Below are 57,671 nucleotides of genomic sequence, written 5' to 3' on the forward strand. Positions count from 1 at the left end.
GCGACAACGATTGACGCCTGATATCCACGCCCTAGAAGGACGTGGTTTTACGGCGTTAGATGATAAAAGCCTCTGCATTTATAGATGCACAGTAAAGATAAGGAAAAACTATGGCAAAACTAGAATCTAACATTGAATTAGAAGCTGCGGCATTTCGCCGTTTACTTGCTCATCTAGACGAGCGTAAAGATGTACAAAATATCGAGCTGATGAACCTTGCTGACTTTTGTCGCAACTGCTTGTCCAAGTGGTATAAAGCGGCTGGAGAGGAGCGTGGTATCGACATCGACTATGAAGACGCTCGTGAGCTGATCTATGGTATGCCCTACTCTGAATGGAAGCAGAAGTATCAACAGCCAGCCACACCTGAGCAGTTAGCGCGCTTCAATGAGCTTGAAGCGGCTAAGAACAAAGCAGAATAAGATTACGAGATAAAGCTCAAAATTTAAAATAGACGAAGCCGCTAAATTAGCGGCTTTCTATGGATTTGAGTATACTACTAAATCCTACCGTACCTTGTTTTTGCATCTTGCGATCAAGCAAGCGGCCGATCAGGGGTAATGGTATCACTAATCGACCTTCAGATATCCATGTTACCTGCGTAGTACCATCGCCTAAATCTTTTAAATCTATGCTTCCTTTGCGGTGATCCACTTTAACAGGTCTGGCTTTTTCAATCTTGTACTGCATATGAGTCGGACGCTCAAACGCCGTAATTCGCTCCCAAAATTTGACTGGCCCCGTCTGAATGGTACGTAAAGCACCAACGCCGTTACGCTCGTCATCGCCTTTTGTTAGTAGCTTAGCCGTCCCTACCGCTTTGAATAATCCATAACTGGCATGATCGCTTATGGCTTCAAACACCTCATCAATCGGTTTATTTACGGTACGCTCTACTTTTATTTTAAACATCGGATTATCTCTTTTATGGGAAATGAGAAGCTATAGTCAGTTGAAAATAAAACTGTTATATAAATTTAAACGCGCTACTGGTATAAATTTTACTTGCGTGCTGCGTTCCCAGAGGCTGCGCAAAATTCATCCCAGTAGCGCTATGCGCTTTTTAGAGTGCATCGACTATATTTAGGCTAGTTATATATTGTTATAGCACAACTTTTACTACAAAGCAGTACGCTATTACATGATATCGCTGCTTATATGCATCCGAGCCAGATGTTTTATCGCTCCTGATGTTTAGCACGAATACTGAATTAAGATAACAAAGCCTTTAATTCAATTTTATTATTAATGATATCAGCTAAAGTATAGCCCTCTAAAACGCTAACAAAAGCAGTAAGGGCTTCAAAAAACACCCCCTTTAATCGGCATACAGGACTGATGACGCAGCCTTGCTTTGTCACTGATGAGGCCTTGTTAGCTGTCTCATCAGCCGTTTCATCAATCAAGGTTATCGGTAAGCCATGTTGCGTCGTGGCATCAGTCTTAGGTACAGTTGCCGCAAAGCACTCAACCAACGCAAAGTCCGGCTCTATCTGCTTAATGAGTATACCTAAATTGATATTTTCAGGCGCACGGGCAAGCCTGATACCGCCATTTTTACCGCGAATCGTCTCTATATAACCCAATTGACCTAATTGATGAATAATCTTTGTCAGATGACTTCTCGAGATATCATAGCTGTTAGCAATATCACTGATGTTCGCTAAAGCCTGCGGCTCAGGCTTTACGGCTAGATAGATTAAGGAGCGCAGCGCATAATCACTATAGTTCGTCAACTTCATGGGCAAATGCTCCTTAACAATTCAAATTTAACCAAACAAACCATCTGGTCTGGGCTTGGACAATATCGGTAAATAGCTGATGCAAAATAGTACAAAGCAGCTAATCCAAGCGCCTTGCGCAATCATCACCCATAATAAGTAATGTTCGACAGCGATAATGGGTAAAAATGCGCGGCTGACAAATACTAATACCATGAGCGCAAACATCACATTGACCATCTTTGGCGGCTGATGAATATTGCGCCCTGTATGCCCTAGTGATACTCGCGCCATCATCGCCAGTGTCATCATACCAACGCCAGCGATGGATAAAGCATGTACCGCCAGACTGTGACTAAAGCCAAGCCAAGGCTGCAAAGCGTATAAGACGAAGCTTAAACACATGCCAAAAAACGCTAAATACAAGGACCAAAGTAAAGGCTTTTGCCAAATCTTTGGGTGATACCAACCGGCTAAACGTATGAGATTGACTATAGCGACGCCAAGAGCAGTGATAGTGAGCAGATATTTATTAGGATAAAATAGATCAATGATAAAAAAAGTCAAGAAAAAAACCAGACTCAAGACATCTTGCCATTTGCTATTGCGCACTTTGACATCAATACCATCATGGGCCAATCCGCGCTCAATAAAAAACGGTACCACGCGCCGGCCAATCGTCAACACTAAGCCGATGATCAGATAAAACCCTAAATACACCCCTATCTTAGTGACAGTCATATCACTAGCAAAAACTCCCCAATAGCACAGTCCGTTGCCTAAGGTGAGTAGCGCAAGTTTGGCCAAAATCCCCATTTGCTTATATTGCTTAACTTGCAGTACTGCTCGAAACACTACCCACGCCATTGAGGCGACAAACAACATATCAAATATAGCCGCTAATAGTAGTAGCCCCGCACCAGTATCTAGACCTAAGCCAAAGCCCAGCCAGCTTAAGCGCGCAATTAACCAATAGCTAAAAATAGCTAGCAGCTTATAGCCGTAAGGCATCTTCACCCCAGTCCAAGTCTGCACAGCGGTCAATAAAAAACCTGCGACCACGGCTAAAGCATAACCATAAATCATCTCATGACCATGCCAATACAGCGGATTCAATGTCTGCGCGGCGATATCAGTATGACCGGTAAAAACGAACGCCCATAAAGTCATGATAAGTACTGCAAAGACTGCCGCCCCACTAAAGAAAACGCGAAAGCTCAAATTGAGTATGGGGTGCGGCGAGCTTGGTGGCTGCGTCGGTAATTTGATTGATTGCATAGCGTTCAGCTTATGATTAGTGATTCATTTAAATAACTGTTATTTAAGATTCATTTTAAATGAATGTTATAAGTTATTCAATGTCTGTCATTCTTTTAATATGTGAGAAGCTAGCTAGAATTTTTAAATCACAAAAAAAAGCCACCTAAATGGTAGCTCATATATAGCACTCAATGAAATATTCTTAATTATTTATATTTGTACTACAGAAATTATCAATGAGATAACAACAATCAAAGTCACATACTTTCTAACGCTAAAGTATTTAGTGGTGATGATACTCGCTTGATTAAGTCCATAATCAATGAGTAGTAAGCTGATAAACCCTATCACTAACAGCCAAATAAAAGCCGCTGTCGATAACAGTAAAAAGCCAAACCATAATACTAAAGTTATCAGGTTACTCAAGATAGGCAACCTTGCAGCCCAAGGGTTATCGTCCGCTAAAGCCAAATGATTACCCCACTGCGTCCCAGCCATAAAGGTGGCAATCACTAAGCCGTAAGTCGCTAGAATATTGCTAGTTTTTCCTAAAGCTAAAACACTATCGACTCCTACTATGAGTAAGATGGCGCAAGCGATAAAGGGAATGCTACCGGCAAAAGTTAGATAAGGACTGAGTTTTTTCATGATTGACAACTCACACTACATATTAGAATTCATTATGACAGCCATTTATCCATAAACTCGCCGTTAGGATCATGCTGCTGGGTTTGTTTTTTTAGATTGAACTGCCTAGAGCCGCGAGGATCCGCCCCTACTCCTGCTAAGTATTGCCAGTTGCCCCAATTGCTCCCAACATCATAATCGATCAGCTGCTGCTCAAAGTAGGCTGCGCCATAACGCCAATCAAGACCTAGCTCATGAATAAAACAGCTCGCCACCAGCTGCCGACCACGATTCGACATATAACCAGTATGATTGAGCTGGCACATACAAGCATTAATAATTGGATATTTAGTCTCACCATTTTGCCACTGCGCTAAACGCTGATCATCATGACGCGTCGAAGGTCTATAATCGCCAATACCTTTAAATAAAAATAAATCTTCTTGATGCTCTATGGCATACCAGTAAAAATACTCGCGCCACAATAGCTCAAACCAGATCCAATAAGTTGAGCCATTGGCCACGACTTCGCGCTCGTACTGACGCAGACGATTGAGCAATACCTTTACTGATAGTGTGCCATTAGCAAGCCAAGCTGAGAACTTCGTTGAATGCGTCCACTCATCCAAAGCGTTACGGGTGGTTTTATAGCTGCTTGGGGCGTTAGAAGCAAAATAGCTTTTTAGATGATTCAGCGCAGCACTTTCACCGCCTTGATATTTGGGTTGATCTTTTTCGTCATTAGGATTTGGTTTGTCAACTGAGGGTAATTGCAGAGCATACTTTGACTCATTAATCAGTGCTTTAGGCAATGGTGACAGCGATCTTGGGGTTTCAGTTATTACTAAATCTGTTTCAGCTTTGAGTAAATCTTGAGCATATTCGACTTTTTTACGAAACTGAGTAAAACTTTGCGGTAGCTCTTTGGTCGGCATTGTAGGATACAAGGTATTGATCGACTCACTATGCCAAGCAATATCAGGATACTTAGCGCGCAACAAATTATAAACGTTTAACTGCGCATAATCGGCACTATCACTGACAAAAATATCGCTCACTTGCTGCTGCTCTATGAGCTGGCATAACTGATTAAAAGTATTGGCGCTTGATTCTTTATCCACTTGGCGCAAGTACAGTAATTGACTCCCAAGACTCTGCAAAGACCTGTCTAAATCGATCAAGCTTTCATTGATAAACTGCTGGCGGGCATGCCCAAGCTTATCGAAATGATAAGCCTGACCCCAAGCCTCTTGATTGAGCGCCTCAGTCAAATCGACAGCATATACCGGCAGTAGATAACCTGACTTAAGGTTGCCTGATTTGGCCTGTTCAGCCGCTTTACTCAATGTCGCATTGTCATGAATACGCAAATCGTTGTGAAATAGCACCATTACTACGTTTTTATTTTGCTCATTAGTCATGTCTTATCTGCCATTTGTAATTGTGCTTAGCTATTACTAAACCTTAACTAATCATAGTTACTGTTGAGAGTAACTATAATGTGATAAAAAATAAGATACAGTATATGGCGTGTTAAAAGCGGGCTTAGTATTGACGAATAGTCTTAAATATAACGACTAGAATAAACATTGACTACAAACAAGCAGCCTGCTTAAATGGTCAATCATCAAACAGATCTTGATAACTATAATTAAAGGAGATAACTGTGAGTGAAGACAATGCTTCGGCAGAAAAACGTAAAATCATCAATAGGTTTTTGACTCAGCTCACCCGTGAAGAACCGCAAATGTACTATGCTTCTACTGCTGATATCTCCCGCAGTATCTATACTTTAATTAAAGAGCACAGCAACCGCTTAGATGTCGAAGAGCAAGCGTTAGTCAGAAATATGTCAGTCGAGGAGATCCAATCTATTTTGGGCTTTAATCTAAAATAGTAGACTCAATCCATTCGTTTATGAGTGAAATTAACCCTCCTAAGTACAAAAAAAGACTGCTACTAGAGCAGTCTTTTTACGAGTTAAAATATTTATGAGAATGCATTAGAAAGCATCAGAACGATCAGAACGAATAGTCACGCGGTTTGTGCTGATAAGACACCCAGTGCAGACGCGTCATCTCCTCTAGCACCCACTCGCCATTAAAGCGGCCAATACCTGAGTTTTTCTCACCACCGAATGGTGCTACGCTCTCGTCATTGACGGTAATGTCATTGACATGAGTCATCCCAGCTCTGATACCACGGGCAAAACGTAAGCCTTTCTCCATATCTGTCGTAAACACCGAACTTGATAATCCATACTCAGTATCATTGGCAAGCTTCAACGCCTCATCCTCATCTTGTGCGCGAATAATGCCAACTAAGGGCCCAAAGATCTCATTACGGAATAAGTCCATATCAGCAGTTACCTCAGTGAAGACATGAGGCGGCACAACTTGACCTTCAATCTCACCGCTGAGTAATGTCTTAGCGCCTTCCTCTTGAGCTTTAGCGATTTTATTTTTTAAAGAGTCGAGCTGATCTTGATTAATGATAGGACCAACAGCCGTATCTTTATCATTAGGATCACCGACTTTGATGGTTTTTACATGTTCAACGAAACGCTCAACGAATTCATCATAGATAGCATCTTCAACGATGATGCGGTTGATAGCAATACAGATTTGACCTTGATGCAAGAACTTACCGAAGACTGCCGCCTTTACCGCATTCTCTAGATCGGCGTCTGCTAACACCACAAACGGATTGTTACCGCCAAGCTCTAATGCGACAGCTTTGATAGTATCGCCGCCATTAGCAAGCTCGCCGATGTGTTTGCCAACTGCGGTGGAGCCAGTGAAGGAGACAAAGCTTGGAATGTCGTGCGTGACGATAGCATCGCCAATCTCGCTACCTGCGCCGACGACTACGTTGAGCAAGCCTTTTGGCAAGCCTGCCTCTTCAAAGATCTTGGCGAGTAGCAGACCGCCGGTGATAGGTGTATCGCTAGCAGGTTTTAGCACCACCGCATTACCCAAGGCTATTGCAGGGGCAATAGAGCGCTGGGTCAAGTGCAGTGGGAAATTCCAAGGACTAATCACCGCAATCACGCCAATAGGCTCGCGATAAGCGAAGTTTTCTTTACCTGGTATGTTAGACGGACGAATCTCACCATGCATACGATTAGGAAAAGTTGCTGCCTCTACCGTGATAGCGCGCGCACTACCAAACTCCACCATTGCCTTTATACGAGTACTGCCCGACTCTTTCACCAGCCAATCGACAATCTCCTCTTGGCGCTGATCTAAAATCTCAACTACCTTATATAGTAGGTCTGAGCGCTCAGCAGGCATCGTTTGTGCCCACTGTTGCTGCGCTTTTTGCGCCGCCTTAAAGGCTTCATCAAGCTGATCTTCTGTCGCTTGCTGAATATTAACTAAAGTCTCACCAGTAAAAGGGTTAGTATTCGTATTGACGCTATCATCCTGCCCTTGTTGCCACTCGCCTGCAATGTACTGCAAGTCAAAGTCACTATAAGCGCTTTTTTTATTTTCAGTATTATTTGACATAACTTTTCCTTTTTATTTATTAGGTTATGGCGTGTTGAACATTCAAGTGTGGCACTGGCGGGGCTCTTTTATTAACATTGTTAGTAGCTGTACTCGTAGTATTGTGACGAGTTTAAACTCACTTCTCTTAGCTCAATAACCACTTAACAACCACTTAATAACTACTCAACCATTAAAAGTCAGCTTGCTAGACGACTGGTCTAATGCTAACATAGCTACTCTAAAACTCAGACTATTTTGCATTAAAGTTTGTTGACTGAACGTAACTGACGCCTCTTTATTTTCTTTTTGCCTTCAGTGCTTTGAGTAACTAAGTTCAGGAAAATACAATGACTATAAATTAAAGATACAACGCTAATATAAGCAAAATTATAAAATTAGGAGAACATAACTTTTATGTCTACCGCTGCTACTTTTGACTCACTACCTTCTTTAGATAGTGGACACTCTGATACAACGTTATCTAACACTAAGACCCATCTGCTAGATACGGGTTATCAGCTTATTGTCTCTAAAGGCTTTACTGCCGTAGGTATCAAGCAAATACTAGACACAGCAGGGGTACCTAAAGGCTCTTTTTATCATTACTTTGCCTCGAAAGAAGCTTTTGGTGAAGAGATTATCATCCACTACTTTACTCGTTATAAAAGACGCTTAGAGCTTATTGCAGACAAAAACAGTAGCGCTCAGCAAAAGATCTATGACTATTTTCAGAACTGGTACGATACTCAGCAAAACGGCTGTGACCATGGGAAGTGTTTAGTCGTTAAACTCAGCGCTGAAGTTGCTGATATCTCGGAGCCGATGCGAGAAGCTCTGCATAATGGCTATCAACAAACGATCAACTGGTTAACTGAGCTTATCAAAGCAGGATGGAGCGATCAATCCATTCCGAAGCTTGATAATGTCTCCGCTGAAAGTATCGCTAAGCGTTGGTATTTTGCCTGGCTTGGCGCCAGTTTGATTGCCAAAATCAGTCAGTCCAACACTTCGTTAGCAGAGGTGTGGCAGATGACAACAATTCAATTAGGTCGTTAGTCATTAGTCGTTAACTATGGCGACTGGCATTCTCTAACTATCTCATAGGCCTCTCTTTCTTACGTTGTTTTGTAACTGAGACCTATTTTTTTATTTTACTTACTAGACGACTGGTCTAATTGATGTACAATGCTATTCATCAAAAGATAGTTAATGGCTACTTATCAAATAGCGGTTAGTCAAAGCTTTTAAGAAAGCACTGCTAATCACTACTCAGCTCACATTAAATCATCACGCTAATCATTTAGGATTTTTATGAATAACTTTCAATACTACAACCCTGTCCGTATCGTCTTTGGCGAAGGCCAAATCGAACAACTCTCAGATCTTGTGCCGACTGATGCTCGTGTCCTTATCACATATGGCGGCGGCTCAGCTGAGCGTACGGGTACTTTGGACGAGGTTAGAACTGCCTTATCAGCGAACGGTAATCGCGAGGTTTTTGAGTTTGGCGGTATAGAGCCCAATCCAGAATTTGTTACTTTGCTAAAAGCTGCGGATCAAGTGAATGAGCATAATATCGACTTTATCTTAGCGGTCGGCGGCGGTTCAGTCATCGACGGTAGTAAGTTTGTCGCCTTAGTATCTTCACTCAAAGAAGACGATGGTACAGTCTCACGTGAAAAAGCATGGGACGCCCTGATTGGTTATACCAAAAAACTAGATTCAGCGGTGGATCTTGGTGCGGTATTGACAATTCCAGCCACAGGCTCTGAGATGAATTCAGGCGGCGTAGTCAACTATAGCGAACGTCAAGCCAAACTGCCTTTTGGTAATCCGCTAGCTTTCCCTAAGTTCTCCATCTTAGACCCTGCCAAAACCCTTACCCTACCCGATAGCCAAGTCATGAATGGCGTTGCAGATGCGTTTGTACATGTGATGGAGCAGTACCTTACTTATCCAGTTAACGCCAAAGTACAAGACGCTTTTGCTGAGAGTCTGCTAAAAATACTTATCGAAGAAGGCCATGCGGTAAAAGCTGATCCTAACAATATGGAAACGCGTAAAAATATCATGTGGACGGCGACGATGGCGCTGAACGGCTTGATTGGTACGGGCGTGCCGCAAGATTGGACCACGCACATGATAGGTCATGAGCTGACCTCATTACACGCTATTGATCATGCCCGCACCTTGACGATTGTATTGCCGTCAGTCATGCGCGAGCTTAAAGACAGCAAAAAAGATAAGCTCCTACAGTACGCGCGTAATGTCTGGAATATTGAAGCGAATAATAACCAAAGCGATGATGAGGTTATAGAAGCTGCTATTGTGCGTACCGAAGATTTCTTCCGTGATTTAGGTCTCCCCGTAAGCCTAGCTGACGTCGATCTTGATGACTCTGCTATCGATCCTATCATTGAGCAGTTAGAGGCGCATAAGATGGTCAAATTAGGTGAGCATGATAAGAATGACTTAACAGTCTCACGCCGTATTCTAGAGCGGGCAACAACCAGTAAAGCTTCGTAACGCTTTACCCTCAATAGCCCATAGGAGTAATACGCTGTGAATTGCTAATATGGGTTATTGGGATCAATTTTTGCTACTTATTAAGCCGCGTATGTATAAGTTTTTGTCTACGACCATGAGTTTTAGTGTTGTAGATGTGCAGTTGATCAATAATAAATAGAATAGGAGATCATTCATGAGTTTTGACAAACAACAAAACAAACAACAGAACCGTCAAATTAAGTTAGCCAGTCGCCCTACGGGTGAGCCGAACGCCGATAACTTCGAGATGGCAACAAGTGAGATGCCAAAAGCAGATAGCAATGAGATGCTACTACGCACGGTCTATTTATCGCTTGACCCTTATATGCGCGGTCGTATGAGCGATGCAAAAAGCTATGCTGATCCGCTAGAAGTCGGTGATGTCATTATGGGTGCGACGGTGGCGCAAGTGGTCGAGTCCAATATCGATAAATTTAGCGAAGGCGATTTGGTAGTCGCCAACTCAGGGTGGCAAGATTATAGCGTCAGTGATGGCGAAGGCGTATTAAAACTTGATAAAGACATGGCCAATCCTTCTTATGGCTTAGGCGTTCTAGGTATGCCAGGTTTTACCGGTTATATGGGTTTGACTGACATCGGTAAACCGCAAAAAGGCGAGACTCTAGTCGTTGCTGCCGCTACAGGCCCAGTTGGCGCGACAGTCGGACAAGTTGGTAATACCTATGGCACACGCACTGTCGGTGTCGCAGGCGGTAAAGAGAAGTGTGAGTTTGCTGTCAATGAGCTTGGCTTTGATGTGTGTATCGACCACTATGCCGATGATTTCGCTGAGCAGCTAAAAGCCGCTTGCCCTAATGGTATCGATATCTATTATGAAAATGTCGGCGGTAAAGTCTTTGATGCGGTCATGCCTTTATTGAACGCCCATGCGCGTATTCCTGTTTGCGGCCTTGTCTCGCAATATAACGCGACTGAACTACCCGATGGTAAAGATCGTTTGAGTGTATTGATGGGTCTGATCTTAAGACAACGTATGACGGTCAAAGGTTTTATTATCTTTGAAGAGTACGGCGAGCACTTCCCTGAGTTTCTAAAAACCATGAGCGAAATGGTAGCCTCAGGCAAAGTCAAAACCAAAGAGTATATCGCTGATGGTTTAGATCAAGCGCCTGATGCTTTTGTCGGTATGCTCAATGGCGATAACTTCGGTAAAACCGTGGTCAAAGTCGCTGATGTTGCTTAGTCAATAGCTCAATTTATTAAATAACTCAACTTGTTAAACCACTTAGTTTACAAATAATATGGCGCTGTTTCTCGGTACGGCTTAATTTTTAGGATGTGCCGAGTGGCAGGTCATTAACTCTAAAGCTATTAGCAAAATAACAAACTATAAGGATAACTATGAAGATTTTAATGGTACTAACTTCACATGACGAATTAGGCGATACCGGTAAAAAGACTGGCTTTTGGCTAGAAGAGTTTGCTGCGCCTTATTACGCTTTTATTGACGCTGGCGTTGAAGTCACACTCGCCTCGCCTGCTGGTGGTCAGCCGCCGCTTGATCCTAGTAGCGATACCGAAGACGCTCAAACCAAAGATACTAAGCGCTTCAAAGAAGATAGCGAGGCGCAAAAGCACCTTGCCAATACCAAAAAACTTGCGGATATGAAAGCTGAAGATTTCGACAGCGTATTCTATCCAGGTGGTCATGGTCCATTGTGGGATTTAGCAGTCGATAAAGACTCGATTAATTTGATTGAGACTTTTGTACAGCAAGACAAACCGGTTGCCTTTGTTTGTCACTCTCCTGCAGCGCTCAAGAACGTCAAAGTCAATGGTGAGTACTTAGTCAAAGGTAAAACTGTCACCGGATTTACCAATTCAGAAGAAGACGCTGTCGGCCTTACCGATGTCGTACCTTTCTTAGTAGAAGATGCGCTCAAAGCCAACGGTGGCGACTATCAAAAAGCAAACGACTGGGAGTCTTATGTCGTTGAAGATGGTTTATTGATTACGGGTCAAAACCCAGCATCATCAGAAGAAACAGCAAAACGCTTAATGACGAAACTGAACGGTTAAGCATTTGGTGATTTATATTTCGGTGTTTTATATAATGGAAATGAACTCTCTAAGAAGGCTGGCATCATGATTCGCTTACATCATCTCAATCAATCACGCTCATTACGTACGTTATGGCTATTAGAAGAGCTGGGCGTCGCTTACGAAATCGTCAGCCATCAGCGTAATACGACAACGCATCTGGCCCCAGACAGCCTAAAAGCAGTCCATCCACTGGGCAAGTCTCCGGTTATCGAGATGGATGGTCAGTTATATGCAGAGTCAGGCGCTATCACTGAGCTGCTGATTGAGCGTTTTGCGCCCAAGCGCCTGCGCCCTGCGACTGACAGTAGCGATTATGGTTCTTATCTGCAGTGGATTCATTTTGCCGAAAGCTCTTTGATGCTACCGCTGCTGCTCGAGCTTTTTACCAAAAAAGCAGGCGTGGAAGACAATGCGTTTTTAGATGGCTATATCAGTACCGAAAAGCATCGATTGCTCAGCTACCTAAACGATGAGGTGAAAGATAAATCCTTTATCGTTGGCAATAAGCTAAGCGGTGCTGATTTCATGCTATCGTTTGACTTGATTATGCTGGCCAAACGTCATGCTCTGGCAGACTATCCGCATATCGAGCAATATGCGTTGCAGCTGTCTAGCCTCGATAGCTATCAGCGTAGCATGCGCTTAGAGGTCAATTACGATCAGTCTGTTTAGCATTGCATCATAATTGACAGACCAATTTTCCGATACACACAAACAGCTCTGTATAGAGCTGTTTTTTATGCGTGCTTTATTTTATGATTGCATGAATAACCATCGAATTATAGTTATCAATGTCATATGAGAGCATTAAGCTGTAGAGCAACCAAACAAATTGCTCAGCACCATCCATGAATTACGTGTCGATGACAAAAGCACGATAAAAGTTATGATAAAATCCTTTCTGAATTTTTTGGGTTATCTTTCAGATACCATCAGTGAGTTGACTGGCTTTTCACGCTATAAATACCAATTACACTGACCTGACTCCCCGTCTGGCATCTGTCCTATATCACTCTATTTCCTTATACAGATTGTGGTACGCCCATGAGTAACGAATACCAGTTTAAGCCCCACGAACAGCCAATAATGGTGGGCTCTCCAGCCAATCCTGACCATCCTGCACGCCGTAAAATATTTTATTTGTTTATTGGGATTTTTGTGGGTCTCACAGCCAGCTTCCAAAATGGTCTACTTGTCGCCAACCTGACACAAATTCAGGGTCAGCTAGGCTTAACGCCAGCTGAAGGTGGTTGGATATCGGTCAGTTATAATATGACTAATGCCTGTATCACCGTTCTGCTGTACAAAATTCGTCAGCAATTTGGCATGTCGCTTTTTAGCAAAATCACCCTGTCATTTTTGTTAGCCGCCACCAGTCTACAGTGGCTGATCAGCAGTCACTTGTTAGACACACCTAATATTAGCATTGAGCCCTATTATTTAGAAATTGTCGCTAGGGGACTTAGTGGTATGGTGGCAAGTGGTATGACCGTATTGGGCTTGTTTTATTGTCTTCAGGGTATGCCACCCGTCAAACGTACTAGTGGTCTCATATTGGGTTTTGGTCTGGTACAGTTTGGTATTCCATTATCACGTGTCATCTCGCCCTACCTCGCCATCGACGGTCAGCTTGAAAACTTATTTTTATTTCAATTTGGTCTGGCGCTGATTTGTTTTGGGCTGATTAATATATTAGAGCTACCACCAGGGAATACAGAAAAAGTATTTGAGAAATTGGATTTTGTAAGCTTTGGTTTTTTCGCTAGTGGTCTGGCTGCATTGGCTGTCGTTTTGGTACAGGGTCGAATTTTATGGTGGACGACACCTTGGCTCGTCTATCCACTGATGATTGCTATCGTCGGGATTAGCATCGCGTTATGGATTGAGACGCATCGCAAAAATCCGATGCTACAAGTGCGCTGGATGCGTAGCCGCAATATTATTGCCTTTATGGTGACGGGCGCTGTCATGCGGATTTTGCTATCTGAGCAAAATGTCGGAGCGGCAGGATTGCTCGCTAACCTCGGCTACGGTAACGATCAGCTGGTTACTTTTTATGCTGTTATTATAGCCGCCAGTGCACTGGCTTTGATTATTAGTATTTTTAGTACCAATGCGATGGATTTGCGCCGACCTGTTATTTTTGCAGTGGCATTGATTGCCTTAGGGTCTTGGATGGATGTTGGTGTGTCTATTAATTCAGCACCCTATAGGTTTTATCTCAGCCAGTTTTTGATTGCCTTTGCCGCGGTGTATTTCATGGGGCCTTTGGTTTTTGAAGGGTTTTTGCGGGCTATTGGCAGTGGCCCTGCGTATATTATTAGTTTTTCAGTGATTTTTGGCATCTCCCAAACAGTTGGCGGACTGGCAGGTGCGGCAGCCATTCAGGCATTTACGACCATTCGTACACAAATGCATTATGCAGATATGGTCAGCTCATTGAATTTGGGCGATCCTGCATTTAGCGCCCAGGTGGCAGGCACTCGTAACATGCTGTCGAATCAGACCACTGACGCGGCCCAAGCAAATATCGGTGCAGTTAGCCAGGTACTGCAAGGCATTCAGCGCCAAGCAACGGTCGCAGCATACAGCGACCTGTTTTTTCTGATGGCCTGTCTTGCTACTGCCGTTACGATTATTTTGCTGCTCAATTATCTTTATAACCGCTACCACAAGCGCAATCCACTGGCCAAAGAGCTCGCCGTCATCGCCAAGATGCGCGAAACAAAATAATTCAACTTATTATCTTAGTGATTTTTTATCATATTTATTTATAGTCAGACCAATCAGATATCTGCTTATTAACATTTAGGAGCATGTCATGAGCCAAGAAAAACCAAATGAGCTTAATAAAATACCTCAGACGTCAACTGATGCTCCAGCAACAGACACACGTACAGAGTCTGCTACGGCTCCAGTAGAGACCGCTACAAGCGCTACGCAAAAGAAAACGGATACATCCGAGATACAAGCAGCTACTGATACGCCTGATAGCGTGCGTGAGGATAACTCTGTAGAAGGCTCTATAGAAAATCAAGACGATGATAATGAAACGCCTATGCCGCCAAAAGAGCCGATATCAAATACGGCTGGCTGGTCTCCCAAGAAAAAATCCTATCTAAATTTGGGATTATTGATTGCGCTGATTGTCATTGGTGTGGCCTTGATTTTATATGCTTGGAAGCTGCCACCATTTACGCCTACGGTGCAACAAACCAATAACGCCTTTGTCAAAGGTCAAACCACTATTATTAGTCCGCAAGTTTCCGGCTATGTCACCGAAGTGGCGGTGCAGGATTTTGCTGATGTAAAAGCGGGCGATCTACTGATAAAAATAGATGATCGAACGTTTCAGCAGCAACTTGAACAAGCCGAGGCCAATACTGAAGTGGCGATCACCAGCCGCTCTACCAATGACCAAGACACGCAATCTAGCCAAGCACAAATCGAAGCACGCAAAGCAGACTTATATAGTGCCAAAATCAATGTCGAGAGCGCTCGTGAAGACGTCAATCGCTATCAGGGCTTAGATGCTATCGGTGCGGTATCAAAAGCAGAAGTGGCTCATATCAAAGCAAAGCTGGCTCAAGCACAGGCAAGTGTGCAACAGGCTGAAGCCAATTTACAAGCCGCTCAACAAAACCGCGCCAAAACCAGTGGCACCCAACCCTCGCTGGACGCAAATATCAAAAGTGCTGAGGCAGGTGTGAAGCAAGCACAAATTAATCTCGATAATACGATCATCACAGCACCTGAGTCCGGTCAGCTGAGCCAAGTCAGTGTCAAAGAAGGCCAGTACGTTAGCGCGGGCACCCAGCTCATGTATATCGTGCCAAAAGGCATTTGGATTATCGCAAACTTTAAGGAAACCCAAATAGCTAGTATGGCAATCGGCGAACCAGCTACTATTCATGTGGATGCGCTTGGCGGTGCCAAATTTACGGGTCATGTGAGCAACATCTCACCAGCCACTGGCAGTGAGTTTAGTGCAGGTGCCGCCAATCCTGCGACAGGTAACTATATAAAAATTGCGCAGCGCATCCCAGTACGTATCGACTTGGATCCGAACCAACCTGAGCTTGCACGCTTGCGTCCTGGTATGTCCGTTTCTGTGGATGTCGATACCAATGCCAAATAAAGCCAAATAAAGCCAAATAAAGCAAATAACTGATATAAAAAATCCACTCTAAATACCCGAGAAACTGGATATAGAATGGATTTTTTATATTTTTAAATGATCTAGGATTTCAAAATCAGCCAAACACTATGGTAGTAGACGCTTGGTCGTCCAGCTTTCAGCGCTTTGGCTATCATCATCTTGCGTATATACGATGCGGTCATGCATACGGTTGGCGCGACCTTGCCAGAACTCGATTTTTTCAACCGTAATCTCATACCCACCCCAAAACGCTGGTGTTGGTACGCTAATACCATCTGCATATTCTGCTTGCAGTTGCTCGAACGTTTGCTCCATCACTTCTCGATTGGCCACTTCACCACTTTGCGGTTGACTCACCCAAGCACCAACTTGACTATCGTGCGGGCGCTTCTGAAAATACTCAGCCGACTTATCAGCAGCTATTTTGGCAATAGAGCCACTAATACGCACTTGACGCTCAAGCTCGTGCCAAAAAAATAGCACCTCAGCATTCGGGTTTTGGGCAATGTCTTGACCTTTTGCGCTCTCATAATTGGTATAAAAGACGATACCGGTATCCGTCACTTCCCGCAATAAGACGATACGCACGCTAGGCTTGTTATCTGCGCCGCATGTCGCAAGACTCATCGCATAAGGCTCTTGTACTTTTTGCTCTAGCGCTTCATTCATCCAAGCTTTAAATAGCGTAAATGGCGACTCTGGTACCAAAGACTGATCCAACTCACCTTTTTCGTAAGACAAACGCTGATCGGTAAAATCCATACTCATAAAGACTCCTTTTGTGACTGTTAAACGCGCCTAGCCCAAGTGAGTTTTGATTTGATCGGCGAGCTCGTTCGCCATCACATCACATTCTATCTCATCATCGGACTCGACCATTACCCGAATCATCGGCTCAGTGCCTGACTGACGAATAAGCAGGCGACCACGGCCCTCAAGCTTGGTACGGGCTTTATCAAAAGCTGCGACCAGCTCTGGATTGGCAAACGGATCTTGCATCTTCGCCAGACGCACGTTCACTAGCTTTTGCGGTAAGACTGTGAAATCCTCTATTAAAGCGCTCAAGGCTCTATCTTGTTCTTGCATCACTGCGAGTACTTGTAGCCCTGCTATAATCGCGTCGCCGGTGCGGCTCTTATCCAAACACAAAATATGACCGGAGGGCTCGCCGCCCAATATCCAGCCTTTTGCTTCCAGTTCATGCATCACGTAACGATCGCCAACTTTAGCTCGCGCAAACTCAATACCTTTCGCTTGCAGCGCCAGCTCTAGACCCATGTTACTCATCAAGGTACCGGCAACCCCTTTCGCCAGCTGCTTGCCTTGCGTTGCGAGCACATAGAGAATACCATCACCGTCGACTAGATGACCTAAGTCATCCACCATCACAATACGGTCGCCATCACCATCAAGCGCGATACCGACATCTGCATTGTGCGCTAATACCGCTTTTTGTAGTCCTTCAGGATGTGTGGAGCCGCAGTCAGAGTTGATGTTGATACCGTCGGGAGTATTATTAATCGCTATAACCGTAGCGCCAAGCTCGCGTAACACTCTTGGCGCTACGCTATAACCAGCTCCATTGGCGCAGTCCACGACGATTTTGAGATGGTTGAGGTCATACTGGTATGGGAAACTTCCTTTACAAAACTCGATATAGCGGCCCTTGGCATCATCGATTCGGTGGTTTTTGCCGAGTTTGGCAGGATCGTCAATGGGCATCATCGGCGTCGCCGCATCTGCTGGATCTGCACTCATAATAGCATCTAACTTTTCATTGATTGCGTTTTGCATCTCATCGGTGAGTTTTTTACCGTCACCTGAGAATAGCTTGATACCATTATCGTAGTATGGATTGTGGGAGGCCGAAATCACTACCCCCGCATCAGCATTAAAACTGCGAGTCAGGTGCGCAATTGCAGGCGTAGGTAGCGGCCCTAGCATGTGGACATCAACGCCTGCAGCATTGAAGCCTGCTTGCAGTGCGCCTTCGATGACATAGCCCGACAGCCGCGTATCTTTACCAATGACGACACTTGGCTTACGCGTAGCATTGCTTCGATTTTCTATCAGTACTTGTCCGGTCACATAACCTAATTTCAAAATAAAATCAGGAGTGATTGGTAACTCTCCAAATTTCCCACGTATACCGTCTGTACCGAAATAGCTCATTATTATTACATCCTTACACTTATTTAAAAACACTTATTTAAAGTATAACCATCCCTTGATAAGGGGCTTTACTACTCCGCTATTTTACGAAAAAAAACAGTCAGCAATGACAGAGCATTGTTGACTGTTTGTATCTAGTATCTAGCGATTATTAAGTCTTTATACAGCGTTTATGCGCTAAAATTATCTAATCAAGCGTATGCTTGTCAGCTTATACACGATAGTTAGGCGCTTCTTTAGTGATTTGCACATCATGGACGTGCGACTCTTTCATACCTGCTGAGGTGACTTTTATGAATTGCGGATTGCTACGCATCTCCTCAATCGTCGCACTACCTGTATAACCCATCGATGAGCGCAGACCGCCGACCAATTGATTAACGATACCGGCGACTGGACCTTTATAAGGTACACGGCCTTCGATGCCTTCTGGGACTAGTTTTTCTACGCCATCTTTGGCATCTTGGAAGTAACGATCCGACGAGCCGTTTGATCCTGACATCGCGCCTAAGCTACCCATACCGCGGTAAGCTTTGTAATAACGGCCCTGAAATAGCTCAACTTCACCAGGAGCTTCTTCGGTGCCAGCCATTAAGGAGCCGACCATAATACAAGAAGCGCCAGCGGCAATGGCTTTTGCCATATCGCCTGAGTAGCGAATACCGCCATCAGCGATTAGCGGAATGCTGTCTTTTAGGGCACTGGCCACATTATCAATCGCCGAGATTTGCGGTACACCGATACCGGCAATGATACGAGTGGTACAGATAGAGCCTGGGCCAATACCGACTTTTACCGCATCGGCGCCAGCATCACGTAGTGCGAGTGCTGCGTCGCCTGTGGCAATATTCCCACCGATGACCTGAATATGCGGAAAGTTCTTTTTGATCCAAGATACCTTTTCGATGACACCTTTAGAGTGGCCATGAGCAGTATCAACGACTAGCACATCGACGTCAGCGGCAATCAAAGCTTCGACGCGGGTCTCAGTATCCGCGCCAGTACCGACAGCAGCACCAACGCGCAGACGACCCTTGTCATCTTTACAAGCATTAGGGTTATTTTCAGCCTTTGCAAAGTCATTGACCGTAATCAAACCACGCAGACGAAAATCATCATCAATAACGATAACTTTTTCGATGCGATGCTCATGCAGCAATTTTTTGATGTTCTCATTGCTCTCACCTTCATGAACGGTCACTAATTGCTCTTTTGGCGTCATGATCTCACTGACAGGCTGTTTTAGATTGGTCTCAAAACGCCAGTCACGGTGAGTGACGATACCGACCACTTTATCGGTGCCTTTTTCTACGACCGGTACGCCTGAGATGTTATTGTCCTCAGTCAGTCTTAGTAGATCGCCGATAGTCATCTCAGGATGCACAGTAATAGGATCGACGACCGTACCGGCTTCAAACTTTTTGACGCGGCGTACTTGCGTGGCCTGCTTGTCGATATCCATGCTTTTATGCAAAATACCAATACCGCCTAATTGCGCCATAGTGATGGCCATCTCAGACTCAGTCACCGTATCCATAGCAGCCGAAACTAAGGGTAGATTCAAAGTAATATTTTTGGTCAAGCGCGTAGTGAGGTCGGCAGATTTTGGCAGGACTTCAGAATAGGCTGGTAACAATAACACGTCATCAAAAGTTAAGGCTTCATCGACAATACGTAACATACATACCCCTAATAGTGGCTATTTTGATGGGTGGGAGCTAATTGCAAGACGATAGAGGCGTAAATATAACGCAGCAGCTATTTTGATATCATCTTGATATCTTAGTTATCCCTTTAAAATAACGCCATATTATAGCAAATATAACACCCTCTCACAGGTTATTTTTAGCGCTGATTTGCAGGCGCTCTTACACTTTTGGTCTATTTTTACTAGCGATGATATGAGTTTAACTGTCTTTAAAGGTTATCCGCTCCGCTGGCAGGTATGGCTTTTGTTCTGCGTGGAGATACGCTAGCATGACCTCACGAACTTCACATTCAAGCGTCCAAGCATTTAGCGGGCTATCAGAAGCTAGCGCGCCGCGTAGCGTAATCGTATCTTCGTTGACCGCGGTGGCGATGAGCTCAGGCTCAGTCTCGCCATCCCAAAGCTTATTGTCTTTGACCACCTCAATGAATTTTTGTCTAATCACCTCAATATCGACGCCATAATCTACATAGAGATAGACTGGTCTTGTTTGATGAGACTCCGTATGCGACCAGTTCTCGACAATCTCAGTGACAAAGTGGCGCATCGGGATGATTAACCGCCGCTCATCCCAAGTTTTGAGTACCGCATAGGTATATCGCAGATCCTCAATAGTCGTCCAATCGCCTTCCATCATCACCGTATCAGCAATGCGTACAGGCTGGGTAATAGCCACTTGCATGCCAGCGATAATATTGCCCAAAGTAGGCTGCGCCGCCACCCCAATTACTACCCCAGCAATACCCGCTGACGTTAATAAAGTCTTTCCTAAGCCCTCGACATTGGTAAACTCACTAATACCAATCCAAATACTGCCCAAGATCATGACAAAAATAAAGACTCGTCTAAATATCGAGACATAAGTGAGACGGATACGGTATTTATCGAACTGCTCTTCGCCCAAACTATCGATTTGTAAGTCTTGATAGCGATTGGCAAAAAAATGAATAATCCGAATACCTAGCCATACCGTACTGATGACTAAAAACACCCAAATGATCGGCCGCGTCGCGGTCGCTATTGCATCAAGATAAGGAAAGCCGCCAGAAGCCAAGGTATACACTAGAGAGAAGCTAATGGTCAAGGTCAAAGGTACCGTCAGTTTACTGGCCAAATCTCTAACACTGCGGCGCCCTACGCTCTCACTTTTTTGCTCATCGTTTTTACTTACTCCCATATTGATAAGCTTGCCAACGCCTGTACTTAGCAGCCATCCTAGACCCATCGTCGTTAAGAAAAACAACAGCAAAGCACAGTATTCCCATATCGCAATACCGAAGAGACGCGCGGTCAGTATTACGGGGAGATAACGCTCAAACTTAGCGGGCTGATACTGCTCATATAGATTGTCTATATTGCCAACCGTGTGAGCCGAGAACACCCAAACCGGCTGCTGGTCACCGACGCGGACACGCTCTATAGAAATAGGTACTCGGCGCTCACGATAATCCATATAGCCCAAGCGTATCGAGCGACGTGGGATGCCGCGCACGCTACTAGTCGTACCTATCGTCGGCTCAATCAAACCATCGGGGCGATCGGGCATATCATTGAAGACATACAGCTCGTTTTTACGCAACAAATAGTCTAGACGTTTTGCTAACTCAACGCTGCGGTTTGGCTGGCGCTCACTATCAATCAGGTTCATATTCAGCGCATAAGCGGCCAACCCGAATTGCTGCTTCATAATAGCGGATTGAAAAAACTCCATCGTCGCTAGTGGACTTGATAAATGCGGCGGCTCAGATAAAGGCGGCAAACCTGCGTTAAGATTGTTTAGAGGGTAATAGTTGGGGTTATAATCTCCTGCAATCTCAGTATCGCCTTGTAAATACCCAGCTTGCGGCACTGCTATCTTTTCTGAGGGATCAATAACCTTGTTAATCATTTTGCTAGGGTTGATATCCTCCAGCTCGATACTGCTAATCTTATCTTCAGCATAATCAACGATATTATCAGCCTGAGTGGTGATTGATATCGGCGAGCTATCGGCCGTATTAGCTTGGCTATCTTGGCTATTTTCTGCAGCATATACAGGTAGGCTAATAAGCGATAGCACTAACCAGGCCATCAATGCATGGACTAGCATCATGCTGCTTGAGCGCACTGAGCGTAATGAGAACACTGAGCACATAGCCACTTCGGCATTAGCGGTGCTATCGAAGCAAGAATTGTTAAGCATAAACGCATCTCGCTTAGTAGCGTAAGGCATCAGCTTGCGCCGCTCAGCACTACGGAGTCTACCAGCACTACAAGGTATAAAGGTATGAAACTTAGTCATATTTATAATTTTCTAGCAAAAGTATGTTGATAAGTTAAAGCAGTCCTTAACATAAAGCCAGTATAGAACTGACTTTATTTGTTAGTCTACGTATATTACCTGCCTTACTTATATAGCCTGCTCTCTACAAAAAACAGGGTTTGAGTATCTTTCTTCATGTCTCTTTTTTACTTTTTACTCTTTATTCTTTAAGCATCTTTGAAGGTAATGCGCTCATCAGGCAGATAAAGTTTTTGTTTATTGTAAAGATAATTTAGCATCTGCTCTCGTATCTCACACTAAAGGTATTGGCATTGAGGGCTATCGCTTATCAAACTACTTTAAATATAAGCTAATTGAGTCCATCAAAAAAAGCCAGCATTAAGCTGGCTTTCTCTATGCGTATTTGTAGTTATCTTGGTAATTTTGTCCGTTTATGGCAGCAGCGGTGTTAAGCGCGGCGCCAAGTCGTGCCAGCGCTACTATCTTCAAGCTCAATGCCCGCCTCTTTTAGCTGCATTCGTATCTCATCAGCCCGAGCGTAGTCTTTGTTGGCTTTGGCAGCGCCGCGCTCAGCAATCAGCGCATCGATAGCGTCATCACTAAGACCATTCTCTGACTTTTCGCCGATAACGGCTTGCAAAAACTGTTTTGGCGGCTGCTGTAGGATATTTAATGATTTGGCAAGCGCGCGCAGCTGCTGCGCTAACTGCCAAGCCTTGTCCGTATCTTGCGCTTTAGCTGCTTTATTGACTTCACTGGCTAAGCTAAACAACACGCTAATAGCCGCTGAACTATTAAAATCATCATTCATAGCCGCGATAAAGTCTTGACCTGCCGCGCTTTGATACGCTTGATTAATAAGCTCTTGGTCAGCCTCAAGCGCTTGACTTTGATGTTGTTGAGCGATTTTTAGTGCATTATATAATCTGCTTAGGCTATTATGCGCTTCATCCAAAGCGCTATCTGAGAAGTTGACTTGGCTGCGGTAGTGACTCGACAATAAGAAGAACCGCACGGTCTCAGGATGATATTTGTTCGTGACTTCGCGTATAGTAAAAAAGTTGCCCAAAGACTTAGACATCTTTTCACCATCGACATTGATAAAGCCAACGTGCATCCAGTTATTAGCGTACTCGCAGCCCGTTGCCGCCTCAGATTGGGCAATCTCATTTTCATGATGCGGAAACTGCAGGTCATGACCACCGCCATGGATATCAAAGGTATTGCCCAAGCATTTCGTCGACATCGCAGAGCACTCAATATGCCAGCCCGGACGCCCTTGCCCCCAAGGAGAAGTCCACTGCGGCTCGCCCGCTTTTGCAGCTTTCCATAAGACAAAATCAAAAGGATTACGCTTGATATTTTCAACCTCAACGCGAGAGCCTGCTTGCATCTCATTCAGCTTGCGCTTAGAGAGTTTGCCATAGTCGGCGAAGCTATCGACAGCGTAATAGACATCGCCATTATCAGCAGCATAAGCATAATCACCTTCGATTAAAGTGGCGATCATTTGCTGCATCTCATCGATGTGATCGGTAGCTCTCGGCTCTGCATCCGGACTCAAGCAGCCAAGCGTGGCAGCATCGTCATGCATCGCTTTTGTGAAGCGCTGTGTCAAAGTGCCGATATCTTCATTATTTTCGATAGCGCGCGCGATAATTTTGTCATCGATATCCGTTATGTTGCGTACATAGTTGACGTCATATCCTAACTGACTAAGCCAGCGCACTACCATATCAAAAGCCACCATCACTCGCGCGTGACCGATATGACAGTAATCATAAACCGTCATGCCGCAGACATACATGCCTAACTTGCCAGCGACTAAGGGCTGCAAGGGCTGTTTGCGAGCTGTCAATGAGTCGTATACAACCAGCCGGGACTGCGCATCGGTAACTGAGGTAGTCATAACAAATTAGCCTTTTGATAAAATGAAGTGATATAAATTTTAACGCATTATCTTAGCGAAAATGGACATAAAATACTACAATGAGCGTAGGACGCTATTAAATAAAACCGTTAATTAACCGCCCTCGCAGCGCGTTATGCAGCTAAGATACAATAAACTGGAATACAAAAATCTAGATACAAAAGCTAAGGAGCTCTAAATGGGCAATCGTTTAAGTAAGATATACACCCGCACTGGTGATGATGGCACCACAGGTATGGCAGATGGTAGCCGCGTCAGCAAAGCCGATATACTCTTTATAGTGATGGGTGATATCGACGAGCTCAACTCGCATGTTGGCTTAGTACGTGCCCAATTAACGCAAATGAACACGGCGGCTACTCAAGAGACAGCTCAGCATTTATCCCTCATCAAAGAGTCAGATTTTGCGCACGCTTTAGTAATTATTCAGCATTTACTATTTAACATTGGCGGTGAGCTGGCGATGCCAGAGTATGAAGGCGTAAACGAGACTCATATAGACTGGTTAGAGCAGCAGATAGATACCATGAATACTCGCTTGCCGCCGCTCAAAGACTTTATTTTGCCTACAGGGACGGTATTGGTCAGTCAATTGCACATAGCGCGCACTGTATGCCGCCGCGCTGAGCGTCAAGCGGTGTTGTTACAGCAGCAGCGCCCGCAAGCTATTCGTAGTACCGCTGTCAGCTTGATTAATCGGCTATCTGATTGGTTATTTGTCGCGGCGCGTTTTTGTACTGATCCTGCTCAAGTCTCGGAAGTCTTATGGGATAGTCAAGTTTTACAAAAGCTTAATAACGATAAATAATGTTCTGTTATCTGTCGCTTATAATTAATGACTCTTTTTATTAAATTAGTTTATTAATACTAGCCTTAAACGAAATTCTAAAACCCGCTTTGAAAATAACAAACAATCAAAAAGCGTCTATAACTTCAAGCTATAGACGCTTTTTTTAACCACTGATGCTTAAGACATGATTTTTAAGACAATCATAACCCTTAGTAAGTGGCACTATCGTCTTCGATGATGATCATATCGATGCTCTCATCTTCAGGCACGGCTTTTGGAAGTGCAGACTCTACTGGGTTATCATCATTTGTGATAGCCGCTGCCGTACTCTCTTCATTCGCACTGCCGCTTTGATTGATTGATGGCGGCGCTGGTGGTGTTGGCGGCTCGGCTCGACGAATAGGCTCAACTGGCGTCACCGTTCTAGGCTGACGGATGGTCTGATTCTCTTGTCTGTCTGACACAGCAGCTCTACGCTCAGCTGCCGCCTCTGCACGTTGATTCGCTGCTTGTTCATCTAGCACGGTTTTGAGTGATGAGCCTGCCATAACATCAGCGACTATGCCGATTAAAGCCGGTTGTCCTGCGATACGCGCTTGCACTAGGCCGTTTTGAGCACCAATGACATAGCTAAAAGCATCGTCTACTAACATGTTATTATTGATACGGATATTTTCTTTAGCCAATCGTGATTGCAAGCTTGGCTTGTTATTAGATGAATCTATGAGGCTGGCTTGGTATAAGTCTTCGCTAGGCAAAGTCATGCTGACGCTCGCCTGACAAGTGGTCATGCCATTGGTATTGGCTTGTTGTAAAACCGCTGCGTTTTGCACATCAATCTTGATATTACCCACTTTAGTATCGAGCATACTATTACTAATAGCCACGTCTGCGTTGTTGGCATAGTTAGTTGCAAGCGTTTGCGCTTGTTGATCTAACGTGTTCTTTAGTGCGGTTCTGAGACGGTCTTGAACCATAGGGTCATCACACTTCATTACGGGTGCAACATCAGCATCATCGGCGGCTTGCTGCTCAGCAGTAGTATCGGCGCTGTCTTCATCGTCTGGGCGACTACAGCCTGCAACGGCTAAACCACATACTAAACCAATACCAGCAACCTGCTGCCATTTCATCCACTTATTTTTGACTACGCTCATACTCATTTAGCTCCTGAGATACTGACCTTTTTATAACTGCCTTTAAGCTCTTTATCGTTACTTACGCTTTATAAATCATCACCATTTTACAGATAGTCTTTTACCCAATCTAAGGATAAGCTCTATCTGTTATCTACAGTCTTGTAACATAGATAATTTTAAAATGGCAACTTTAAAGAATAGCGACTTTAAAGAATGGCACTTCATTGAAAATGAAATCATTATACGGGGTTTGGCTAAAATGTTCAGCATGACGATTTCCAGATATACAAATAAAAGCCCTCAATCGATATAAAACTAGCGTTAGTTGCAAAAACACAACACAGAACGCTAAAAGGCACTGTGATTATTTATTGACTGTCAAAGCAAGCGGTCTATCATAAAAGGCAGCTCAGATAGGTATAATAACCTGCTTTGATCATGCAAAAGACTCTTACCTTATTATGATAAATTTTAAAAAAACGCAGCTCCTTGGGCATCGCGGTGCCCGCGTGGAAGCCCTAGAGAACACTTTATTCGGTTTTCAACACGCTAAGCGCTTGCAAGCAAGGGGCTTAGCAGGTGTTGAGCTCGATGTGCAGCTCACCGCTGATGGTCATTTAATTGTTTTTCATGATGACACCTTACAGCGTCTATGCGGCCTGCAAGCAAGAATTGACCAATTAAGCCTGCGCGAGATTCAACGTCACACCCAATCGGGCCATCATATCATTACGCTCGATATGCTAGCGCAGTCTCTACCGCTCTCAATGTCTGCCCCTGCATTTAAACCTCAACGTCAAGCGCTCAATAGTCTGTTAGGTGTTAATACCATCAGCAGTGATAAGGCTTATGAGATCACAGAATTAAGCAGTCAGGCTCATACTTTGAGTCAGTTTACTCATATCGAGCTTGAGATTAAGACTCACAATCGCACTGATCATACCAAGCTTGTGCAAGCGTTACTGCGCTACTTAGTCAATAGCCCGTTATCAAGCCTGCCGTTGGTATTAACGAGCTTTGATAAAACCCTACTCGCCCAATTGCAGCAGCATCCGCAGCTCTCATCGATATCTCGCGGCCTATTAGTGCTTGAGCCGAGTCTTATCTCATCAGCGCCCAATACCGCGCTGCGATTAGGCTGTACTCAACTGGGTATTCATTATCCGTTGCTAAACGAGCAAATCATCGCTAATTGTCATCGTTATCAGTTGCCAGTGAGCGCTTGGACGGTCAATGACATCAGTGCGATAAAACAGCTGATAGAATGGCAAGTCGATGTCATTATCACCGATATTCCTTCGCAATTATTATGACCCTAGCGTTGAGAGTTCCTAATTGATATTTTGTTATAAGTTATAGCGTTTGCCTAAATAACAGCATGCGATATCTGCTCTCTAAGCGCGATACCTTGTGTAACATATCTCCGCACAGTTTTACACTTTCGCTGAACACCTGATAGCTAACGTGGTTTTCTCTATAGATATACCATAACTCATACAAGTTATTGTTATTTAGCAATATTTTTCTAGTGCATATCTGTTCACTTTACTGTGTTTTTAGGGTAATATGGACGCTGAAATTAATACCGTTAGGGATATTACATGATTGCTAAAAAAGTAATAGGTTTACCACTTAAAGGCTTACGTCTCGCTATGAAGTCTGGTGATACGCTTATACAAAACGCTGGCACTCAAGCGCTACGTGTTAAGACATGGTTTGACAATAACAAGAGCAACACCAATACAGCAGCAGAAACTCAATTTGCGGCTACAAGCGGCTACAAGAATGCAAACTCTGTAGCCAACTATGAAGGTGTTGACCCTCTTGAGCTTGAATTCCAAAAGTCGCCCATTAATTTAGTACCTGCTATCTTTTTGATAGCAACGCCTATTGCAGCGGCAGTTATTACCCCTTGGTATTTATTGACTCATGAAGTCAGTGCGCCAGTCTGGGGTGTGTTTGGCGCCTTTATGGTCTGGACTGGCCTTAGTATTACCGCAGGCTATCACCGTCTGCTGTCGCACCGTGCGTATAAAGCCCATCCTATTGTCAAAAACTTTTTATTGCTTGGCTCAACCCTAGCGGTACAAGGTTCAGCCTTTGATTGGGTGTCAGGTCACCGCACCCATCATCGTCACGTCGATGATCGTATGGAAGACCCGTATTCAGCGCAGCGTGGGTTTTTCTTTAGTCACATTGGTTGGATGCTACGTAACTACCCTAGCGGCCGTTTTGATTACAAAAACATCCCTGATTTGACTAAAGATAAAGTGCTACAAATTCAGCATAAATACTATGGTCTTTGGGTTTTAGCAACTAACGTAGCTATGGTCGCAGCCGTAGGTTGGTTGATCGGTGATGTTTGGGGTACGCTGGTGTTAGCAGGCCTGCTACGTCTAGTGCTGACACATCATTTTACTTTCTTTATCAACTCTTTATGTCATATGTTTGGGACGCGTCCTTATACCGATACCAACAGTGCCCGTGACAACTTCTTTTTGGCGATATTTACATGGGGTGAAGGCTATCATAACTACCATCACTTCTTCCAATACGACTATCGTAATGGCGTTAAATGGTGGCAGTACGATCCAACGAAGTGGCTGATTGCCGGTTTATCTAAGCTTGGTTTAACCTCAGATCTGCGCACCGTTGATGATACGACGATTAAGCATGCTGAAGTACAAATGCAGTTTAAGCGTGCGCAGCAACAAATCGACAAAGCAACTTCTGAAGGTCTTGATATTCCGCAAGCAATGCAAAATTTCCAAGACCGTATTAAGCTTGAATACGATGCGTTTAAGCAAACCGTTGAAGAGTGGAAAGCGCTAAAAGCCAAAGCGGTTGAGATGAAAAAGACAGACTTTGCCGATCGCTTACACGAAGTGGATGATAAGCTTAAGCACGAATATATTAAAGTTGAGCAAAAAATCTTTGAGCATAATAATAATCTCAAAACCGCATTTCGCTCCATTGGCTTTAACAATAAAGCCGCTTAGTTTGTACTAAGTTAGTGTTAAAGCTAATATTTAAAAATTGCTACTTTTCTCCTACCCTCTAACTGTTATAGTTAGGGGGATTTTTTTGCTCAATTTATCGATAAAAAATAGGAAGCCGTTATGCGCTACCAAAATAGCTATGCCCAATTAGATCCGCGTCTATATCATAAGCAGCCGCCAAGCGCTCTTAACAACCCGCGTGCCGGCCACTTCAACTCACAAGTCGCTGAGCAATTAGGCTGGTCAACTGATCAAGAGTTAATGGAGCGCTGGGTCGAAATCGTCGGCGGAGAGTATGTGCCTGAGGGTTTTGAGCCGCTGGCGATGGCTTATGCCGGTCATCAGTTTGGGCAATGGGCGGGACAACTGGGCGATGGGCGCGGGTTGCTTATGGCACAGGTGCTAGATAATAATGACACCCTCCAAGACTTGCACCTCAAAGGAATCGGTCTCACGCCTTATTCACGAATGGGAGATGGCCGGGCGGTGCTGCGTAGTACTATCCGTGAGTACTTATGTGGTCATGCTTTTGCGCAATTGGGTATCCCTGCCTCCAATGCGTTAGGGTTTGTGGTCTCAGATACGCCTGTGCGCCGCGAAACCATGGAAGCCGGCGCCGCTTTAATGCGAGTAGCAGATAGTCATGTACGCCTTGGCCATGTCGAATGGATAGCGAGCTTTGCACCGGACTTGCTCGGTGAGTTTACTGATTATATGATCGATACTTACTATCCGGAGTGCCGCGATGCTGAGCAGCCGGTACTGGCATTTTTAAGTACTGTTGTCGAGCGTACCGCGCGTATGATTGCCGATTGGCAGCTGATTGGCTTTGCTCATGGGGTAATGAATACTGACAATCTATCGATTACCGGCAGCACCTTAGACTTTGGGCCTTTTGGCTTTATGGAGCGCTTTAATCCGGCTTGGATTAATAACCACTCTGATCATACAGGACGTTACGCTTATCAGAACCAGCCCGCTATTGGATATTGGAACCTTAACGTTTGGCTACCGCATTTTATGCGTCTTGAGGGCGTGACTCGTGAGACTCTAGCAGACTGCTTAGCACCTTATGAGACAACCTTTATGCAGCATTACCAACAAGGTCTGTGCCGCAAGCTCGGACTGCCGCACGAGCAAGACAGTTTAGTGCTAGCGTTTGAGTGGTTAAGCTTATTAGAGGATAACCTGCTCGATTATACCAATAGCTTTCGCGCTTTATTAGGCTTGGTTGCTCCTGATACACACCCTCATGAGAAGCAACTATTAGCGACTATAAGCCATGAACTACCGCCAGAGGCGCTAGCAGTTTGGCAAGACTGGCGGCAGCGCTATCTAAACCGACTTGCTACCTTAGCGACCGATGAGGTAATCGAGAGTTTGAAAAACAACAATCCAGTCTACGTGCTGCGTAACGAGATGGCACAGCGCGCTATTACGGCAGCCCAGCAAGGTCAATTCGATGAAGTGGCTAGAGTTTATGACTTGTTAAGCCGGCCTTATGAAGTACAAGATATCGCCACTGATCTTGATACCACTCCTCCTGCTCCTGACGCGCCGCAATTGCCGATTAGCTGCTCTTCATAGATGACTTGTCATGTTATTTTAATTTGTACATTTAGCGCCGGTTGACTAGGCAGTGAATTGACATTGATGCTAGAATAGTTATTTTTTTAGCGCAAGGTGTTTATCTGCCTAGCTAACCCCTGTGTGCTTTTAAAAATTTGGCTTTATCCTAGCCATTATTTTATGGATAACGGCCTATCACAGTCTTAAGGCGCTGATATTAGCCTTTTTTATGAGTCAGCTCGAAGTACCCTTTTTTATGACCCCTCTGGATCTCCTATAACCATTTTATCCTAACTATGGCCATTATTATGAATGACGATACCTCCTTGAATACGGACAGCCCAGCTTCAGAAATCGAACAGTTTGAACAAGCGGCTCTTCATTACCACTCGCATCCTCGTCCAGGTAAAATCTCAGTCACTCCTATCAAGCAGCTCGCCAACCAACGCGACTTAGCGCTTGCTTATTCACCAGGGGTTGCCGTACCTTGTCTTGAGATCGAAAAAGATCCAAAACTGGCAGCTAAATATACGGCTCGTAACAATCTAGTGGGTGTCATCACTAACGGTACCGCAGTACTTGGCTTAGGCGATATCGGTCCTCTAGCTTCAAAGCCTGTGATGGAAGGTAAAGGCGTCCTATTCAAAAAATTCGCCGGTATCGATGTTTTTGATATCGAAATCGCGCAAAACGATCCTGACAAGTTCATCGAAGCAGTAGCGTCTCTTGAGCCGACTTTTGGTGGTATCAATCTTGAAGATATCAAAGCACCAGAGTGCTTCAAAATCGAGCGTGAACTGCGCGAGCGTATGAACATTCCCGTCTTTCATGATGATCAGCATGGTACTTCTATTATCGTGGCCGCCGCTTTACTCAACGCTCTAATATTGATCGATAAAAAAATCGAAGAGATTAAGATTGTCTGTTCAGGAGCGGGTGCTGCCGCTATCTCTTGCCTAGATATTATCTGTGCCCTAGGCGTTAACAAAGACAATATTTTTGTCTCTGATTCACGCGGTATTATATCTACTAGCCGTGATAATCTTGATGAGTCCAAGCAGCGCTATGCCCGCGATACAGATGCGACGACTATCGAAGAGGTTATGGATGATGCCGATATGTTCTTAGGCTTATCGATGCCTGGCATTTTGACTCCTGATATGGTCAAACGTATGGCAAAAGACCCTATCGTCTTTGCACTTGCTAACCCAACGCCTGAGATTATGCCAGAGCTTGCGCACTCCGTACGTCCAGACGTGATTATGGCAACCGGTCGTTCAGACTACCCTAACCAAGTCAATAATGCCCTGTGCTTCCCTTATATCTTCCGCGGCGCCTTAGATGTTGGCGCGACCGCCGTTAACGAAGAGATGAAGGTCGCTTGTGTTCGGGCTATTGCAGCTATGGCTCACGTTGAGGCTACCCCTGTCGGTAATGTCAAAAACACGGATAAGATGCGCCGTTTTGGCCGCGATTACTTGATCCCAGGACCACTCGAGCCAAACTTAATCATTGAGATTGCTTCTGCTGTGGCGCAAGCGGCAATGGACTCAGGCGTCGCTAGCCTGCCTATTTTAGATATGAAAGCCTATCGCCAACGCTTGTCTGAGTTTGTCTATAACTCAGCGTTTGTGATGAAGCCTATCTTTGCGCGCGCCAAATCTGATCCTAAGCGTATCGTTTACTGTGAAGGCGAAGATAATAACGTGTTATTAGCTGTACAAGTTGTGGTCGATGAGCAATTGGCTCAGCCTATTCTTGTTGGTCGTCCAGCTGTGATCGAAGCCAATATTGAAAAGCTTGGCCTGCGTCTACAAGACGGCGTCAACATAACTATCGTCAATCAAGATGATGATCCACGCTATAAAGACTACTGGCAAGGCTACTACGAAAAGAACAAACGTAAAGGTGTCAGTATAGAGCTGGCTCGCCGTGATGTTCGCCGTAAGACCTCGCTTATCGGCTCTTTATTGGTCGAAAATGGCGATGCCGAAGGCATGATCTGCGGTACGTTTAGCCATTATCATCTGCATTTAGAATATGTACAAAACGTCATCGGTAAAAAACAAGGCGTTAGTGATTTTTATGCGATGAACGCGGTACTCATGCAAGATCGTAATATTTTTATTGCCGATACTTATATCCATGAAGACCCGACTGCTGAACAATTGGCCGAGATGACGGTACTGGCCGCAGAACAGCTTGAGCGCTTTGGTATCACCCCAAGAGTCGCTTTGGTATCGCACTCAAACTTTGGCACCTCAAACCGCGAAAGCGCGGTAAAAATGCGCAAAGTCTATCAGTTATTGACCGAAATGAATGTCAACTTTGACTTCGATGGTGAGATGCAAGGGGATGCTGCGCTTGATGAGCATATTCGTATAGAAGACTTCCCTTCTACCGAATTTAGAGGCGCGGCCAATCTGCTCATCTTACCAACACTTGATGCAGCAAATATCGCCTTTAACTTGCTAAAAACAGCAACCAATAGCGCTTCCATCGGTCCTATCTTATTGGGTGCTAGTAAGCCTGTGCATATCCTAACGCCATCAGCGACTGCTCGCCGTATTGTCAATATGACTGCACTTGCCGTCACCGAAGCGCTGGACTTAGAAGAAGAGCAGAAGTAATCTAATCGTTTTGATAACTAGCCGTTTTGATAACTAGGAGCACTTATCATTTAGTAATAAGTGCTATGCTATAATAAAACCAGCTAACGTCGCGCGTTGGCTGGTTTTTTTTGGTTAAAATTTAGGTTTTAGAGGTGAGCATGCAAGTGTACTTGGTAGGCGGTGCGGTTCGCGATGGGCTGCTTGGTCGCCCTGTGACTGACAAAGACTTTGTAGTGGTAGGCAGTAGCGTCGAGCAGATGCTAGCTGCAGGGTTTCAGCAAGTAGGCGCAGACTTCCCAGTATTTTTGCACCCAACCTCGCACGAAGAGTATGCGCTTGCCCGCACTGAGCGCAAGCAAGGACACGGCTATCAAGGATTTAGTGTCCATGCCAGCCCTGACGTGACGCTACAACAAGACTTGCAGCGCCGCGATTTGACCATCAATGCGATGGCAATCGAGGTGACCAGCTTAACCGATGACACCCCTATCACAGGCGAAGTTATCGATTATTATGGCGGCCTATATGACATTGAACAAAAAACCTTGCGCCATGTCTCAGACGCTTTTGGTGAAGACCCGCTACGAGTGCTGCGAGTGGCGCGTTTTTATGGTCGTTATCATGCCTTAGGGTTTAGTATCAGTGGTGACACTTTGCAATTGATGCGCAAGTTGGCTACTTCTGGTGAGCTTGCGCATTTGAGTTGTGAGCGCGTTTGGCAAGAGTCTAGCCGCGCTACTATGCAGGTCTCTCCTCATATTTACTGGCAGACGCTATTTGACATTGGTGCGCTTAATGACTATTTTGCACCGCTGGGCCAAGCATGGCAAAACACCACTGTTAAAGAAACCGTACAAACCGCTTTGTATTTCGCCGGTCAAATGCAGTTGAACCTCTCACAGCGTTGGGCCCTGCTTATGGCGAGTCTCGGTGACGCTTTATTTCATTTAAAAAACGATGCAACCACAGCTTCTAAGAGCATCTCTAGCCTAGGTCAAAGCGCCAAAGTACCCAAAGCGCATACTCAATTTGCTAGTCTTTTTGTCGAGCAGGCGCAGCAGCTAAATAACATAGATGAGCTGAACGCCGCACAAAAGATTGATCTTATTCAAGCTTGTAGCGCGCACAAAGCCCCTGAGAAGATCTCGCAATTATTAGCCACCAGTCAGGTGCTACAATTGGCCATTCATCACCGTCAAATGATGCTAGCGCTGAGTAGTTATCATGCTATTGGTATGCCTGATATTGCAGGCGACCTAAAAGGGCCAGCTATTGGGGCGGCTCTGCGCGGCGCTCGTATCCAGCACCTGCAAGCTCAAGATGAGCAAACCTAGCTTATGACAGATCTTGACACTGCCCCCGTTATACTCGTCACTGGCAGCGCTAAGCGTATTGGTGCAGCTATTGTTAAAGCTGCCCATCGTCAGGACTACCGCGTTATTATCCATTGCCATAATAGCCAGTCTGAGGCACAACAACTCAGCGACGAGCTCAATCAGATACGCCCGCATAGCGCCAAAGTATTAATCGCAGACTTATCCGTGATTAATGCTAAAGACCGCTTAGACACTTTTGTCAAAGCTAGCATCGGCGCGTTTGGTCAGCTTGATGTACTCGTGCACAACGCCTCTCGCTTTTACCCAACTCCTATAACCTCTATAACTAGTATCGATAATGAGCAATGGGATGAGCTGTTTTTAACTAATGCTAAAGCGCCTTTGATACTCAGCCAAGCGCTACTACCCTACTTGCAGGCTCAGCAAGGCTGTATCATTAGCCTGCTCGATATTCATGCGCACAACAAGCCCTTTAAAGATTACACTGTGTATAATATGGCAAAGGCCGCCCAGCGGATGATGGTACAGTCGCTAGCGCTTGATCTAGCACCAAGCGTACGTGTCAACGGTGTAGCACCTGGGGTTAATGTCTTACCTGAGACTGATAGCGATCAAGCGCTTGAGCCTACGCTGCAGCATAGTATCGTTGACTCCATACCTCTACAGCGAATCGGTAAACCTGAAGACATTGCTCACAGCGTACTATATTTAATACAAGCCAGCTATGTCACCGGACAGATTATCGACGTTGATGGTGGACGCGGTCTCACCCTAGCAGGTGGTAAGTATTAAAATTTAGTAAATAGTTATAATTGTGCTTATCTTTTACTTGAAAAATTAGAGAAATCAGGTATCATTGTGCGTCTAACGTTAGGGCCCATAGCTCAGTTGGTTAGAGCAGAGGACTCATAATCCTTTGGTCGTAGGTTCAAGTCCTACTGGGCCCACCAAATTCAAACCCTTACAGTCATTGACTTGTAAGGGTTTTTGTTGTTTAAAAAGCTCAAGTTATTATCATCCAAGCTAATAATATATAAGTAATTATCATTAATGAGCTGACTACTATTTTTGATAATAATCAGCTTATCTCTTTATATTTTATAGCCCTAAAAAGAAGTACGGCGATAATTACGATACTCAGGTAACCAAAAATTCGCTTCTAATCGACGTTGTAGGTTTTCTGCCGTGACTGGCAGGGCAAGCTTATCTTCAATAGCTTGCATTGCCACAGCATGAGCTATTTTTTCACTAATCTCTTTAATGACTTTGATGGGCGGTAATATAGCACCGGGTGCTTTTTTGTATTCCATAGATATATCTGCTAGGGCCTGGCTTGCGGCCATGAGCATATTATCGCTGATCCCTGTTGCCCGTGCTACCAAGACCCCCAAGCCTATACCTGGGAATATATAGCTATTATTACACTGTGACACCTCAAAAGACTGACCATTATAAGTGGTATTGGCAAAAGGACTACCCGTAGCAATGATTGCGCGTCCGTCGCTCCAGTTTGTCACTTCTTGCGGTGTGGCTTCAACGCGAGACGTTGGGTTTGACAGCGGTAGCACAATAGGATGTTCTGTGTTGGCACGTAAAGACTCAATAATCTCTTGGGTAAATAGACCTTTTTGCCCGCTAACCCCAAACAATACCGTTATCTTTGCTTGTTTAACCACTTGTAAAAGCCCAAGTTTCTGACTCTTGTCCCAGTGCTGCATATCTGCTTCTTTTTGTACCAGTGGTACTTGGAATGCTTGTAGCTCTGTCATGTTATCGGTGAGTAGGCCATAACGATCCACCATAAATACCTGTCTGCGTGCCTGCGCCTCACTTAAGCCTTCACGCTGCATTTGGCGAATGATATGCTCGGCGATACCGCAGCCTGCCGATCCTGCACCCAAAAACGCTATGTTCTGCTCACTGAGTTTTTGGCCTTTGTTTAAGCATGCTGCGATCAATGCACCGACTGAAACCGCAGCCGTACCCTGAATATCATCATTAAAGCAGCATAATTGATCGCGATATTTATTTAATAGTGGCGTGGCGTTTTCTTGTGCAAAATCTTCAAATTGTAAGAGCACCTCTGGCCAGCGCCGCTTAACGGCTTGAATAAATAAATCGACAAATTCATTGTATTCCTCACCAGAGATGCGCGGATTTCTCCAGCCCATGTACATAGGGTCATCAAGCAGCTGCTGATTATTGGTACCGACATCTAATAAGACTGGTAAACAGTAAGCAGGGCTGATACCGCCGCACGCAGTGTATAAAGATAGTTTACCAATGGGAATGCCCATACCGCCAATGCCTTGATCGCCTAAGCCCAATATACGCTCACCATCAGTGACTACGATGACCTTTACCTTTTGTTTAGTGGCGTTTTGTAGCATATCATCGATTTTATGACGCTCGGGATAAGAGATAAATATACCGCGCTTTCGGCGATAAATTTGCGAAAACTTCTCGCAAGCTTGCCCAACCGTTGGGGTATAGATGAGCGGCATGACCTCTTCAATATGTTGGTCAATCAAATGATGAAATAAGGTCTCATTGGTATCTTGAATGTTGCGTAAGTAAATATGCTTATCCATGTCGTCAGTGAATGAGCGAAGTTGATGATAAGCGCGCAAAGATTGCTCTTCAATCGTCTCGATGGTATGAGGCAATAATCCGGTTAAATTAAAGCTATCACGTTCTTCTGGTGAAAAGGCGCTACCCTTATTTAGTAGAGGGGTTTCTAATAGCGCAGGACCTGCAAAGGGAATATATAACGGACGTTGGTTTGGCATAATAAATTCTTTTAGTTAAGAGCCTATGGCTAAAGAGTATTCTATTGTCTCATTATACAGAGCATTGGCTTGTACTTGGCAATAGACGACAAATTCATTTTTGATAATATGATTTTAAACTGGCTGAATGATATATCTATTTTAATTAGGGAATATGATTACCTCGTCGCCTTCTTGCCAAGGATCAAACTTAGTCATAGCTTGCTTAAATAGCGGATGTTCTAGCCAGTCCTGTAACCAACTTTGCAGCTTTGGGTAAGGCAAGCCATAAAAAACGTCGCGGTCTACGTGAGCGAACTGGCGTACAAAAGGCATAATGCCAATATCAGCAATACTGATGCTATCACCTAGCAAATAAGCATTTTTATTTAGCAAAGTCTCTAAACTCTGTAAGAATACCTCGCCTCGCTCTTGATACTCAGCCTGACTCATCTCAGGATAACGGTCTGCATATTTGTAGTGATCAAGCCAGTGTTTAAACTCATGATCATTTTTGTCCAGTAAGTCATTCGCCTGCTTAATAAGCTTAGCATCGAGCAGTCCTTGTTTGTCATTGTGTTCAAGCGCCCATACCATAATGTCTCGGCTTTCTTCAATTACCCTGCCCTCAGGCAGCTGCAAGACGGGTACTGTGCCTTTCGGACTAATCGCTAACATTTGGCTTGGTTTGTTTTTTAGCACGATCTCTCGTAGCTCAACTGGTAATTCAGCAAATAATAAAGCAAGGCGCGCCCGCATCGCATAAGGACAGCGACGAAACGAATATAAACGCGGAAGTAATGAGGTCATAGAAGGGTCTCACAATATAATTAAAATTTTATAATTAAAGTTTATGGATGCGACAGCAGTGGTGAGTAAAATTAAAGCCTTAGCTAGTAATCAACCTTACCCCTTAACGCTTTGACTTTACCTCGCTGAGTCTTATTATCTACTCGCTTACGTTTGGCATTACGGCTTGGTTTCGTTGCTTTTCGAGTTTTATTTACATAAGTGGCTTGCTTGATAAAGGCCTGTAGACGCTCGATGGCGTCTATTTTATTACGCTCTTGGGTTCGATATTGCTGGGCTTTGAGCACAAATATGCCGTCTTTATTAATGCGACCATCTTTACTGGTTAACAGGCGTGTTTTGTGTAGATCGCTCAGGCTTGAGGCTCTGATATCGAAGCGCAGATGAATAGCAGAGGCGACTTTATTGACGTTTTGACCCCCTGCACCTTGAGCGCGTATAGCATTAATCTCTACTTCATTGTCGTTCAAAGTGATATTATTGGTAATAAAAATCATAATATTCAGTCATAGTTCTCATTGCAGTTTTTAGATTGGCTCTCTTGGCTAAGAAGGTTTATTATCCATGATAGCCTTAGCAATAATAAATTCAATAGACGATGTGGCTAGTTTTGTTTTAATGCTGTTCTTACAGAGATCACTTAACGCATAAACCGCAAAAAGCCGACATTGAGTCGGCTTTATTGTCATTGGACTTCAGCGGTAGCTTTTATGCCTCTTTACGAGGCAAGTTTTCGGGAAGATAGCAGCGCAGATAAGCAATTGACGCCGTTCCCGCTTCTTGCACATAATGCTCAGTGATACTGGCATGACGGCGATAAGATAAGGTAAATATCGCATTGATAATGCCATAAGTCACTAATAAGATCTCTTTTATGTTGTCAAAATCAGGCATCTCATAACGCTCAGATAAGCGCTTGTGAACCAGTTCGATGACCTGATGATCCATATCCTCACCAAAACTATCCCCCTCAAAATCAGGAGTGTTGGTGTCATATATCAGCTTCGCTTTAGTCTCGTCATCATGAAAAATCTCAACACAGCGCTTGACAAGTGCAATCAGGTAGCCCTGCCATCTATCATAATCTTCGGTCTCAACGGTCGCTAATATCTCTAAGATATCAATCGCATTCAAGAACCTTAAGGCCAAAAATATCGCTTCAATATTAGGAAAGAAGTGATATGCAGAAGCGCGCGGGATGCCTGCTTCTTCGCATACCGCAGCTAAGGTGATATCATTGATAGGCATGGTTTCGCTAAGCTTTTTAGCACCCATCAGTAACTTTTGACGGCGAGCACGGCCTTGCTGACTGGTAAACTTAAATTTATTCGGTACCAGTTTTTTGGCCAGCTCTGAGTCTACTAACACATCTTCGATTTTGTCGTCTTTTTGTCCACTCATTATAAACCTCTTAATGTTAGCCTTATTGCCATAACTTGTTTTCATCAAATTATCAGCCCTAAATCAAGTACTGATATGGTCTTTAATAATAGACAATATGATAGCTATTATTATCGTTAGCAAATAATGTATTGCATCACAACCATTTAACTTTTAGTCGGCAAAATCAGGCGTTGTCTTAAACCACAATATAATAGCTAATGAGATATAGCATCAGCCATGAATGTTTATTTTCGCTCGTATAATACCATGATCAGTGACTCTATCAGCATAATCCCATTTTAAGTGATCGTTGAAATAATCTACTCGCTCGACGTGACCGAGAGCGAATTTACTCTCGGGCAAAAACTCTTCTGAGACAAATAATTGATCGATAACCTCTGGCATACCCTGATAGATATGAGTATATGCCACATCCTTCATCCAACCATAGCGTGCTTGCACGCGAGCTGCATCGAATAATGATACATCGCGCATACTTTTATCATAATTTACCTCCCCTGTCTCTGTCATCAACTGGGTAGTCACGCTGCCAGTGACATCATTCATGTCGCCAAGCAGTATCAAAGGCTCTCGCGTATGCTTTAAGCGCTCTATAATCGTCATTCTTATAGATGCTGCTTCCGCCGCGCGCATACACAGACTACGCAGTTTGGCGCGAACCCGAATGTTAGGGTCATCCATATCCTCTAACAAATTGCCATCATCATCACGTAAGAAAAAAGCACGTTTACTTTTTAGATGAGCGGTGATAATCGTAATAGGCTGACCATAAGCCTCGACTCTAACCAACAATGGCGGACGTTTAAACTGACGATAAGGGCCAATGTCTGGAATATCAATTGTCGCTTCATCGACAACGGTTTCTAGCAAGCTTGTCTCTATCGCCTCAAAGCGGCTAATAATACCTACCGCTGGCGTCCCTGTGGCTCCTTGGCCTTGCGTATAGGGGTTTGATTGCTCATTACTGGCTAAAGGAATAATGACATCCTTAGCCTCAAACCCTAATGACACTGCCAACGACTCAACTGCCCTGCTGTCCCAAGCTTCTTGCACAGCGATGATATCAGCATGAGCGTTGGATAGTAGGCTACTTAGTCCGTTCAATTTATGCTCGTAAGCCTTATTGGTATAAGCTGGTGCGTTTTCATAAAAGATACGACTGGGATTGGCAAAATTAAGTAAATTAGCAGTGGCAATATAAAAACTATTATTACCGGCGGTATCTTGACTCATAAACAACCTATTATTTTTATTATGTATAAAAAAGAGTATAAACAGTGAAGATGTGAGCAGCCTAATAGATGAATGTATGATAAAACGTATCAGCTATGCCACTTGTCTAGGCGCTGTAGTTTTCACAAGGTAAACTAAACTTGACCGTTAAACTGTCTTAACATAGCATAAGTCGCTCACCTTAGTGTTGAACACGTGTTCAAAAAGTATGTTTGCTTTATTACTAAACGATATTACAATACTTTTAAGGACCGTCTTTGCAACTCTCATTCGCAAATATAGCTCAGGCATGTTGTATGATTATTTACGGTTTTGATGCATCCTTTTTACGAGCAACTATAAAAGCCAAGCAACCAATTAATGACGATCCAACGCAAATTATTAAGAGCTTAACGTATGTATGCTCTATGCCAAAAATAGGGGCATGTATGCACAAAAAAAGCTTCTAGAATGTCTCTAGAAGCTTTTATCTTGGTCTGTCTAGTAAGCTAATTAGGTACAAGTACCTTTACTAAACTATTTACTTACACGGTTCCAAGCATCACGTGAGGCTAGACGCGCTTCTTCCCACTGCATACGCGACTCACCTTTGACCTCTTCCCAAGAGCGCTTTAGGTCACTTTCGTGATCTTCGAAACGAGCATCAGCGGGATACTTAGCGCGATTAGCATAACCGACTGCATAAGCAGGATGTAGATCACGGTCAAAGTCATGACCCTCTTTATAATAGCTTGCATTCACATGCTCAGCACGCCAGTAAGCTTCTTCATGAGTCGGGTTAATCGCTTCAGCTGAAGCATGACCTGCACCGCCACCTACGACTGCACCGATAGCGCCGCCGATTAGGGTGCCTAGTGGACCTGCCATCGAACCGATAGCCGCACCAGCTGCTGCGCCGCCGACGCCGCCAACACCAGTACCTACTGGATGCGAGCCTGGCTCACCAGTGATCATGTCAGCGTTTAGGTCGTCTTTTGTCTCTTTTGACATGTGTTTGACTTCACTACGATCAATATTATCAGGATCGTTAGTGACCACTTTTCTATCGACCACTTCTTGGTCTGCCATACGGCGAGCATTGTCATCTATGATACGCTGCTTATCGCCGCCAACCATGTTGTCATCAGTGATAATGCGGTCATTAGCATCAATGACATTACCTTGAGCGTCTACTCTTGGCTCATTATTAATTATATTATCAGTCTTATTGTTATTCATCGTTTAATCCTTTAATTAATTGTTATAAATTTAGAGTTCTCAAATGAGGGTTGAATAAGAGCTTAACTTCTTCAGTTTCGGCACTGATTCAACACTAATGTAGCGCTGAACAAGCTAAATCAAAGAAAACTGAAGTGGCTAAGTCCACTTCATGTCCTCTTTAGTAAACAACCTCATTACTATTTAAGTATAAAATCATCTGCGTGGTAGGAGCTACACCGGATATGTAAGCTATGTCAACGCCAATATTAGCTTACGTTACAGCATGTATCCTGCCAGCAGGTTTGCACCGTTTAATAGCCTTTTGAGTATCTATCAATAAAACCTTTATAAAACTGTCATCAAAAAATCAAAGTTGAGTCAACGCGCGCGTCATGGCATCCTGCCATTTACCTAGATGCGTTTGACGATTTGTTTCTGACATCGTTGGCTCAAAACTACGCTCCACTTTCCAAGACTCTATCATCGTATTATCATCATATAGTCCAGATTTTAGTCCCGCTAGTAGCGCCGCACCTTTAGCGGTAATCTCCGTATCCATGGGACGTAGTACCGGTACACCAAGCAAGTCAGCTTGAAACTGCATTAACAAATCATTATTAGCGGCGCCGCCATCAACCCGCAATTCAGTCAAAGGATGAGGGCTGTCTTTTTGCATAGCAATCAATACATCATAAGTCTGATAAGCGATAGCTTCTAATGCTGCGCGGGCGATATGGGCCTTAGTAGTGCCGCGACTCATACCAGTGATGCTAGCACTGACATCTGAGCGCCAATACGGTGCACCAAGACCGGTGAATGCTGGCAATAGTACCACCTCTTCGCTGCTATCGACTTGCTGAGCCAAGCGCTCGACCTCACCACTTTCACTAATCATGCCAAGATTATCTCGTAGCCACTGCACGATAGCGCCTGCCATAAAGACACTACCCTCTAACGCGTAAGTGGTTTGTTTTTTTGGAATTTGTAATAGCCGCCGACCCGACTCTACCATTTGACCAAAGGTGAGTTGCTCAGCGCGGCTTTGCACAGCGGTCTTTTGCCAAGCAATGGTGGTGAGCAGTTGCTGCTCGCTGAGCTTAGGGGTCTCGCCTATATTCATCAGCATAAAACAGCCGGTACCATAAGTGTTTTTTGCCATGCCAGGCTCAAGGCAGCCTTGACCAAATAAAGCCGCTTGCTGATCGCCTAATACCGCCTGAATAGCGATCTGTTTGGCAAATAAGCCTTTTTTGGTCTTGCCAAAGTCGCCATCAGAAGGTAGGACTTTTGGCAGTATCGACATAGGTATATCAAAGCGCGTGCACAGCTCACTCGACCATGCCAGTTTATTAATATCGTATAGTAAGGTGCGAGATGCATTGGTCACATCGATGACGTGCTCACCACCGGTCAACTGATAGATAAGCCAGCTGTCAATAGTACCAATCGCCAGCTCTTCGGTTTTGTTGGCATCGATGCGCGCCTTAATATCTGGGTTGTTTTCTAATAACCAAGCGATTTTACTGGCACTAAAGTAAGGGTCTAAGCGTAAGCCTGTGACGCTACGTATCTCTTGGGCGACGCTGCGCTGATGCGAGACGGTTTTTTTGGCTAGCGTCTCACAGTAGCTAGCGGTACGCCTATCTTGCCAAATGATCGCTGGGGCAAGCGGCTTGCCTGTGGTTTTATCCCAAATCACAATGGACTCGCGCTGATTGGTAATGGCGATACTGGTGATATCTGTCGCTAATAACCCCGCTTGGTTAATAGCATCATGAGCACAGCTGATTTGTGTCTGCCATATCTGCTGAGCATCCTGCTCGACAAAACCGGCTTTCGGGGTGATAAGCTGAGTCGGCTTCTGCACTATTTTGACAGTATTGGCTTGGTCATCGTATATAATGGCGCGGCTAGAAGTCGTGCCTTGATCCAAAGCTAAAATATACCCTGCCATTCCCTACTCCTTAAAGTTATCATTATTTTCTATACTATCGACTATAGCATTATTTACAATTGCGCATTTTTATAGCCGTTGTCACTTTATAATCCTTGCAACTTTATAAACCCTATAACAACGCTTAGTCTAAACCTAAAACTGGTGTATCAACCCTAACAGGGCTATAATGCCCTAAATTCAGCACGACATCTTGATAAGTGGTTTACCTCTATTATGAAATTTGCGTTATTGTCTCTACCTTCTATGATAATCACTTTGATGCTCTCTGGCGCTTCCGGTCAGGCTTTAGCGGATAGTTATACGCCTGCCACTTCTCAGGCAACTACGCAAATTGTAGATAGCGCTACTTCTGTAAGTACTGCTATAAATAATACTAGCTACCTTGCCGCAGAGCCACTAGCAGCGAGCGCAACTCTAGACACCCTCATTGACCCTATTACCCATAAAAGTGTTGCCAACAGCTACCCGTTAGAGGTATCTAGCTTTTTGAGCTTAGAGCAAGCACAGAATACCTTATTTCAAGTGTCGCCGAAACTCGCTGCAAATCAAGCTGCTATCGCCGCTAGCGAATATCAGACAGACGCCCTTGCGACAGTAGATCGGCCGTTTGTGTTCGCGCAGTTATCCGCCAATGCCTATAAGGTACAAGAAGATATCGACTTATCCTCGCTTAGAAATCGAGTCATTGATGGCGTCAATAATGTGGGCAATGACTTTAACAGCCCAGGCCTAAGTAATGTAGCGCCGCCTATTCCGCCGGTACCAGACTTGCCTAATTTTGGTGAGATCATCGGTGAGCGTATTCCAGACTCTGATGATTTTAACCGTTCAGGCTCCACGACAGGGGCAGGTCTTGGCGTGGCGTGGCCGGTGTATACCGCTGGGCGCACTGCAGCGCTAACCGGAGCTTCTAATGCGCGTACGCAAGAAGCGGTCGCTGATAGTATATTAGACAAAAACGAGCTATATAATACCCTTATTGAGCGCTACTTTAAGGCGCAATTGGCGATTATTGCCGCTTACTTACGTGAAGATGCTTATGATACCCTGCAACAAACCGACCATACTGCGCAGCGCTTATTCGAAGAAGGTTTTATTTCGCGGGTCGATCGTCTGCAAGCCCAATCCGCGCTTGCCGATGCAAAAAGCGAGTCTATCAAAGCCAACAACGATGCTCGTCTAGCAATGATTGCGCTGCAGCGTTTATTGCGCACTGATTACCGTATCAAACCGACGACCCCGCTGTTTGTCTCAAGTAAGCCTTTGAGCGATGTCAGCTACTATCAGAACTTAGCGCTTACCAACCATCCAGGACTACAAAAAGTGGCGGCAAAGCGCGCGCAAGCGCAGCAGCTTCGAGCGTTATCAGACACAGGCTATAAGCCAACCGTACTACTCTATGGTTTTAGTCAAGTTGAAAAAGACCCGAGCTGGATTGCAGGGGTGTCTGCCAGTTGGAAGCTGTGGGGCGGGCTGGATAAAACCGCATCGTTAGCTGCTAGCGATGCGCGCATCCGTCAAGCCGATTTATCTGAGATTGAGGTCAGCGACAATCTTTTATTATTGGTCGAAAAGAACTGGAATGATGTCAATAACGCTCAAGCTCGGTATCAAGCACTACAGAGCAATGTCGATCTGGCCCAAGAGGTACTGCGTCTACGCCGTTTAGGACTGCAAGAAGGTGTAAACACCACCATCGATGTGGTACAAGCACAGACTCAAGCGCTCAAAGCGCGTACCGAACAAGCGCAAGCAGCCAATGATTATGTACAAGCATTGGCCAGTTTGATGCAAAGCTGTGGTACGCCGCTTGCTTTTAATACGTATCTTAACGCTGCTGATATCAGGTTACCGACTTTATATACTCAATAACGTCAAAACTAATAAAACTTGTAACCTTATTTACTGCCTGTGAGTACTTATACTATTTGACTCTTATGCTATTAAACCCCCTACTACGAATAATAATGCTATGAATAATCCAACTACTAAAATTAAAAAGCTACCAACGCAGCTATTAAAGACGTGGGGCGATGCCAATAATTCTAACGTTTGGGCGCATTGTGCTAGCGTAGGATTTTTTGGGTTTTTATCTATCTTTCCAGTAATGGCGGTATTTGTACTGCTGTACGGTCTTATTTTTTCGCCGGCTGAGATGCAAGAGCAGATCAATTTTTTGCGCCAATTTATACCGCCATCCGTTTATGATGTGCTTAACGCCCGCCTTAGTCAGTTAGTCTCTAATACCAGCACACGCTTGACCTTCAGCCTTCTACTATCTAGTGTGTTAGCACTTTATGCCGGCTCTAAAGGGATCAAGTCCTTAATCATTTTGATTAATCTTGCTTTTGGTATCACCCAAGAGCGCGGCTTTATACAAAAAACCATTCGAGCATTGGGTTTAACCTTTGCTGCATTAGTGGTGTTGATCGTAGCGATCTCCTCAATTGCGCTTATTCCACTGCTTGCGAACAACTTTCCTTTTCCACAAATCGCTAAGACTATCGCGCTTTGGAGCCGTTGGCCGGTATTGGCTATTATCATATTTGTCAGCCTATTGGGTCTCTATCGTCTCGCGCCGAATCGTGATGCTATAGCGCTCAAAAATCTAATGCCAGGGGCTGCTGTTGCTACGGTACTGTGGATGTTATTGTCGGTGCTTTTTTCGATCTATGTACAAAACTTTAATAACTATAGCGCTGAGTTTGGAGCTTTATCAGCGGCGGTAGTTATTATGCTTTGGCTTTATTATTCAGCCTTTATTATCGCCTTTGGCGCTATTTATAATTATGAGAGCATAGAAGACTCTAAACCTTATGCTATTCGTGTCTACCCATAACCAATGGATTGTGTAAAAACGATTATGGATCGAAGCGCGTTATGACACTGCTAAGGCATTCGACCTATATTAACATTCATTTTCTTAGCTTTTATACTCATTTTTCACTTCTTACTCACTTGCTTTAGGAACGTTATATCATGACTAACTCTCATAACGACGCTGATGATGTCAATACATTAGATCCGGTTCATGATAACAACCCCTCTGATAATGCTGAGGAACTAGAGAAAACGACGGCGCCCTATCCACATAAAAAATCAGCAGACAAGGCTGCAAACATAAAAAAAGCTGTCTTTGCACTCGTGCTATTAATAGTACTGGCAGTTATCGCTTATGGCCTATACAAAAGCAGTCAGTCAAGCGCGCCTGAGAGTATTACTTTGCAAGGTCAGATGCAAATGAAGCAGACCTCTATCGCGGCCAAAGTGCCTGGACGTATCGCCCAGATATTAGTCACCGAAGGCGATAAGGTCGAGACCGGACAGCAGCTCATTGAGATGGACTCGCCAGAGATCAATGCCAAGGTCAACCAAGCACGAGCAGGTCTCGATGCCGCACAAAGCCAGTTAGATAAAGCGGAAAATGGCGCTCGCCCGCAAGAGATCGCGCAGGCAAAGGCCGCTTGGCAAGCCAATAAAGCCGCCTCAGACTTAGCCGCCAACACCTATGAGCGGGTCAACCGTCTTTATCAAGAAGGTCTAATGGCGCGGCAGAAGCGCGATGAAGCTTATGCTAAGTATCTTGCCACTCAAGATCAAACTGAAGCTGCGCGTTTGCAATATAATCTGGCGTTAGAAGGCACGCGTAGTGAAGATAAGTCAGCCGCTAATGCGCAAGTGGCGCAGGTCGAAGCTAAGCTTGAAGAGGCGTTGGTCGCCAAAGAAGAAGCCAACCTAAAAAGCCCTATCGCTGGGGTGGTAGATAATGTCATCGTCAGTAATGGTGAGGTCATCGGTCAAGGCGTACCCATACTGACTTTAGTCAATACCGATGACCAATGGGTGGTCCTTAACGTAACCGAAGATCATCTGAATCGGTTCGCCATCGGGCAACAGTTTACCGGTACCATTCCGGCTTTATCTGCATCCAATCGCTCTTATACTAAGACCTTCACTGTCTATGCTTCCTCTAGCTTATCGGATTTTGCCACTTGGCGACCGACTAATAATGATGACGGCTTTGATGTGCGCACTTTTGAGATAAAGGCTCGGCCAAATACCGCTGATGCGCGCATTCGTTCAGGCATGAGTGTGTTAGTAGATATCGATCCGCAAACAACGACTGCAGCAAACCCTTCCCAAAACTAAGAGTCACGAATCATGCGTCTGATACAAGCGTTTGTACGCAGTGCTAGTTATGAGCGGCGGTTTTTACAAAAAAACCCTTGGGATCTGGCGATGATTTTGTGGATTCCTCTAGCGACGATTTTGTTAGTCTGGTGGATTTTTTCACAGACGCAAATCACTGATCTACCGATTGGCGTGATTGATGAAGATAATGGTCCTGTGGCTAATACCTTAACTCGCTATTTGGACGCGCATCCCAACCTTGAGGTTGCCAGTCTTTATAGCTCGGCTGCTAGCGCTGAAGCCGCTATCTTGCAACGCGATATCTACGGCGTCGTGGTGATTCCAGATGATTTTTCGACTAACATTTTAGCCAGAAAACCTGCGCCGGTACTACTACAAGTCAATGCACAATACGGCACGCACTCTGGCATCATTCAGACCAGCGTCCAAGCCGTTACCGCCACGCTATCGGCTGGCGTTGAGATTCAACGTTTAGTCAAGCAAGGCATGGCACCCTCTGAGGCTGCCATCAACTACTCGCCTATCAGTATTCAGCGTACTAGCCTATTTAATACCGTGACTAACTATCAGCAGTTTTTGGGCTCAACGGTGATTCCTGCGTTATTACACATCTTAGCGATGGTCGTTGGCGCCACTACTATCGGTCGCGAGCTACGCGATAAGCAGCTTGGTCGTTGGTATCGCTTTATTGATACTGGGCGTCCTAACTTAAGTACTGACAATTCTCCTGAAGCTCATACAATTGCTCAGGCTAATTTAGCGAATAAGGCAACTTATATTCCCACCACTAAACCTAGTCTGCTCGTGCTGTTTTTCGGTTTACTTGGTAAGTACTTTTGGCCGCTACTGGCGTATTGTTTATGGGCGGCACTCGCCTTATGGCTTGCGACCATGCGAGAGGATCTAAGCTTTGATTCTATAGCGCTTACTTACCTAGCTTTTATAACTTTGATGTTTTTATCGTTTTGGTTGGGCGCTTTTTTTACTTTAGCCTCGTTTTCTTTGCGTATGGGCTTATCAGCGACGGGTTTTATCTCAGTGCCCTCTTACGCTTTTGCTGGGGTGACTTACCCTTATATCGCTATTACCGATAGCGCCAAACATTGGGCAGACGCCTTACCTTTGACCCATTATCTACAGCTGCAGATTGCACAAATACAGATGCATGCTCCGGTAGCGATATCAGAACCGATCATCTACGGTCTACTGTTAGCGGTGCTTATATCAATGCTGCTTTCAGTAGTCTGTGCTAAGCGTGCTTTAGCGCATCCTGAGCGCTGGGGAGCCCGCTGATGACAAAACCATCTTTTGAGCAAAGTAAAAAAGCGCCTATAGATTCAGAAGCCTTAAAGAAAGATGCTGCGTCAATCGCTGTTACTGTTGCTGATACGGAGATAGCCGATACTTTTTGGGCAAACTTTAAGCAGACCCTTGTCGATGTCTTTAAAGATCAAGGCGTGCTTTTGATGCTCATCATTGCGCCAATTATCTATGGCTTCTTTTATCCTTGGCCCTACTCTTCAGAAGTCGTCAATAACGTCCCTGTCGGCATTGTTGATTATGATCGTAGCGATTTATCTCGTACGATCAGCCGCTATGCTAGTGCTAGCCCGCAGTTGAACACCGTAAACTTCGTGGATGAGCAGCAAGCTAAAGAAGCCATCTGGAGCGATGAGATAGCAGGATTTATGATTATCCCAGCCGGACTTGAACAGCAAGTGATGGCAGGCAAAGCTGCTAGTGTTAGCGTACTGGGTAACGGCGGTTATTTTTTATTAAATAAAAACGTACAAACCGGTTTTTTGCAAGCGGTCAGCACCGTCTCGGCAGGAATTGAGGTGAAAAAAAGCGTAGCACAAGGGGCATATATGCCGACTGCCTCGCAAAACACTCAGGCGGTACCGTTACAGATTGCGCCTTTATATAATCAGACCGAAGGCTACGGCGCTTATGTCGTGCCAGCGGTGTCTATTATTATATTGCAGCAGACCTTACTGATAGCGGCCGCGATGCTCGTAGGTACTTGGTTTGAGATGCGTCGCCATACTACTAGTATTGCTGGCTGGCTAGGACGTATTGCAGCCCTTAGTATGCTGAGCTTTGTGGTTGGCTGCTTTTATTATGGCTGGGCGTTTGAGCTGCATAACTACCCGCGCGGCAAAAACATGCTCGGTAGTCTATTGTTTCTCCTGATATATTGTCCGACGGTAGCGACGCTTGGCTGTGTGTTTGGCTTATGGCTGCGTCAACGCGAGCGCAGTATGCAGGTTTTGATTTTTAGCTCATTACCGGTATTTTTTATAAGCGGTTACCCGTGGCCGGCCAATCAGCTACCAGAGGTTTTGCAAATCGTGCGCTGGCTTGTGCCAACGACCCCTGCTATCAATACTTCGGTACAGCTTAACCAAATGGGCGCTAGCATCGCGCAAGTAGCGACTGGTTTTTATGCTTTGCTTGGCTTATGGGTCTTTTATTTTATAGTCTTATTACTGCTTCGGCGGCGAGTGGCACAAAAAGATAGTGCGGTTTATAAGATATAGTCCGCTTCAATTAAAACGATGCAAAAAAAAGCGCCTGCAAAATAGACAGACGCTTTTTTACTTTCAATAGCTAGGGCGTGTTGAACATTCAAATGTGGCACTGGCGGCGGCTATTTTTCAGGCAATACGCAGTGAAATTTTCGAATGCTAGTCATTCTAGGATAGACAATTTCACCATGTATTGGCAAAAAAGAGCCCCGCCCCAAAGGGCTGATGCTAAAATCACCCCAAACGGTGTTGTAAACCTAGCTAAGGCCTCGACATTATCGTCGGTTTACGCCTAGTTTGGTGCGATTTTATCTATCAGCAGTCCTAATATTTGAATGTTCAACACGCCCTAATTGTCATTCAATATTTAAAACACGCGATTAAGACCATTGAGCGCCGCCACGCGATAAGCTTCTGCCATCGTTGGGTAGTTAAAGGTGGTATTCACAAAATACTCAAGCGTAGCATGACATTTCATTACCGCCTGCCCAATATGAATAATCTCTGAGGCGTGATTGCCGTAGCAATGAATCCCTAATATCTCCAACGTCTCACGGTGGAATAAAATCTTAAGAACGCCGGTACGCTCACCAATGATTTGCGCGCGCGCCAGATGCTTAAAGAAGGCTTGACCGACTTCATAAGGCACTCGCTCATCAGTGAGCTCCTGCTCAGTCTTACCGATACTCGATATCTCAGGAATCGTATAAATTCCTGTTGGCACGCTTGAGACGGGTTCGGCATCGCTATCACCAACCATAAAGGCGGCTGCACAGCGCCCCTGGTCATAAGCGGCCGAGGCTAGCGAAGGCCAACCTATCACGTCGCCAGCAGCATAAATGTTATCCACTTCGGTACGATAATGATCATCAACTTTGAGCTGACCGCGGCTATTGGCTTCTAGACCGATTGCCTCTAGATTAAGACCTTCGGTATTACCAGAGCGCCCGTTTGACCAAAGAATCGCATCAGACTTGATTTTTTTACCACTCTTTAGATGAAGAACGACATGATCGTCATGCGTCTCTAGATGATCGATCTCTTCATTGTTACGAATGAGCACGCCAAACTGTCTAAAGTCATGCGCTAGCGCATCACTAATCTCACTATCGAGATAGTTCAGTAGCTTGCCTTGGTTATTAATCAAGTCGACTTTATAGCCAAGTCCCGTAAAGATAGAGGCATACTCACAGCCAATAACCCCCGCGCCGTAGATGATGATCTTTCTGACCACATAATCCATCTGTAGAATTTTATCAGAGTCAAAAACGCGCGGATGATCGAAGTCTAAGATCTCAGGTCGATAAGGACGACTGCCTACGGTGATAATGGCTTTATTAAAGGTGACGGTTTCAAAGATATTTTCATCAGTTTCAACCTTTAAGGTGTGCTTATCGACGAAACTTGCCCAGCCTTGAATGACGTCGATCTGATTACGCTCATAAAAACGCTTGTGCGTACTGACTTGGTCGCGTATCACGCGGCGCGCGTTGGCTAGTACTTTATTGAGCGGTACGCGCTCATACTCTAGCGCTTTGGTAAACATAGGATCGCGGCGAAAGTTAATGAGGTTAAAAACCGATTGACGCAGTGCCTTACTCGGAATGGTGCCGACGTGCGTCGAGTTGCCGCCAACTTGCTCCCGCGGGTCAATAACCGCGACCTTTTTGCCAGATTTTGTTAGCTTCATTGCCGCCGCCTCGCCAGCAGGACCCGCCCCTAAGACCACAGCATCATATTCAAATTCATGCTTATCGCTTTTGATACGCTGTGAGTCTTTGGTAAATTCTGATTTGATATCGATACGCGTATCATCTAGCGGATTGACCAAGTCCGGATGATGCATGATGTCATCATTCACTTGATCATGTGTTTGTTCGATTTTTTCTTTTTTACTGGCGTCTGTGGTTTTCTCAGGCGCTGTATTTGGCGCGCTGCCGCTATCTTTATTTGAGACTTCGGTGCTAGTATCTAAACCGGTGTCATTGGTGTCATCACCTTTATTCTTGCTGGCCATCGTAACCTCTTTATTAGTTTATGTGGTTTTTAATATTTATACTTTATCTTATGACTTTTGAGGATGCCCACCGTACTCGATGAGTCCTAATTTTGCAATGTCCTTAATGAGCAATATCTCTTATTAGCAGTATCTCTTATTAGGGCGTGTTGAACATTCGCAAATAGGCACTGCTGATCGCTAAAATTGTTCCAGACAAGGCACAAAGCGACGATAATGCAGATGCCTTAACGAGATTTGTAACGCAGTATGGGGCAATTTTAGCATCAGCCCGCAGGGACAGGACTCTTTTTTGCCGCTTCATCGTTAAAAATAAGCGCTTAGAATGACTAAACTTATTATTTTTAACATCGAATCGCCTAAAAAATAGTCGCTGTCAGTGCCATGGTCGAATGTTCAACACGCCCTAGTATAGTCAGGCTTGGATTACGGAACTCATACTATTGACTCATAGATATGCCTTTTGCTAACCAATGCGACGCTTGAGACCTGTCATTTGCAGTATGCGAGTCGCAATCTCTTCAACAGACATCTCAGAGACATCCAAGTTCGGGATACCTTGAGAGATATAAATGCCTTGTATCGCGCGCTGCTCTTGCTGCACTTGTTGATAGCTAGAATATCGGCTACCGGCGCGGCGCTCTTGGCGAATTTTTACTAGCCTATCGGTATTAATCACTAGCCCAAACAGCTTGTCCTTATGCTCGCGCAAGGATTTTGGTAATTGATTGTCGTACAGATCATCTTCAGTCAGCGGATAGTTGGCCGCCCGAATGCCGAATTGTAAGGCTAAATAAAGCGACGTTGGCGTTTTTCCTGAGCGCGAAACTCCAATAAGAATAATATCCGCCATATTATAGTGACGGGTACGCGCGCCATCATCATTATCCAAGGCAAAGTGCACCGCATCGATACGCTCTTTGTAAGTCTCAGAATCAACATTATCATGCGCGTGGCCTGAGTGACCATCCGGCTCAACACCCATCTCTTCAGCGATACGGCCAATCAAACCCTCGTACATATCTAGATTACAGCTTTTGGCAGAATTCACTGTTTCGCGAATCTCAGGGCTGACGATAGTATCGAACACCAGCGGTAATAAGCCGTCGCGCTGATACGCCATATTGATCCGGGCCACCGCATCCTCAGCACGCTCGATACTATCGACATAAGGCAGAACATGTGTTTCAAAAGGCACAGAAGCAAACTGACTTAGAATCGAGCGCCCCAAAGTTTCAGCGGTAATCGCCGTACCATCAGAGATAAAAAACGCACTTCTAATCGTTTGCGAGTTATCTAAGCTCATAGCATGCCGGTTCTGAATAGTTGGTTTATCTGGTTCAGATGGATTATTAAAATACATAACGGACAACCTTAAAGCTCTATGAAGTGTTTATTAATGAGAAGCAACTATTTTTTAGCCACTCTATTTAATCGCTCTATTTTCTGATGGTGACTGGTGGCTTGCTAAACCTAAGTGAGTTATTTAATAGTAATGCCTTACATTATACTCATAATAGCACCTGAATAGGAATCGATGTTGAGGGCAAAATGTACCAGTGCCTTTAAAGTAGAGACTATCCCCTACTCTGTTTTGTCTTAGCGATTTACTTTGCTATTTTTGTTGTGATTTGCTATTAAGTTTTAGCAATATTCTCACTACATGTAGGTTACTGATAATACATCTCGTTGCTATTACAGTAGCCGCTGAGCTACAAAGACGTAAAAAACTCTAAATTTTGTATCTTTTTTCAAAGTTTTTACCTTATCCTCTCGAAATTCGCAAAATATAGGCGTATAATCCACCTTTATAATCCTTACTAAATAACCTTATTTTTTGGAGTTATCATGGCAGCGCAATCTACAGCACTTGTAATCAATCTTGATCAGTTAGGAAAAGACGATATTGAGATGGTCGGTGGTAAGAACGCCTCTCTTGGCGAGATGATTAGCCACTTATCAGATTTAGGTGTTAGCGTTCCTGGCGGCTTTGCCACCACCTCAAATGCTTTTAACCGTTTTTTGAACGAAACAGGTCTGCTTGACAAGATCAACAGCGAGCTGAAAACCTTAGACGTTAATGACGTCAATAAGCTTGCTGCTACGGGTAAAAAAATCCGTAATTGGATTGTCGAACAAGAGCTGCCAGCAGATCTTGAAGCTGAGGTGCGTAAATCGTTTGAAGTGATGAGTGGCGGCGAAGACATCGCGGTTGCGGTACGCTCTTCTGCGACTGCAGAAGATTTGCCAGATGCTTCATTTGCCGGTCAACAAGAGACTTATCTAAATATTCGCGGTATTGATAACGTTCTTATCGCTATTAAAGAAGTGTTTGCCTCACTATACAATGATCGCGCGATCTCTTATCGTGTACACAAAGGCTTTGAGCACGAAGGCGTCGCTTTATCTGCAGCCGTTCAGCGTATGGTGCGCTCAGAGACAGGTGCAGCGGGCGTGATGTTCACTCTAGATACCGAAAGCGGCTTTGATCAAGTGGTATTTATCACTTCAAGCTATGGCCTCGGTGAGATGGTCGTACAAGGCGCGGTCAACCCTGACGAGTTCTATTTATCTAAGCGTCTACTTAACGATGGCAAACCCTCTGTCATCCGCCGCAACTTAGGTAGCAAGCACAAAAAGATGATTTATGGTGATGAAGGTAGCACCGCTAAATCAGTCAAAGTCGTTGATGTCGAAAAAGAAGAGCGTATGCAGTTCTCTTTATCTACTGAAGAGCTGACCTCTCTTGCCAAGCAAGCGATGACTATTGAGCAGCACTATGGTCAAGCGATGGATATCGAATGGGCTAAAGATGGCGATAGCGGCCAGATCTTTATTGTGCAAGCGCGTCCTGAAACGGTCAAGAGCCGTCAAGATAGCAACGTCATGGAGCGTTACGTCATCAATACTGGTGATGCCAAAGTATTATGTGAAGGTCGCTCAATCGGCCAGCGTATCGGCGCCGGTAAAGTCCGCGTTGTCAGTAACCTAAACGAGATGGATAAAGTCGAAGACGGCGATATCTTAGTCTCTGATATGACCGATCCTGATTGGGAGCCGGTCATGAAGCGCGCTTCTGCTATTATTACTAACCGCGGTGGCCGTACTTGTCATGCCGCTATCATTGCGCGCGAGCTTGGCGTACCCGCTATCGTTGGTTGTGGTAACGCCACCGAGCTATTGGTTGATGGTCAAGACGTCACCGCCTCTTGTGCTGAAGGCGACACCGGCTTTATCTATGAAGGTCAGCTTGATTTTGATATCCAAACCAACTCGATTGAGTCTATGCCAGAGCTGGCGTTCAAAGTGATGATGAACGTTGGTAACCCTGATCGCGCCTTCTCCTTTACCCAAATGCCTAACGAAGGTATCGGTCTTGCGCGTTTAGAGTTCATCATCAACCGGATGATTGGCGTGCATCCAAAAGCACTACTTAACATGAACAGCCTGCCACGTGAGATCTCACAAGCGATCAATGAGCGTATCTCAGGCTATGCTTCACCTGTTGATTTTTATGTCGATAAGCTGGTCGAGGGTATCTCAACGCTAGCCGTTGCCTTTATGGATCAGCCGGTTATCGTACGGATGTCAGATTTTAAATCGAACGAATATGCCAATCTTTTAGGTGGTAAATTGTACGAGCCATCAGAAGAGAACCCAATGCTTGGTTTCCGCGGCGCGAGCCGTTATGTCTCTGACAACTTCCGTGACTGCTTCGAGCTTGAGTGTAAAGCGCTCAAACGCGTACGTGACGAGATGGGTCTGACCAACGTCGAGATTATGATTCCTTTCGTGCGTACTGTTGATGAAGCGGCGCAAGTCATTGAGCTATTAGAGAAAAATGGCCTAAAGCGCGGCGAGAACGGTCTACGCGTCATTATGATGTGCGAGCTGCCGACCAACGCCTTACTAGCAGATGAGTTCTTAGAGCATTTTGATGGCTTCTCTATCGGTTCAAACGATTTGACTCAGTTGACGCTAGGTCTAGATCGCGACTCAGGTATCGTCTCACATCTGTTTGATGAACGTGATCCTGCCGTGAAAAAACTATTAAAGATGGCAATTGATGCCTGCCGTAAGCAAAACAAATATGTCGGCATCTGTGGTCAAGGTCCATCAGACCATCCAGATCTAGCGTTTTGGCTCATGGAACAAGGTATCAGCTCAGTATCATTGAACCCTGATTCAGTACTTGATACTTGGTTCTTCCTAGCTGGTGAAGAGGCTAAATAGTTACCTAGGAGATATGAGCTTTAGGTAGCGTTAAGCATAATACAGCTGCTATTAAAGATCGTAACTAGTCACTATTATTAGGGTTTGCTTGCTATTCATCATTAGTTTTGATGAAATAGCGAGCAAACCCTAAACTGTATTTACCCTATAGTGAAATACTAACCTTGTTATAAGTCACTTTGACCCAATAAATTGATTTATAAAAGCAAAAACTTATCATCAGCGAATTAAGATATCACTCATTATGCAAATTTTTCTTGCTCGAAATAATGTCCAAGCAGGCCCTTATACTCTAGATCAGCTCAATATCATGCTTACCTCAGGCGAGGTGGTGCTTGATGATTTGATGTGGCATGAAGGCTTAGCAAACTGGCAACGGCTTGGTGACTTGACAGCCAATCAACCTTACTATCGCCCGACCATGAATAATACAACCGTTAATGATAGTGATGATGACTCTATTATCAGTAACGTCACTATCTTTCCAGAAGACTCTGATGACACTAATACTAGCGCCAATCAAGACGGTTTGAACGGTAAAAAACTTTCTTTGGATAGACTCTATGGTAAGCCTGAACGTTCTAAAAATGTGAAGGCCGATATGACGACCAATCGTCACCACACCCCGCATCACAACGTCTCATTAAACAAAACCCAGCTGAATAAAGCTGCCACCAACCAAGACAAAGTCATTGGCGACGTCGTACTTGCGCCTATCATGTCGCGAGTATTGGCGACTGTTATCAATGCTCTCGTCTATATACTAGCTTCCATTCCGATGATAATGGCTTGGTCAAAGTTAGACATTGACTATTCAAAGCTCCAGAATATCGAGAGTGTAGAAACTTTAAATAAAGCTTTAGAGTATTCTACAAGTTTAATAGAAACTATTCCTAGCAGTACTTTGATGATGTCGCAAGCGCTGATATTTGGTTTGCTTGCATTACAATTAATATTCATTTCGCTCCGTGGGCAATCGTT

General features: G+C 44.6%; 44 protein-coding genes and 1 tRNA gene (1 of these 45 running past the window's edge). 24 read left to right on the forward strand and 21 right to left on the reverse strand.

Annotation, left to right across the window (positions count from 1 at the left end; translation table 11 throughout):
• Positions 1–110: 110 nt before the first annotated feature.
• Positions 111–422, forward strand: a complete 312-nt coding sequence (locus I3248_RS03110) for a DUF1244 domain-containing protein (RefSeq protein WP_025646541.1) — start codon at positions 111–113, stop codon at positions 420–422.
• Positions 423–468: 46 nt separating this feature from the next.
• Here I3248_RS03110 and I3248_RS03115 read toward each other — a convergent pair whose 3' ends face one another.
• From I3248_RS03115 to I3248_RS03135, 5 genes are all read right to left on the reverse strand, one after another.
• Complete coding sequence (locus tag I3248_RS03115) at positions 469–912, reverse strand: SRPBCC family protein (RefSeq protein ID WP_058024525.1); 444 nt, start codon at positions 910–912, stop codon at positions 469–471.
• Positions 913–1,211: 299 nt separating this feature from the next.
• A complete protein-coding gene (locus I3248_RS03120; RefSeq protein WP_238062518.1) occupies positions 1,212–1,742 on the reverse strand; it encodes an Rrf2 family transcriptional regulator in 531 nt (176 codons plus the stop codon).
• 27 nt (positions 1,743–1,769) lie between these two features.
• Complete coding sequence (locus I3248_RS03125) at positions 1,770–2,999, reverse strand: NnrS family protein (RefSeq protein ID WP_238062519.1); 1,230 nt, start codon at positions 2,997–2,999, stop codon at positions 1,770–1,772.
• Between the two features lie 192 nt (positions 3,000–3,191).
• Positions 3,192–3,629, reverse strand: a complete 438-nt coding sequence (locus I3248_RS03130; protein ID WP_238062520.1) for a DUF3429 domain-containing protein — start codon at positions 3,627–3,629, stop codon at positions 3,192–3,194.
• Positions 3,630–3,661: 32 nt separating this feature from the next.
• Complete coding sequence (locus I3248_RS03135) at positions 3,662–5,029, reverse strand: DASH family cryptochrome (protein ID WP_238062521.1); 1,368 nt, start codon at positions 5,027–5,029, stop codon at positions 3,662–3,664.
• Between the two features lie 245 nt (positions 5,030–5,274).
• On the opposite strand from I3248_RS03135, the gene I3248_RS03140 reads away from it, so the two are divergent.
• Positions 5,275–5,505, forward strand: a complete 231-nt coding sequence (locus I3248_RS03140; protein WP_238062522.1) for a hypothetical protein — start codon at positions 5,275–5,277, stop codon at positions 5,503–5,505.
• Positions 5,506–5,629: 124 nt separating this feature from the next.
• Here I3248_RS03140 and I3248_RS03145 read toward each other — a convergent pair whose 3' ends face one another.
• Positions 5,630–7,117, reverse strand: coding sequence for an aldehyde dehydrogenase family protein (locus I3248_RS03145; protein WP_238062523.1), 1,488 nt, complete (start codon positions 7,115–7,117; stop codon positions 5,630–5,632).
• A gap of 396 nt (positions 7,118–7,513) precedes the next feature.
• Between I3248_RS03145 and I3248_RS03150 the strand changes: the two genes are divergently transcribed.
• The 7 genes from I3248_RS03150 (at position 7,514) to I3248_RS03180 (ending at position 15,848) form a co-directional block, all read left to right on the forward strand.
• On the forward strand, positions 7,514–8,155 hold the full coding sequence (locus I3248_RS03150) for a TetR/AcrR family transcriptional regulator (RefSeq protein WP_238062524.1): 642 nt from the start codon (positions 7,514–7,516) through the stop codon (positions 8,153–8,155).
• A 255-nt stretch (positions 8,156–8,410) separates the two neighbouring features.
• On the forward strand, positions 8,411–9,625 hold the full coding sequence (locus I3248_RS03155; RefSeq protein ID WP_238062525.1) for an iron-containing alcohol dehydrogenase: 1,215 nt from the start codon (positions 8,411–8,413) through the stop codon (positions 9,623–9,625).
• Between the two features lie 175 nt (positions 9,626–9,800).
• Positions 9,801–10,850 (forward strand): NADP-dependent oxidoreductase, encoded by a 1,050-nt coding sequence (locus I3248_RS03160; RefSeq protein WP_238062526.1) that lies wholly within the window; start codon positions 9,801–9,803, stop codon positions 10,848–10,850.
• 158 nt (positions 10,851–11,008) lie between these two features.
• Positions 11,009–11,686 carry a type 1 glutamine amidotransferase domain-containing protein gene (locus I3248_RS03165; RefSeq protein WP_238062527.1) on the forward strand — a complete coding sequence of 226 codons (678 nt, stop codon included), beginning with the start codon at positions 11,009–11,011 and terminating at the stop codon, positions 11,684–11,686.
• 66 nt (positions 11,687–11,752) lie between these two features.
• The gene (locus I3248_RS03170) at positions 11,753–12,382 is read left to right on the forward strand and encodes a glutathione S-transferase (protein WP_238062528.1); all 630 of its coding nucleotides are present in this window, start codon (positions 11,753–11,755) and stop codon (positions 12,380–12,382) included.
• A gap of 372 nt (positions 12,383–12,754) precedes the next feature.
• On the forward strand, positions 12,755–14,443 hold the full coding sequence (locus I3248_RS03175; RefSeq protein WP_238062529.1) for an MFS transporter: 1,689 nt from the start codon (positions 12,755–12,757) through the stop codon (positions 14,441–14,443).
• 88 nt (positions 14,444–14,531) lie between these two features.
• Positions 14,532–15,848 (forward strand): HlyD family secretion protein, encoded by a 1,317-nt coding sequence (locus I3248_RS03180; RefSeq protein WP_075106054.1) that lies wholly within the window; start codon positions 14,532–14,534, stop codon positions 15,846–15,848.
• 126 nt (positions 15,849–15,974) lie between these two features.
• Here I3248_RS03180 and pdxH read toward each other — a convergent pair whose 3' ends face one another.
• From pdxH to cysS, 5 genes are all read right to left on the reverse strand, one after another.
• On the reverse strand, positions 15,975–16,631 hold the full coding sequence (gene pdxH / locus I3248_RS03185; protein ID WP_238062577.1) for a pyridoxamine 5'-phosphate oxidase: 657 nt from the start codon (positions 16,629–16,631) through the stop codon (positions 15,975–15,977).
• A 36-nt stretch (positions 16,632–16,667) separates the two neighbouring features.
• Entirely contained in the window at positions 16,668–18,041 is a 1,374-nt protein-coding gene (glmM, locus tag I3248_RS03190) for a phosphoglucosamine mutase (protein WP_238062530.1), read from the reverse strand.
• Between the two features lie 211 nt (positions 18,042–18,252).
• The gene (gene guaB / locus I3248_RS03195; RefSeq protein WP_025645611.1) at positions 18,253–19,722 is read right to left on the reverse strand and encodes an IMP dehydrogenase; all 1,470 of its coding nucleotides are present in this window, start codon (positions 19,720–19,722) and stop codon (positions 18,253–18,255) included.
• 226 nt (positions 19,723–19,948) lie between these two features.
• The gene (locus I3248_RS03200; protein ID WP_238062531.1) at positions 19,949–21,931 is read right to left on the reverse strand and encodes a mechanosensitive ion channel family protein; all 1,983 of its coding nucleotides are present in this window, start codon (positions 21,929–21,931) and stop codon (positions 19,949–19,951) included.
• A 529-nt stretch (positions 21,932–22,460) separates the two neighbouring features.
• Complete coding sequence (gene cysS / locus I3248_RS03205) at positions 22,461–23,921, reverse strand: cysteine--tRNA ligase (RefSeq protein WP_238062532.1); 1,461 nt, start codon at positions 23,919–23,921, stop codon at positions 22,461–22,463.
• Between the two features lie 199 nt (positions 23,922–24,120).
• Between cysS and I3248_RS03210 the strand changes: the two genes are divergently transcribed.
• Positions 24,121–24,750, forward strand: a complete 630-nt coding sequence (locus I3248_RS03210; RefSeq protein ID WP_238062533.1) for a cob(I)yrinic acid a,c-diamide adenosyltransferase — start codon at positions 24,121–24,123, stop codon at positions 24,748–24,750.
• 191 nt (positions 24,751–24,941) lie between these two features.
• Here the strand turns inward: I3248_RS03210 and I3248_RS03215 are convergent, their stop codons facing one another.
• Positions 24,942–25,889, reverse strand: coding sequence for a hypothetical protein (locus I3248_RS03215; protein ID WP_238062534.1), 948 nt, complete (start codon positions 25,887–25,889; stop codon positions 24,942–24,944).
• A gap of 443 nt (positions 25,890–26,332) precedes the next feature.
• Here I3248_RS03215 and I3248_RS03220 point away from each other — a divergent pair, with 443 nt between their 5' ends.
• The 7 genes from I3248_RS03220 to I3248_RS03250 all read left to right on the forward strand — a co-directional run bounded on the left by I3248_RS03220 (position 26,333) and on the right by I3248_RS03250 (position 35,338).
• On the forward strand, positions 26,333–27,184 hold the full coding sequence (locus I3248_RS03220; protein ID WP_238062535.1) for a glycerophosphodiester phosphodiesterase: 852 nt from the start codon (positions 26,333–26,335) through the stop codon (positions 27,182–27,184).
• A gap of 288 nt (positions 27,185–27,472) precedes the next feature.
• Positions 27,473–28,870 carry a fatty acid desaturase gene (locus I3248_RS03225; RefSeq protein ID WP_238062536.1) on the forward strand — a complete coding sequence of 466 codons (1,398 nt, stop codon included), beginning with the start codon at positions 27,473–27,475 and terminating at the stop codon, positions 28,868–28,870.
• 120 nt (positions 28,871–28,990) lie between these two features.
• A complete protein-coding gene (locus I3248_RS03230) occupies positions 28,991–30,457 on the forward strand; it encodes a protein adenylyltransferase SelO family protein (RefSeq protein WP_201602285.1) in 1,467 nt (488 codons plus the stop codon).
• Positions 30,458–30,747: 290 nt separating this feature from the next.
• On the forward strand, positions 30,748–33,069 hold the full coding sequence (locus I3248_RS03235; protein ID WP_238062537.1) for an NADP-dependent malic enzyme: 2,322 nt from the start codon (positions 30,748–30,750) through the stop codon (positions 33,067–33,069).
• Between the two features lie 140 nt (positions 33,070–33,209).
• Positions 33,210–34,385: a tRNA nucleotidyltransferase gene (locus tag I3248_RS03240; RefSeq protein WP_238062538.1), complete on the forward strand. Its 1,176-nt coding sequence runs from the start codon at positions 33,210–33,212 to the stop codon at positions 34,383–34,385.
• A gap of 3 nt (positions 34,386–34,388) precedes the next feature.
• Positions 34,389–35,180: a pteridine reductase gene (locus I3248_RS03245; RefSeq protein ID WP_238062539.1), complete on the forward strand. Its 792-nt coding sequence runs from the start codon at positions 34,389–34,391 to the stop codon at positions 35,178–35,180.
• An 81-nt stretch (positions 35,181–35,261) separates the two neighbouring features.
• Positions 35,262–35,338 (forward strand) — tRNA-Ile (locus I3248_RS03250).
• A gap of 156 nt (positions 35,339–35,494) precedes the next feature.
• On the opposite strand, the gene I3248_RS03255 is transcribed toward I3248_RS03250, so the two are convergent.
• From I3248_RS03255 to glpK, 7 genes are all read right to left on the reverse strand, one after another.
• Positions 35,495–37,177 carry an NAD-dependent malic enzyme gene (locus tag I3248_RS03255; RefSeq protein WP_238062540.1) on the reverse strand — a complete coding sequence of 561 codons (1,683 nt, stop codon included), beginning with the start codon at positions 37,175–37,177 and terminating at the stop codon, positions 35,495–35,497.
• 141 nt (positions 37,178–37,318) lie between these two features.
• Positions 37,319–37,966: a glutathione S-transferase gene (locus I3248_RS03260; RefSeq protein ID WP_238062541.1), complete on the reverse strand. Its 648-nt coding sequence runs from the start codon at positions 37,964–37,966 to the stop codon at positions 37,319–37,321.
• Between the two features lie 83 nt (positions 37,967–38,049).
• Positions 38,050–38,463, reverse strand: a complete 414-nt coding sequence (gene arfB, locus I3248_RS03265; RefSeq protein WP_238062542.1) for an alternative ribosome rescue aminoacyl-tRNA hydrolase ArfB — start codon at positions 38,461–38,463, stop codon at positions 38,050–38,052.
• A 211-nt stretch (positions 38,464–38,674) separates the two neighbouring features.
• Positions 38,675–39,367 carry a TetR/AcrR family transcriptional regulator gene (locus I3248_RS03270; RefSeq protein WP_025645546.1) on the reverse strand — a complete coding sequence of 231 codons (693 nt, stop codon included), beginning with the start codon at positions 39,365–39,367 and terminating at the stop codon, positions 38,675–38,677.
• 213 nt (positions 39,368–39,580) lie between these two features.
• Positions 39,581–40,603, reverse strand: coding sequence for an endonuclease/exonuclease/phosphatase family protein (locus I3248_RS03275; protein ID WP_238062543.1), 1,023 nt, complete (start codon positions 40,601–40,603; stop codon positions 39,581–39,583).
• Between the two features lie 516 nt (positions 40,604–41,119).
• Complete coding sequence (locus I3248_RS03280) at positions 41,120–41,671, reverse strand: hypothetical protein (RefSeq protein ID WP_238062578.1); 552 nt, start codon at positions 41,669–41,671, stop codon at positions 41,120–41,122.
• A 499-nt stretch (positions 41,672–42,170) separates the two neighbouring features.
• Positions 42,171–43,757, reverse strand: a complete 1,587-nt coding sequence (glpK, locus tag I3248_RS03285) for a glycerol kinase GlpK (protein WP_238062544.1) — start codon at positions 43,755–43,757, stop codon at positions 42,171–42,173.
• Between the two features lie 216 nt (positions 43,758–43,973).
• Here glpK and I3248_RS03290 point away from each other — a divergent pair, with 216 nt between their 5' ends.
• The 5 genes from I3248_RS03290 (at position 43,974) to I3248_RS03310 (ending at position 50,452) form a co-directional block, all read left to right on the forward strand.
• A complete protein-coding gene (locus I3248_RS03290; RefSeq protein WP_238062545.1) occupies positions 43,974–45,632 on the forward strand; it encodes a TolC family protein in 1,659 nt (552 codons plus the stop codon).
• 100 nt (positions 45,633–45,732) lie between these two features.
• Entirely contained in the window at positions 45,733–46,599 is an 867-nt protein-coding gene (locus tag I3248_RS03295; protein ID WP_238062546.1) for a YihY/virulence factor BrkB family protein, read from the forward strand.
• Positions 46,600–46,739: 140 nt separating this feature from the next.
• Positions 46,740–47,909 (forward strand): HlyD family efflux transporter periplasmic adaptor subunit, encoded by a 1,170-nt coding sequence (locus I3248_RS03300; protein ID WP_238062547.1) that lies wholly within the window; start codon positions 46,740–46,742, stop codon positions 47,907–47,909.
• Positions 47,910–47,921: 12 nt separating this feature from the next.
• Complete coding sequence (locus I3248_RS03305) at positions 47,922–49,205, forward strand: ABC transporter permease (protein WP_238062548.1); 1,284 nt, start codon at positions 47,922–47,924, stop codon at positions 49,203–49,205.
• On the forward strand, positions 49,205–50,452 hold the full coding sequence (locus I3248_RS03310) for an ABC transporter permease (RefSeq protein ID WP_238062549.1): 1,248 nt from the start codon (positions 49,205–49,207) through the stop codon (positions 50,450–50,452). Before I3248_RS03305 ends, I3248_RS03310 begins: the two co-directional genes overlap by 1 nt.
• Before the next feature lie 355 nt (positions 50,453–50,807).
• Here the strand turns inward: I3248_RS03310 and sthA are convergent, their stop codons facing one another.
• Together sthA and I3248_RS03320 are read right to left on the reverse strand one after the other, a co-directional pair.
• Positions 50,808–52,457 carry a Si-specific NAD(P)(+) transhydrogenase gene (gene sthA / locus I3248_RS03315; RefSeq protein WP_238062550.1) on the reverse strand — a complete coding sequence of 550 codons (1,650 nt, stop codon included), beginning with the start codon at positions 52,455–52,457 and terminating at the stop codon, positions 50,808–50,810.
• 466 nt (positions 52,458–52,923) lie between these two features.
• The gene (locus I3248_RS03320) at positions 52,924–53,763 is read right to left on the reverse strand and encodes a pyruvate, water dikinase regulatory protein (protein WP_201556942.1); all 840 of its coding nucleotides are present in this window, start codon (positions 53,761–53,763) and stop codon (positions 52,924–52,926) included.
• A 542-nt stretch (positions 53,764–54,305) separates the two neighbouring features.
• On the opposite strand from I3248_RS03320, the gene ppsA reads away from it, so the two are divergent.
• A complete protein-coding gene (ppsA, locus tag I3248_RS03325) occupies positions 54,306–56,690 on the forward strand; it encodes a phosphoenolpyruvate synthase (protein ID WP_238062551.1) in 2,385 nt (794 codons plus the stop codon).
• Between the two features lie 244 nt (positions 56,691–56,934).
• On the forward strand, positions 56,935–57,671 hold the 5' portion of the coding sequence (locus tag I3248_RS03330) for an RDD family protein (RefSeq protein ID WP_238062552.1). Its footprint extends 274 nt past the window's final position; 737 of the gene's 1,011 nt are visible here — the first part of the coding sequence; the start codon lies at positions 56,935–56,937; its stop codon lies beyond the right edge, outside the window.

Origin of the sequence: Psychrobacter sp. Ps3, from assembly GCF_022129275.1 — a bacterium.
In the GTDB taxonomy this organism is placed as follows: Bacteria; Pseudomonadota; Gammaproteobacteria; order Pseudomonadales; family Moraxellaceae; genus Psychrobacter; species Psychrobacter submarinus.

Excerpts from the sequence above, each read along its gene's own strand:
- I3248_RS03110 (WP_025646541.1), top strand. The coding sequence starts at position 111 with ATGGCAAAACTAGAATCTAACATTGAATTAGAAGCTGCGGCATTTCGC.
- I3248_RS03115 (WP_058024525.1), bottom strand. The coding sequence starts at position 912 with ATGTTTAAAATAAAAGTAGAGCGTACCGTAAATAAACCGATTGATGAG.
- I3248_RS03120 (WP_238062518.1), bottom strand. The coding sequence starts at position 1,742 with ATGAAGTTGACGAACTATAGTGATTATGCGCTGCGCTCCTTAATCTAT.
- I3248_RS03125 (WP_238062519.1), bottom strand. The coding sequence starts at position 2,999 with ATGCAATCAATCAAATTACCGACGCAGCCACCAAGCTCGCCGCACCCC.
- I3248_RS03130 (WP_238062520.1), bottom strand. The coding sequence starts at position 3,629 with ATGAAAAAACTCAGTCCTTATCTAACTTTTGCCGGTAGCATTCCCTTT.
- I3248_RS03135 (WP_238062521.1), bottom strand. The coding sequence starts at position 5,029 with ATGACTAATGAGCAAAATAAAAACGTAGTAATGGTGCTATTTCACAAC.
- I3248_RS03145 (WP_238062523.1), bottom strand. The coding sequence starts at position 7,117 with ATGTCAAATAATACTGAAAATAAAAAAAGCGCTTATAGTGACTTTGAC.
- I3248_RS03150 (WP_238062524.1), top strand. The coding sequence starts at position 7,514 with ATGTCTACCGCTGCTACTTTTGACTCACTACCTTCTTTAGATAGTGGA.
- I3248_RS03155 (WP_238062525.1), top strand. The coding sequence starts at position 8,411 with ATGAATAACTTTCAATACTACAACCCTGTCCGTATCGTCTTTGGCGAA.
- I3248_RS03160 (WP_238062526.1), top strand. The coding sequence starts at position 9,801 with ATGAGTTTTGACAAACAACAAAACAAACAACAGAACCGTCAAATTAAG.
- I3248_RS03165 (WP_238062527.1), top strand. The coding sequence starts at position 11,009 with ATGAAGATTTTAATGGTACTAACTTCACATGACGAATTAGGCGATACC.
- I3248_RS03170 (WP_238062528.1), top strand. The coding sequence starts at position 11,753 with ATGATTCGCTTACATCATCTCAATCAATCACGCTCATTACGTACGTTA.
- I3248_RS03175 (WP_238062529.1), top strand. The coding sequence starts at position 12,755 with ATGAGTAACGAATACCAGTTTAAGCCCCACGAACAGCCAATAATGGTG.
- I3248_RS03180 (WP_075106054.1), top strand. The coding sequence starts at position 14,532 with ATGAGCCAAGAAAAACCAAATGAGCTTAATAAAATACCTCAGACGTCA.
- pdxH (WP_238062577.1), bottom strand. The coding sequence starts at position 16,631 with ATGGATTTTACCGATCAGCGTTTGTCTTACGAAAAAGGTGAGTTGGAT.
- glmM (WP_238062530.1), bottom strand. The coding sequence starts at position 18,041 with ATGAGCTATTTCGGTACAGACGGTATACGTGGGAAATTTGGAGAGTTA.
- guaB (WP_025645611.1), bottom strand. The coding sequence starts at position 19,722 with ATGTTACGTATTGTCGATGAAGCCTTAACTTTTGATGACGTGTTATTG.
- I3248_RS03200 (WP_238062531.1), bottom strand. The coding sequence starts at position 21,931 with ATGCTTAACAATTCTTGCTTCGATAGCACCGCTAATGCCGAAGTGGCT.
- cysS (WP_238062532.1), bottom strand. The coding sequence starts at position 23,921 with ATGACTACCTCAGTTACCGATGCGCAGTCCCGGCTGGTTGTATACGAC.
- I3248_RS03210 (WP_238062533.1), top strand. The coding sequence starts at position 24,121 with ATGGGCAATCGTTTAAGTAAGATATACACCCGCACTGGTGATGATGGC.
- I3248_RS03215 (WP_238062534.1), bottom strand. The coding sequence starts at position 25,889 with ATGAGCGTAGTCAAAAATAAGTGGATGAAATGGCAGCAGGTTGCTGGT.
- I3248_RS03220 (WP_238062535.1), top strand. The coding sequence starts at position 26,333 with ATGATAAATTTTAAAAAAACGCAGCTCCTTGGGCATCGCGGTGCCCGC.
- I3248_RS03225 (WP_238062536.1), top strand. The coding sequence starts at position 27,473 with ATGATTGCTAAAAAAGTAATAGGTTTACCACTTAAAGGCTTACGTCTC.
- I3248_RS03230 (WP_201602285.1), top strand. The coding sequence starts at position 28,991 with ATGCGCTACCAAAATAGCTATGCCCAATTAGATCCGCGTCTATATCAT.
- I3248_RS03235 (WP_238062537.1), top strand. The coding sequence starts at position 30,748 with ATGAATGACGATACCTCCTTGAATACGGACAGCCCAGCTTCAGAAATC.
- I3248_RS03240 (WP_238062538.1), top strand. The coding sequence starts at position 33,210 with ATGCAAGTGTACTTGGTAGGCGGTGCGGTTCGCGATGGGCTGCTTGGT.
- I3248_RS03245 (WP_238062539.1), top strand. The coding sequence starts at position 34,389 with ATGACAGATCTTGACACTGCCCCCGTTATACTCGTCACTGGCAGCGCT.
- I3248_RS03255 (WP_238062540.1), bottom strand. The coding sequence starts at position 37,177 with ATGCCAAACCAACGTCCGTTATATATTCCCTTTGCAGGTCCTGCGCTA.
- I3248_RS03260 (WP_238062541.1), bottom strand. The coding sequence starts at position 37,966 with ATGACCTCATTACTTCCGCGTTTATATTCGTTTCGTCGCTGTCCTTAT.
- arfB (WP_238062542.1), bottom strand. The coding sequence starts at position 38,463 with ATGATTTTTATTACCAATAATATCACTTTGAACGACAATGAAGTAGAG.
- I3248_RS03270 (WP_025645546.1), bottom strand. The coding sequence starts at position 39,367 with ATGAGTGGACAAAAAGACGACAAAATCGAAGATGTGTTAGTAGACTCA.
- I3248_RS03275 (WP_238062543.1), bottom strand. The coding sequence starts at position 40,603 with ATGAGTCAAGATACCGCCGGTAATAATAGTTTTTATATTGCCACTGCT.
- I3248_RS03280 (WP_238062578.1), bottom strand. The coding sequence starts at position 41,671 with ATGGCAGACCAAGAAGTGGTCGATAGAAAAGTGGTCACTAACGATCCT.
- glpK (WP_238062544.1), bottom strand. The coding sequence starts at position 43,757 with ATGGCAGGGTATATTTTAGCTTTGGATCAAGGCACGACTTCTAGCCGC.
- I3248_RS03290 (WP_238062545.1), top strand. The coding sequence starts at position 43,974 with ATGAAATTTGCGTTATTGTCTCTACCTTCTATGATAATCACTTTGATG.
- I3248_RS03295 (WP_238062546.1), top strand. The coding sequence starts at position 45,733 with ATGAATAATCCAACTACTAAAATTAAAAAGCTACCAACGCAGCTATTA.
- I3248_RS03300 (WP_238062547.1), top strand. The coding sequence starts at position 46,740 with ATGACTAACTCTCATAACGACGCTGATGATGTCAATACATTAGATCCG.
- I3248_RS03305 (WP_238062548.1), top strand. The coding sequence starts at position 47,922 with ATGCGTCTGATACAAGCGTTTGTACGCAGTGCTAGTTATGAGCGGCGG.
- I3248_RS03310 (WP_238062549.1), top strand. The coding sequence starts at position 49,205 with ATGACAAAACCATCTTTTGAGCAAAGTAAAAAAGCGCCTATAGATTCA.
- sthA (WP_238062550.1), bottom strand. The coding sequence starts at position 52,457 with ATGGCCAGCAAGAATAAAGGTGATGACACCAATGACACCGGTTTAGAT.
- I3248_RS03320 (WP_201556942.1), bottom strand. The coding sequence starts at position 53,763 with ATGAGCTTAGATAACTCGCAAACGATTAGAAGTGCGTTTTTTATCTCT.
- ppsA (WP_238062551.1), top strand. The coding sequence starts at position 54,306 with ATGGCAGCGCAATCTACAGCACTTGTAATCAATCTTGATCAGTTAGGA.